This window comes from Flavobacterium muglaense (assembly GCF_014305155.1).
Classification (GTDB): domain Bacteria; phylum Bacteroidota; class Bacteroidia; order Flavobacteriales; family Flavobacteriaceae; genus Flavobacterium; species Flavobacterium muglaense.
Map to the genome: position 1 here is coordinate 159,247 of NZ_JACRUK010000001.1, position 57,671 is coordinate 216,917.

A 57,671-nucleotide genomic window follows, 5' to 3' on the forward strand; every position below is an offset into this window, starting at 1 on the left:
AAACAACGCGGGATAGAGCAGTAGGCAGCTCGTCGGGCTCATAACCCGAAGGTCACAGGTTCGAGTCCTGTTCCCGCTACTAAGTTAATTTTACTGAGATTACAAACGCACATCGCGGGATAGAGCAGTAGGCAGCTCGTCGGGCTCATAACCCGAAGGTCACAGGTTCGAGTCCTGTTCCCGCTACTAAGAAAGCTTCATAGAAATATGAAGCTTTTTTTTTGTTTATTATATTTTATAAAATACAGACCGCAAAAACAATGTCAAGAGACATTTACATAACTCACACAAGAACTATTATATAGACAGCAAAAAGCATAAAAATAAATAAGCCCTAAAACGGATTATAATCGAAATCTAGTCTACTTTTGCTAGATGTTAGAAATTCTTTACCAAGACGAATATATTATAGCCATCAATAAACCAAGCGGATTATTGGTTCACAAATCATTTTATGCGCGTGATGCAAAAGTGTTTGCCATTCAAGAATTGCGAAATCAAATAGGAGGTCAACATGTTTACCCTATTCATCGGTTAGACCGAAAAACATCTGGTGTTTTACTATTTGCATTAAACAAAGAGGTGCTGAAAATCATGAATGATCGTTTTGCCAATCGCGAAGTCGAAAAAAAATATTTAGCGATTTTACGTGGTTGGTCACCCGAAGAACTTACGATCGATTATGACTTAACCAACGATGATGACATTAAACAAAACGCTATAACCTACTTTCATCGTTTGCAAAATACCGAAATTGCCTTAGAATTTAATAATAAACCAACGTCACGATATTGCTTGGTAGAGGCTATTCCTGAAACGGGTAGGATGCATCAATTACGCAAACATTTCAAACATATTTTTCACCCTATATTAGGAAGTCGTCCTCATGGTTGCAACAAACAAAATAAATTATGGCTGGAGAATTACGAACTAAAAGGCATGATGCTACATGCGCATCAGTTAAATTTTAATCATCCAATGACTAATGAACAACTAATCTTGAACGCAAAGGTTAACCAAGAATTTAGCAAAGTAGGTGCTATTTTAAATCTAGATTTAAGCAAATACCAATAGACTATTTATTTTAGGATTTGCATACTGTATCAACTTAGCACTTTCAATCTTTCTACCAATTAAAAACTTCATAGAAATATGAGGTTTTTTTTATTATAAAATAATCATCAATCACGCACTTATTGTTTCAAATTTACAAATACAACTTATAAGTTAACAATCAATAACACATTAAAAGACCGGTTTATTTTAACCAATAGTTGCATTTCCCACACCAAAATACCCGCACATTTAGCAGACTATCAAACTAATCCAAACTATAATTCCTTCTTTAAAATGCTATTTATCTCAATAAACACTCTTTTTTTAAAGCACATAAGAATATATAATTATTCATTTTTTATCTACAAATAGCAGTCAAAAACACACCTACAACAGTCCCCTATTTTTTACCTCTCAACAACAAAAACCAAAACATTACTTAACCCCTAGAATAACTACTGCTACCCCGTTTTTACTGCCTGATTTTTACTTGATAGACAAAGCCAAATTACCACCTCGTTTTTAGTCAACAAAAATCATTGCGTTAAATGTTATTTTTTGCCAAAAAAAATACATTTAATGTGATTTTTTCAGTGATAATTTTGAAAACAAACAATATACCCGTATATTTGAAAAATCAGACTGGTGCACCAGTTTGGTAAATTAATTTGGAAATCCAATTGAGGTTTCTCAAAAAAAACTACTAACTAACAAAATCTATCCACTAAATGCAATGAAAAACCAACCGCTTGAATAAAAAAAAGATAGGCCTAAACCTATCTTCTAGAAAAATCACTTCTTGTGAGAGGGAAGTAAAATGTAAAACATGACATTTATTACAACACACATGCTTTCTGCAAAAATACTATAATTAATTATCATTTGAAAGCAACTATGTGTCTACGTAAAGTAACGATAATGAGATAAGTTGTAACTCTTTCGGACTATAAAGATCCCTACTTAAATTGCTACACATTATTTATTAAAACAAGATCAAAATTGAATTAAAAAAATAACAAATGAACTTAAAAAACAAACTTATTATAATTGTTATATTGCTTTTTAATATAACCTTATATGCACAGGACGGACAGCTATTATCTGGTACTGTATTAGACGCAAATAAAATCCCTATTCCAGGTGTTAACGTAATTGTAAAGAACGCTACAAACGGAACTACTACGGATTTTGATGGTAATTACCAACTAAAAGTAAAAAGTGGTGACGTACTCCAATTTAGTTACATTGGATTTATAAGTAAAACTATTACAATTACCAATCAAAAAAAACTGAACATTTCTTTATTAGAAAATGCTAATAAATTAAATGAAGTTGTAGTAGTAGGATACGGGTCACAGAAGAAAAGTGATATTACAGGATCTGTTTCTTCTATAAAAGCCGAAGAAATTAACGCTTTCCCATTATTAAACGCAGAACAAGCTTTACAAGGTCGTGCGGCCGGTGTAGTCGTTCAATCTAATAATGGTGGAGAGCCTGGAGCGCCCGTCAACATTAAAATTAGAGGAAACACCTCTATTAATGCAAGTAGTGCTCCACTTATAGTTGTAGATGGATTTGTAGGTGCCAGTATGCCACAAGCAAGCGATATACAATCGATGGAGGTTTTAAAAGATGCCTCGGCAGCAGCAATTTATGGATCGAGAGGTTCTAATGGTGTAGTATTAGTAACTACTAAAAAAGGTAAAAGCGGTAAATTATCTGTTGAAATTAACAGTAACTACTCGGTTCAAAACACTTCAAACCGTCTCGATTTACTAAATGCAGATCAATTTGCAGATTATCAAACTCAAATAGCCATAAACTCAACTGGAAATCCTAACGCTACCTATGCACAAGGACCCGCAAACACAGACTGGCAAGACTTATTATACAGAACAGGAAGCACATCTAATCATCAATTCTCTTTCTCTGGAGGTAGCGATAAGATCAATTTCTATGCTTCGGCAAATTACTTCAATCAAGAAGGAGTTGTGATTAACTCTAACTTTGAAAGAATCACTTTTTTATCAAACATTGAAGCTCAAGTAACTGATAAATTGAAATTAGGTTTTAATCTTTTTGGAAGTAGGGGTACTAAAAATGGAGTTCCTACACAATCAACAGGTGAAACTGCTAATGGTGGTGGAGACGATGTTATTTCTCTAATGTTTAGATTTATGCCTGACCTAGGAGTACAAGATGCTAATGGCTTAAATACTACTAGTACAATAGGTGATAATATTGATAACCCTTACGCCATTGCTACTGAAGCAATAAACGAAACTAAAACTGATATCAATAGATCTAATCTATATGCACAGTACGATATCGTAGAGAACCTTGAATTCAAGACCACTTTAGGATATAGCACAACAAATCAAACTGTTGGGACTTTTAGACCATCAACCTTAATTATTACAGCTGGTGGTGGTACAGGAGGAAAAGCTTCATTATCCAATCTTAAGAGAACCAATCTATTAAGCGAAAACTACCTAACTTACAAGACTGAAATAGGTAAAAGTAAGATCAACTTATTGGCTGGGTATTCATACCAAAAAACAACCAATGAAAGATTCTCAGCAGGTGCGCAAAACTTTATCTCTGATAGTTTTTCTTTTTACAACCTTGGTGCTGGATCGGTTTCAGTATTGCCTAGCTCATCTTTTTCTGATCAAGAAATTCAATCTCAATTTGGTAGAGTAAATTATGATTATGACGACAAATATCTATTAACCGCTACAGTAAGAAGAGATGGCGCATCCAACTTTGCTGCTAATGAAAAATACGCTATTTTCCCTTCGGGTGCAATCGGATGGAAAGTATCAAACGAAGACTTTTTAAAAGACAATGCAACCATTAGTAACTTAAAATTAAGAGGTAGTTATGGAGTTACAGGAAATCAAGCGATTGATGCTTACGAATCATTAGCCAGTTTTTCTACATTGTTCACAACAATTGGCGGACAAACTGTAGGTGCAGTTGTACCTAATCAAGCTGCAAATCCTAATTTAAAATGGGAATCTTCATACCAAACAAACATTGGTTTAGACTTGGGTTTACTAAAAAACAAAGTAACACTTTCCTTAGATTATTATAACATTGATACTAAAGACCTTTTATTAGAAGATAAAAGTCAGCCAACTTATTTAGGATTTTCAACTTTGGCTAGTTTAAGAAACATTGGTCAAATTAACAACAAAGGATTTGAAATCTCTTTGAATACTAAAAATATCACAAATAATGATTTTAGTTGGTCTACCGACTTTAACTGGTCTACTAACAAGAATAAAGTAGTATCATTAATCAATGGCCTTGATGTTTTTTATGATGCATCACCAGGATACTTTAGCGTTGATCGTACACATATATTAAGAGAAGGTGAAGCTGTAGGTTTATTTTACGGTTATGATTACCAAGGCGTTTACCAAGGTGGAACTTTGCCTGATGGTACAGCAACATTTGCTGGAGCAGTAGCTGGAGACCCTTTATTTACTGATGTAGATGGTAGCAAAACGATTTCGACTGATGATCAAAAAATAATAGGAGATCCAAATCCAAAATGGACAATGGGTATTACAAACAACTTCTCTTATAAAAACTTTGACTTGAATATCTTTTTTCAAGGTGCATATGGTGGAGATATTTTCAATCTGACCAATGTACAATTGTTTAACGGAGATTCTAATGCTAGTACAGCTGTGCTAAATGCTTGGACACCAACAAATACTGATACAAACATCCCAAGAGTGGTAGCCAACAGAGGTCGTGAAATATCTTCGAGATTCGTTGAAGATGGAAGTTACATTAGATTAAAAAACATCTCATTAGGTTATAATTTACCAACTGAATTTACCGAAAAATTAGGTTTAACTAATCTTAGATTTACTGTTAGCGCTCAAAACTTATTGACTTTTACTAACTATTCTGGTTTAGATCCTGAAGTAAGCTACTTCGGAAATGGTGGTGGTGATAGTGCATCAAGTAATACTTCTCAAGGTTTTGATTTTGGAAACTATCCAACTATTAAAGCATTCAATCTTAGCCTTAACGTGAAATTTTAGTTTTTAATTTAAAAAAATACAAAATGAAAAAATATAAATATATATTCTTATTGATAGGACTATCAATTGTAGGGTGTTCTGATTTAGAAGAAGAGCCTATTGGATTATTAGCTCCTGAAGGTTTCTTCCAATCTACTGGAGACATACAAACAGCAGTTAATGGTGCTTATGGACATATGCTTCATAGAAATTTTATGTCTAGAGAAATGTCTATGTCACTCATGCTTCGTAGCGACATGGTCAACTTAAACAAAAATGTAACCAATGCCGAAAGAGTACAGTTTAATGATATTAAACTACTGGCTGACAACGCAAACATTGCCGTTTATTGTCCAAAATGTTACCAAATAATCGGTGCTGCCAATCAAGCGATTGCAGGATCTGAACTGGTAAGTGCTGATGTTGCTGTAAAAAATAAAATAATTGCTCAAGCCTATTTTGCAAGAGCATTTGTATACTATCATTTGGTAAGACAATTTGGAGATATCCCCTATCTTGACAAACCAGTCACTGATATTCAAGCTGCATCAACAATGAGCAAGACTCCAGCAGCACAAGTATATTTGAATATTATTGAAGATTTAAAATTTGCTAAAGAATGGTTGCCAAATACACAAACAACAAGAGCTATTCCTGCAAAATCTGCAGCTAGTGGATACCTTGCCGAAGTGTACCTGACAATTGGTGAGTTTCAAAAATCATACGATGAAGCCAAAGATATAATCTCGAAAGAAAGTACTTATAACCTAGGTTTAGAAGCCGATTTTCAAAATTTATTTGATGCAACTAAATCGGCTGCTTCAAAAGAGCCATTATTCCTTTTGGATTTCAACGGTCAATCAGATGGAGATCAAGCTAGAAATTATCAAGCTGCCTTTACAGGTATTAGAAATGATGCTCAATATGGTTATGGTGGTGGTTGGTCTGTAGAGGTACCTGCACTTGCCGTTTACACTACTTGGGATAGCCGTGATTACAGAAAAGCATTTAGCCTAGACGCTACAGCCGTATTTAAAGGTGTTACAGTAGATTACACACAATTTACCAATACCTCTATTGGTGGATATGCTGCTGGAGATAATAGCCCGCATATCGCTAAATTTACACGTAAAGCTGGACCTGCCGCTGAAGGAAATGGAAGAACGACTAAAAGTGATTATATCATGATGCGTTATGCCGAAGTTTTATTAATTGCTGCTGAAGCATTAAATGAAATCACTCCTGGTACTACCGAAGCTGATGGTTACATCAATAGAGTAAGAGCTAGAGCTAGAAACACTGCTGGTGTTGCTACAACTTTTCCAGCAAATGTAACTACAGGATTATCTAAAGATGCGTTTAGAACATTAGTGCTAGAAGAACGTAGATTAGAACTTGCCTTTGAATTTAAAAGATGGTATGATATTGCCAGAAGAAAACTAGGAACAACAGTCTTTTCCGCTTCAGGACTAGAAGGAGCAAAAGCTAATTTTGATCCCGCTAGAGATTATTTATTCCCACTTCCTTCTAATGAATTAGTAAGAAACCCGAATTTATTGCCGCAAAACCCAGGGTATTAATATCATATCATAGTTCTTAACCTTGATCTAGCGGCAACCAATTGCAGAACAAATAGTTCAAGGTTATTAACTACTTAAACGATTGTAGAGCAACCTTTTATCTCTAAACAACTCGTATTTGTTAGAATAAAAAAATTTATTAAGTTCATTTGTTACAGATTTTTTTAAGATTTACCGGTCTCCTTTTGGACCGGTAAACTCTTTTAAAGTCAGAATGTGATTTTGTCGAATAAAAAAATATCGCAAAACTAATATCGTTAATTTCATTAGCTATTAACAGCTGAAAATTAGCCTTAAACTGATTACAGCATACGGCAGTAATCGGGTTTATATTTTTTTATTGCCGATAAAAATACATTCATAGACCTAGAAGAGGTAAAAAAATATCAAGATGTTTTTGAAGCCATCAAAAGTAAAGACAGTATACTTGCTATTGATAAAATGAAATTCATTTTAAAATGACAAAACAGTTTTATTACATTAATTGTTGTTGCTACGTTCTTTTTTTAGCTTGCATCACATTCAACTCGACACAATTAAAAAACGAAGTCTATTTTTGTTTATCCCCTACCCTTTAAAAAACCTAATAAAAATTATCCTTAAACTTCCCAACAGCGGCACCCAATATGACATAAATCTTGTTCTACTATAAAAATTGGGCACAAGCCTAAATTTTAATAATAGAAAATATCATTGGTATCATAAAGACTAAGCTTGTTGCTTCGAATTAAAAAATCATAACAGAATAGTCTATCCTTAAAACCAACCCATTACCTATGAAACCAAATAACAATTCTCTCTTAAAAAAAATCCAAAAGAAGCTTAAGGATTTTGGCCCAGCATTTTTTATAATCGGCTATGTAGTAGGTACTGGAAGCGTCACTTCTATGGTGATTTCAGGTGCTAAATACGGACTAAGTCTTTCATGGGCGCTTTTACTTTCTTGTTTCTTTTCGTATTTTCTTATTATTGCCATCAGTAAATTGACAATCGTTTCTGGGAATACGTTAATGTTCAATTTCAAAAAAACATTCGGTAAATTTTTTACTTTATTTATTATAATTGCCTTACTAGTCTCTATCGTTTCTTCCTGCATTGGGGTTATGGGTGTTGTTGCAGAAGTAACAATGGAATGGATAACGGTAAAAACTTCCATCTCTTTCCTGAACGGCCCTATAGTCGCTATTTTCTTTATAGGCTTATTAATTAGTTTATTTTGGACTGGCAAACATGAGAATTTTATAAAAGCGATGAGCATCATGGTGGGGTTTATGGCTTTTGCGTTTATTATAACAAGTATCATGGTTGTTAATGAAGCGGGCACATCTTTAGCTGCCTTTTTTCCACAAATAGCTATTGGCGATGACGATACCGGAATATTGATCGCAGGAATGGTTGGAACAACAATGGCTGGAGTATGCTTAGCGTCAAGAAGTATACTGGTACAAGAACAAGGCTGGACCGTTGAGGACTTGAAAACCGAAAACAAAGATGCTATGTCCTCTATGGTAATGACTTTTTTAATAAGTCTGGCTATTATGATAAGCGCTACTGGCACCTTATACTTTCAAGGAATTGAGGTAAATGATGCTACAGATATGATGAACGCACTAGGCCCTTGGGTCGGAAACTTTGCAGTTACTTTATTTACTTTAGGAATTATTGGAGCTGGATTATCCTCCATTTTTCCAAATCTTCTACTATTCCCATGGTTAATAGCTGATTATACAGGTACTGAACGAGACATGAAAAAACCGTTGTATAAATTTATTGTAATACTAGTCGCTTTGTCAGGGCTGTTAGTTCCTTTCATTGGAGGAAAACCAGTTTGGATTTTAATAGCTTCCCAAGCCTTGAGTCCATTCATTATGCCACTGATTACATTATTCTTAATTATACTTTTAAATAAAAAGGAAATTATGAAAGAACATAAAATAGGATTTGGATTAAATTTAGCGCTAGCAGCTACCTTTATATTTAATTGTTATATGTTATATGTTGCTTTAAAAGGATTCATGAATTTTATACCTTGAGAAATAACGACTAACAATCACAAGAGCTTCATTTGATGTCTGTAAACAAAAATTTTAACTAATAATTGATATTTAAACGATCGACATCTGCTTAGCACAACAACTATTTTCGCTACTACCTTAATCTTTATTTTACTATTTTAACACAAAATCTAAATCGTTTCGTAGAACATTAAAGTCTTACAAGTATCAAAGTAGTATTCGAAAAATATCATTTCATTTAAACATCTAATAACAAAATAAAATGTCTGAAGATTTGCAACAATACGCAAACATGCCTCTTAAACAACTCCCTAACAGAGTTTGGAGAACGTATGAAGGAGGAGCATTAATCGATAAGTGGAAAAAAGACAGTCCGCAAGTTGATGGCACCATGCCCGAAGAATGGATCATGTCTACTATCACCGCAAGAGGTAAAAACAGACCCGAAGAAGAAGGTCTCTCCATTATTAGTACTCCTTCAGGAAACAAAACACTGAAAGAATTAGTGGATTCTAATATTAAATTATTTTTGGGCGAAAAACATGCTGCAAAATATGGAAGTACTGGAGTATTAATAAAAATGCTAGACTCGCTTGACCGATTGACCATTCAAGTTCATCCTGATAAAGCATACGCAAGAACAATGTTAAATTCTGAATTTGGAAAAACAGAGTCATGGTATGTACTCGATAATCGAGAAATAAATGGAGAAAAAAGCGCCGTTTATTTAGGCTTTAAAGAAGGAGTAACCAAGCAAAAATGGACCGAATACTTCGAGAGTCAAAACACAGCAGCCATGTTGAATTGTCTTCACAAAATAGAAGTGAAGCCTGGAGATGCGTTTATGATTTACGGTGGAGTACCACATGCTATAGGTAGTGGTTGTTTTTTAATGGAAGTCCAAGAACCCACAGATTACACAATGCGAGTGGAGAAAACAACCCCCAAAGGACTAACCATTGGAGATGAACTCATACATCAAGGTGTAGGCATAGAAAACATGTTGAACTGTTTTCATTACGACACCTACTCTATCGATCAAGCGCTTTCAAATTGGAAAATCATTCCCGAACTGTTAGATTCATCCAATGAATATGTTTTAAAAACCATTTTTAATGAAAAGCACACAGATTGTTTTGGCCTGAACGAATTAGAATTAAAGGGTACTTATCAGCTAACGAACAATGGTGGCTTTTTCGTGGCCGTAATCTATTCTGGGGATGGTCATATTATTTGTAATGATAAGGAATACAGTTACTCTCAAGGCGATGAAATATTTTTTTCGGCTGCAATCGATGCGATTACATTTCAATCCAAATCCGAATCCAAAATATTGTTGTGCTATCCACCAAAATAAAAAAATAAAATATGAATTTATTTAATATCGAAAATAAAACAATTGTAATCACTGGTGCTGTAGGTGTTTTAGGAAGCGAAATGAGCCGGTACTTATTACAAAACGGCGCAACAGTAATTATTTTACATTATAAAGAAGAACCCGTGCTACTTGCTATTGAAAACCTTAAAAAAATAAGCAGTAAAGTAGATGGTTATATATGCAACGTTCTTGATGAAGCCAGTTTACAAGAAGCTTGCGTAAAAATCATTGAAAAACATCACCAAATAGATGTGTTAATTAATGCTGCTGGAGGAAATATGCCCGGAGCTACAATAGCGGTTGACCAAAACATATTTGATGTAAAGATTGATGATTTTAAAAAAGTAGTTGATCTTAATTTATTTGGTAGCGTGTTACCGTCCTTAATCTTCGGAAAAGAAATGGCCAAAAATAAACAAGGAATTATCATCAACATTTCATCCATGACAGCTCAAAGCGCCGTTTCTAGAGTTGTAGGATACTCTGCCTCCAAAGCAGCTATTGACAACTTTACAAAATGGTTATCGGTCGAATTAGCCTTAAAATTTGGAGAAGGACTTCGCGTGAATGCACTAGCTCCAGGATTCTTTATTGGTAATCAAAACCGAGATTTATTAATTGACAAACAAACGGGCACTTATACAGACCGAGGAAATTCTATCATTCAAAACACCCCAATGAAACGATTTGGAAACGTTGAAGAACTAAACGGTGCAATTCATTTTCTCTGTTCAGAAGCATCAAAGTTTGTAACTGGAGTTGTAATTCCGGTTGATGGTGGTTTTAGTGCTTATATCGAAAATTACAAGCGCAGCATTGAAAACCTAGCGCAATCAGGCATCAAAATTATCTGTTATAACTTCATGCCGGTATTAGACTGGACAAGAACCTCATTGGATTATGAACTAGAAGACGGATCCAAAGCACTACGATTTGATAAAACGGCCTTTGCCTCCTTCGAATTGTATTTGCTAAAGCGTCCAGATGCCGAAAAATCTTATAGTGAACTAGAAATAAAAGAAGCTACAGCCTATTTTAAAACGTTGTCTGAAGCAGAAAAAAATCAACTAACAAAAAACATAATTGCAGGTTTACCAGGAGCTGAAGAAGGATATACTTTAGAAAAATTTCAAGCCATTCTACATACTTATAAGGCCATTAATGCCCAAAAATTAAAAGAGAATTTAGTTTTTTTCTTAAAACAAATCACTCCTACAGCAACACAAAATGGGGTATTAATGTGCCTGCACCCAGATGACCCACCCTACCCTATTTTAGGATTGCCACGAGTAGCCAGTACCGAAGCCGATTATGCGTATTTGTTCCAACAAGTTCCGGCTCTTTCTAATGGTATCACTTTTTGCACTGGATCACTTGGCGTTCGTCCAGATAATGATCTAGTACAACTATTTAAAAAATTTGCTGATCGTGTACATTTTCTACATTTAAGAAGTACCAAACGCGACGACAAAGGAAATTTTTATGAAGCTAACCATTTAGAAGGCGATGTAGATATGTTTAGCGTGGTAAGAGAAGTGCTGCTTGAAGAAAAAAAGAAGAAAATTAATTGGTAGAACAGATGCTCTTATCCCCATGCGGCCAGATCACGGCCACCAAATGCTTGACGATTTGTCCAAAAAAACAAATCCTGGCTATTCGGCAATAGGTAGATTACGAGGACTAGCTGAACTTCGTGGATTAGAATATGGCCTAGCAAAAAATCTAGACTAAATAGTACTGCTAGGCATTAGACATAGAAAATCAAGATTCTTAGATTGAACTTACTTCTTATCCAAAAAGAAAATAAATTCCTTAACTTACTATTAGACGTAAGTTCAATTGCGAATATAGATCTTAAAAACAAATCAAGCTCTCAACTTTCTATGACACAGAACTTTTTACAATTTTCCAATCACAGACATTTTACAAAACTGTAAATTATTTGCAGGATCTTGATAAACAAAGGAAGTCAACAACTTTTGTTGCTCAAACCCTTGCTTAAACGACTATCAGGTTGTTTACCAAAATCATTTGTAATAGCGTGTTTATTTCAAAACTTACTGCGCTACTAAAGAGCCATTCCATGCAATTGTATTTAAAATGTCATTTTGTCGAAGAAAAAAAATATTATAAAACTAATTTGGTTAATTTCGCTAAATTATTGCCGTTATTCATTACCCATTAATTTTCATTTTGACACCCCATGACACCAGAAGCAGAAGCTAAAATTGACAGTCATAAAATACAGCAATTAATTATTACTAAGGTGAAAAATTTAATTGAACATAAGAATTTGGAATTTGGAGACAAATTACCTTCGGAAAGAGTAATGTCTGAAAATTTCAACGTTAGTCGCAGAAACGTTAGGGAAGCGATCAAAAAATTAGAATTAAATGACTTGGTAATATCCATTCCACAGTCAGGAACATTCATCGCAAATATTGGCCGAATTGCCTTAATAGGTATTATGGAAGACCTATTAAACATCAAAGATCAAGACTTTAAATCATTGATCGAAACAAGAGAGCTACTAGAGTTGCAAATAGTTGGTCTCGCTGCCGAAAGAAGATCGGAAGAAGAATTAGAACTAATTGAAGACAAATTCAATAATTACAAAACAAAATTCTTAAACGGCGAAGATGCTTTTCAAGAAGATTTACTTTTCCATTTATCTATTGCTAGAGCTTGCGGCAACAGTACCCTGAATACATTAATGCTTCAAATTACGCCCAAGCTAATCAAAGCATATCAAAACAACCGTGTTTGTAATAAAGGGGAATTTATGATAGATATTAATAAATTCATCGACTTAAAAGAACTCAGAAGACATCAGGATATTTATGAAGCTATTAAAGATAAAAATGCTCCACTTGCCATCGAAAAAATGAAGATTCACTTTGAAATGATCACACAATTGTAACAATAATTGTCTAATTGTATCGGGTTAACCTTTGCTTTGAGATGGAAAATTGAAGAACAAAAATCGACATTATTGCTAAAGTTCCATTGCCAAACTGCCGTTGAATTTTGCACTTCAGCCCGTCTGACGCAAAACCCTTAATAGCGTCTGGCATTTTTAGGATTAACTTACAGTGTCTTCATTGATAAACTCATATTTATTTTCGATTAAATTTTTTAAATATTCCTCGAAGCTGTCTGCAATTACACTAAAATCGTCAGGGTCGTGTAAAAATCTTATAATTTGTCCCATTTTTCCTTTGTCAGATGGAGTGAAATCAATAAACAACTGTGATGTTCCCCCGTTGTTCGAGCAGTCTGAAAAGTGAAGCCATTTTAGTAAATTTGATTGATTAGTGATTTTATCGGAAATTTTAAGCTCGTTGTATCGTCTATCGATATAATCTGAATAATATTCGATTGCTTCGTTTTGATTTTCTATAATCTCTTTGGTGGACAATAAATAATATGGATACTCTTCAACGTCAGAGCCAAGAAAATAAAAGGATATTTCTTCTCCAGCGTATTCTCTCCAATAAGTTCCATCAACATATTCAAGAATACCAATCAAAGCATCTGGAATATTTGGATATACATTTTTTAATTTCTCGATGTCTTCTTTTGTTGCACCTTGTTTTACTTTTTCAAAATGCTCCCAATCTTCCTCTGCACCATTGTCAAAATACGCTTTTTTAAGTCCTAATAAATATTGTTTAACTAATTCCATTATTACCTGTCTTTAAATAGTTATTTGTCGTTGCAATGTGGTCAGATATGCTTACCGCTAACGGTCTTATTACAGTCTGAAATTAATCCTCGTTCGAAGGTTTACCAATAGTCGCTAGAATGCCTCCATCCACATAAATAATTTGTCCGTTTACAAAGTCACTTGCTTTTGACGCTAGAAACACTGCTGTTCCAGCCAAGTCTTCAGGGTTTCCCCATCGAGCTGCCGGAGTTCTATTAATTATAAAGTCATTAAAAGGATGTCCATCCACACGAATAGGTTCTGTTTGAGTGGTTGCAAAATAACCTGGACCAATTCCGTTTACTTGAATATTGTGTTTTGCCCATTCTGTAGCAAGGTTGCGAGTTAACATCTTTAAACCTCCTTTTGCAGCAGCATAAGCCGAAACACTATTTCTACCTAATTCACTCATCATAGAACAGATATTGATGATTTTTCCTTCCTTACGTGCAATCATTTGCTTACCCACTAACTGCGACATAATAAAAGGACCTACTAAATCCACATCGATTACTTGTCTAAAATCAGCAATAGGCATTGTAATAGCCAATTCTCGTTTAATAATTCCGGCGTTATTCACTAAAATATGAATATCTCCTAGTTCTTGGCCAATCAGTTCTATAGTCTTGGCAGCAGCAATCTCATCCGTCACGTCAAATAAATAACCTGACACGGCATACCCCTTGCTTTTGTAATAAGCTAGCGCATCATCCATCTTGGATGGCGTAGTTCCAGTAATTACAAGTTCGGCACCAGCTATTGCTAATCCTTCGGCCATTGCTAATCCTAGACCGTGAGTACCTCCTGTTATTAGCGCTCTTTTTCCTTTTAAATTAAATAAAGTCATCATTATCTGTTACCGTTCGTTGATTTTAAATCCTTTTCATAAGGTATTAATCGAATTTATAACCCGACATAACTTAATGAATAAAGTAACGAAAAAATAATCAATTGCTTATCGTTTTATAAATTGTAGTTTGGATTTTTTACACAATCATATCTCAGTGTATCTTTTAGCCACATTATGAAAATTACCCAACGTTTACTTGGTGGTAAGACAGCTTATATGCGCTTACCATACTATATAATTGAAAGCAAAAAAAAACCTGTGAAATAAAATTTCACAGGTACAACTAACTTATTATAAAACAAACATTTTTAAATAACTAATTCCATAATTAATCCTCAGATACTAATGGTCTTTCTTTATCGATAGAAATATCTAATAAAACAGTAGCTCCATTATTATTGATCATTGTCATATTTAATATATCCAATAGCGCTAATTTTCTTGAAACCAAACCATTGAATTTATTATAAGAAACATTCATTTCTTTTAAATTACTCATATCTTCTAATTCAAAAGGCACTTGTCCGTCCATGTTGTTTTCAAACAAACTAAGATTTTCTAGGTTCGTTAACTTAGCCATATTGTGACTTAACTTCCCGGTGATTTTATTACTACTTAATAATAAAGTTTTTAATGAAGCTATTTCATACATGGAAGCTGGAATTTGACCACCAATTTCATTATTGTATAAAGCAATTGTTTCTAATTTTTTTAAATCACCAATTTGAGCTGGTAATTCACCCGTAAGTCTATTCATGAAAAGAACTAATTTTCTCAAATTACTTAATTCACAGATCGTACTAGGAATAGTACCAGAAAGTTTATTGAAAGAAAGATCCAAAACTATTAAACTTTTCAATTCGTTGATACGCGTAGGTATTGTTCCTGAAATATTGTTTTTATGTAAATCTAACTTAGTAAGGTTTACAAGGTTCGCAATATCATTTGGGATCATCCCACTTAAATTATTGTCGGCTAAATTTAAACCTACCACTTTATCAGCTACCACTTTTACACCAAACCAATTCTCTACATCCTGAGACATATCCCATTTTATATTCCAACTATTTCCGTTAGTTGATTGGTACATCTTAACTAATGCCGCTTTTTCAGTAGAAGAAACAGACGCCATCATTGAAACAGAGGCTAATAATGTGAATAATAAAGTAGAGATCTTTTTCATAATCGGTTGTATTGTGGATTGTTTGATGAAATAAAAGTACAACTAAAGTTGACTATCAACAAAAATAATCGACGAACTACACTATTTAGCATTTAACATATATACAATTCCTACAAAATAAAACAAGTGTAAATACCGAAAAATAAATTATTACATTTGGCCTACAAACATAAAAATCAAAGAGCATGGAACTTAATTTTTACGCACTAGCAGTTGCCTCATTTTCAACGCTAATTGTTGGTTTTATTTGGTATAACCCAAAAGTTTTCGGTACCATTTGGATGCGAGAATCAGGCATGACAGAAGAAAAAATGAAAGGAGCTAACATGCTTGCTATATTTTCTATGGCTGTATTCTATGCTTTTCTAATGTCGTTCATCATACAATCACTAGCCATACATCAATTTGGCGTTTATAGCCTAATTGGAGGAGATGTTGCCCATGCAAAACCCTCATACGCCGCTTTTATGGCCGACTATGGATCTCATTTTAGAACCTTCAAACACGGAGCTCTTCATGGATTTATTACTGGTTTATTTCTCGCCCTTCCAATAATTGGAACTAACGCATTGTTTGAAAGAAGAAGCTGGAAATACACTTTGGTATCGGGTGGTTTTTGGATCGTATGCTTTACATTGATGGGCGGAATCATTTGTGCTTGGGTCTAAACTCTACCACAAATCATAAAATTAGTTAAAGTCTGCTTCATTTATTTTATCCTTTGACTTAAAATATTACTTTAGTCAAAATACAAATTACACCATCAATTGAACGCACAATTTTCATTTAAAATCTTTACTGCAGTCGACACGCTACCCGAAAAATGGGACACTCTAGCGCGTAACAATATATTTTTAACCACAGATTACCTATCTATTCTTGAGCAATCGGCACCAGAGAACATGATCTGTCATTATATAGGAATCTATAAAAACGAGCAATTAGCGGGTATTTCAATTTCACAATTTCTAGACTTGAGTACAGTAAGTTCTTTTGGAGAACGCGATAGCTGCATGAGAACGAAGGTTCGTAGTTTTGTATTTAAAAATTTTAGTTCCAATGTACTAGTCATTGGAAACAATATGCTTACAGGCCAAAACGGTTGTTGTTTTGATGACAGTATACTAGCTTCTGAAAGATATGTTTTATTGCAAAAAGCAACTAGGGAACTTAAATTAAAATTAACTGCTCGAAAGTTAAAAATTCATCTTACCATTTTTAAAGATTTCAATGAAATTGAACTAGAAAATTTTAAGATTCCAGCATTCAAGACCTACTATAAGTTTACAACCCAACCCAATATGATTTTAGATATTAGGGAAAACTGGCATTCATTTGATGATTACATCAATAACCTAAGTAAAAAATACCGTGATCAATATAAAAGAGTTCGTAAAAAAGCGGATGGTATAAATAAACGAAAGCTATCGCTTGACGAGATTACTGCTTATAGAACTAGAATTCATGAGCTATATCTGAATGTTGCTCAAAACGCTCCCTTTAATACTTTCTACCTTACCGAAAATCATTTTGAGGTTTTTAAAAAGTCATTAAAGGATAATTTTTTATTTTATGGCTACTTTATCAATGACCACTTAATAGGTTTTAATACATTAATCAAAAACGGCAAAGACATAGATACTTACTTCTTAGGATATGACGAGACCTGCCAACGAGAAAAGATGTTGTACTTGAATATGCTATATGACATGATTGCTTTTTCGACCAACAAAAAATACAAGCGTATTATTTTTGCTAGAACAGCGCTAGAAATAAAAAGTTCTGTAGGTGCTACTGCGGTAAACATGTATAGTTTTATGCAGCACAGCAATCCGTTAATTAATTTATTTATACCAACTATTTTTGGTTTTTTTGAACCAAAAATAGAATGGAAAGAAAGAAATCCTTTTAAAGAACTTAGCTCAAACTAAGGGATTGCAATTTTAATCTTTTTTGGGGAAATATTAATATTTAATTCAGTTTGAAGTCCTCTATATTCGCCATCAATTTGAAAATTAACGGGGCGACTCACTGCTATATTTGCTTTGTTTGATGAAATAATTTGAATATCATTTACATCAATAGGCATATTACCCGAAATTATCTTTCCTAAAACAACTAAATCCAAGTTCTTTAAAATAATCAATTCAAATTTACCATCATCCATAAGTCCAGACGGATTGATGACTACCCCTGTACCATATTTCTTTGAATTTGCAATGACAATCATTTGCGCTACACATTCGATAGTGGTACCATTTACATGAATTACCGCAGTAAACGGGTCTTCTCTTTCAATTAATGTTGTCACAGCTTGTAGAGCATAGCCTATTTTTCCTCTAACTGCGCTATTCTCATAGTTTTTAATAAGTTCCGCATTTAATCCAAGATCACTTAAATGCAAGCTATTTGCACCATTAATCTCAATCATATCAATAGCTATAAAATAGTCTTTGAATGCAATTTGCAAGCACTCATGAATTGTTTTAAGCAAATTTAAATCAGTCGCCAAACCGTTTGCCGATCCCGCTGGAAGAATCCCAAAAATAATATCTTCATTTTCTAAAGCTTCAGCAACCACCTTAATTGTTCCGTCCCCACCTGCAATTATTACACGTTCAGGATTGAACTTCGTAAAGAGTTCTTGAATATTAGGTATATCTTTTTTTCCCGAAGTTTCATAAATCACTAGCTTACGACCAATTTTTTCAACAAACGCTGCCGTTTCCTGTATTATATCAGACTTCTCTAGTCCTCCAGATATGGGGTTCACAATTAAAAGGACATACTTTTTCACTATTTACTTCGCTAATTGGTTTTTAATAATTAAATTTCACTTCCTTCAAATGTATCAAATATAATGAAACCTATCTTAAAATTATATCGTGGTTATGCAAATGAGCAAGAGCTAATAGTTATGGGACATGTTTTTAAACCTACAAACAAGAAAGATTATGATTTCTTGTCGAAAAGTTTAAAAAATGCGAGTTCAGTAATTAACATGTATCGCATTAAAACTCATCCAAATGCAGATGTCTATTTGACGATCAACAATACTAACATCCACACTAAAACTCTTCATGATGGGTACTTTAAATTTTGCATCCCTATTGCTCCATCCGACAAATATGGCTGGATGGATTATGAGGTAAGTATTATTCACAATGACAAAACTATCACTTGTAGAGAAAGCTATGTTAGACCCTACAAAGGTGATTTAGGTATAATATCTGATATTGATGATACGTTTCTAGTCTCATACACTTTAAACCCCTTAAAGAAGCTTTACCATCTATTATTTAGAAATCTTAACTCCAGAAAAGTTTTTGAGGATGTTACCGCACATTACCAAGCTTTGAGTGAATCTGGAAGAAGCAACAAATCTGAAAAAAACGCTTTTTTTTATGTTTCAAGTAGTGAATGGAATCTCTACCGTTTTTTAATAAAGTTTACAGAACTTCATAATTTACCAAAGGCTGTATTATTATTAAAAGATATAAAAACGAGCTTAACTAATTTTTTATGGTCAGGTAGAGGCCAACACAATCATAAATTTGAAAAAATAAAACACATTCTTGAATTCTACCCTGATTTACAATATGTACTGCTTGGGGATGACTCCCAGCATGATCCTTATTTATACGAATCTATTAGTAAAATTTTTCCACTAACAGTAAAAGCAATTTACATTAGACAAACAGGGAAAAATAAAAAAAAGAAAGTATTGGCTACTTTGGAAAACTTAGCATCATTGAATGTTGCTGTTTGTTATTTTAAAGACAGTCACGAGGCAATTGCACACTCAAATGCAATTGGGTTGATTAAAACCAATCGTTAACTGTTCTTTTTTGCTAGCCCAGATAGCAATGAAAACCCTTGACATAAAAAAATCCCTTTTTACAACTAGGGCAGAGCGACCAAAGGAAGCTCCTGCAATAGTTTAGTAAAAAGAGATTTTTTATGGAAAGGTTGTAATGAATAGCTGGAATGGCTACAAATTATCTATTTCTTCTTGTACGTTTTCCCAATCAGACAATAATTTATCTAATTCAGCTTTCTTTTTATTGTAAGCCGTGAAAAACTTAGCATCTTCTTTGTGCTTATCATAGTTTGAGGCCAGCATTTTATCGTCATTTTGAATGTCTTTCTCTAATTGTTTGATTTGGCTTTCTATTTTACTCAAACGATTTTGAAGTGATTTACCTTTCTTTTGATCTTCATAAGACGCTTTATTGCTCTCCTTAGGAGATGTTGCCTTTTCAAGATCTTTTTTCTCAACTTCACGCATGTTTTCAAGGTTGCGTTGCTCTAAGAAATAGTTGATATCACCCAAATATTCTTTAATTTTTTGATCTTTGAATTCGTAAACAAGGTTTGACATTCCTTGCAAGAAATCTCTATCGTGAGAAACCAAAAGTAAAGTTCCTCCAAATTTTTGCAAGGCTGCTTTTAATACATTCTTAGATTTGATATCCAAGTGATTGGTAGGCTCATCCATCAATAAAACGTTGATGGGTTGCAATAACAATTTACAAAGCGCAAGACGGTTGCGTTCTCCTCCTGAAAGGACTTTTACTTTTTTCTCTACATCATCACCACGGAACAAGAATGACCCTAACATGTCACGAACTTTCATTCTGTTGGTATCTGCCGCAGCATCTTCCATAGTTTGAAGTAAGGTAATTTCGCCATCAAGATATTCGGCTTGATTTTGAGCAAAATACCCTAATTGTACATTGTGCCCTAATTTGATATTCCCTTGGTATTCAAATTCATCAACAATGGCTTTGATAAAAGTAGATTTTCCTTGACCATTTTGACCAACAAAAGCAATTTTACTACCTCTTTCTACCAATAAATTAATATCTTTTAAGATCGTTTTATCGCCGTAGCTCTTGGTTACATTTTCGGCCTCGACTACTACTCTACCCGGCTCTTTAGAAACTGGGAAAGAGATATTCATTACTGAATTATCATCTTCGTCCACCTCGATACGCTCTACTTTATCTAATTTTTTAATTAAAGACTGCGCCATAGAAGCCTTAGAAGCTTTGGCACGGAATTTTTCAATTAACTTCTCTGTTTCTTCAATTTTCTTGGCTTGATTTTTTTGTGTAGCCAATTGCTTTTCGCGAATTTCATGACGTAGCTCTAGGTACTGCGAATACGGTTTATTGAAATCGTAGGCTTTTCCTAATGAAATTTCGATTGTTCTATTGGTAACGTTATCAAGGAACATTTTATCGTGAGAAACAATCACCACAACTCCTGGATAATTGCGCAAAAAACTCTCCAACCAAATGATACTCTCGATATCTAAGTGATTGGTAGGCTCATCGAGTAGTAATACATCATTAGCCTGCAAAAGTAATTTGGCCAACTCAATTCGCATTCTCCACCCCCCAGAGAATGTTTCCGTTTGATTATTGAAAACATCTCTTTTAAAACCAAGTCCTAAAAGAATTTTCTCTGTATCACCCACATAATTGTATCCTCCTAAAAGGTCAAAACGATGGGTATAATCTGATAAATCTTCAATGATTTTAGAATACTCATCACTTTCATAATCTGTACGAGTAACCAATTGATGATTGATTTCTTCTAATTTTTTTTCAACAATTTTAATTTCAACAAAAGCTTCGTACGCTTCTTCAAGAACCGTTCTTCCTTGTTCAAAATCTATATCTTGTCGAAGGAAACCCATGCGAACATCTTTCTCCTGCGAAATTACTCCTGAATCTGGTTTAAAATCTCCAGCTAACATTTTTAGCATGGTAGACTTTCCTGCACCGTTCTTCCCTACAAGACCAACTCGATCACCAGCTCCGAGACGAAATGTTACTTCTTCAAATAAATAAGTACCTCCGAATGAAACGGATAAATTGTGTATATTAAGCATATTTTGTGACTAAAGTTACAAAGGCAACAATCCTAAAATTGTACCTTTGTTTAAAATTTATGCAAATGTTAAAAAAAGGATCCAAACTAAATAGCATTTTAACAGGAACTTGTCCGAAATGTCAAAATGAAAGCATGTATCAGGACAAAAACTTACTCCATTTAGGAAATGTTTTGAAAATGAATGAAAAATGCAGTCATTGTGGACTAAAATATCAAATCGAACCATCCTTCTTTTACGGAGCTATGTATGTGAGTTACGGCCTAAATGTAGGAACCGGAATAGCCGCTTTTATAATTTCATATTTAATATTCGGCAGTTCGCTAAAAGTTGCTTTTATAGCCATTATCGCTTCCATCATTTTGCTATTTCCATTAATTTTAAGGTGGTCTAGGAACATTTATATTAATATGTTCGTTTCTTACGATCCCACTTTCAAAGCGTAGTACAATTTACTTTTTCTTGACTCTGTTGATGTTAATCGCAGGGTCAAGAGGAATATTATTTTCTATTTTATCAAACAAAGCTTTGGCCATCGCAGGTCCTAACATCACTCCTCTTGTTCCTAGACCATTTAACAGGTGTAATGCACTATACTGCAAATGCGTCCCTACAAGAGGCCTTCGATCCTTTACAGTTGGTCTTACTCCAGCAAAATGTTCCACTATTTCGAATTCACAATTAATAATCTCTTGAATTCGATCCACTAATTCTTGCTTACCTTCTTCCGTAGGCAAATCCGTTTTATCCTTCCAATTATAAGTAGCCCCTACCTTGAACAAATCATTACCAAGTGGTAAGATAAAAACACTAGTGTTTACGATCACATCAAGATCTAATTCAGGAGCTTTGATAATGAATAACTCTCCCTTAGTACCATCCAAAGGCAAATCTCCAAAATAAGGATTCAAATGCAACCCAAAACCTTCGGCAAAAACAATGTTTTTTGCATGAAAATCGCTGTACTTTACACTTCCGTCTGATAAAAATTCTATAGCGTTATAATCGAACGAGTCGTAGACTAATACATTCAGCTCCCTAAGAAACTCTTTGTACTTAGCAACCAGTAAAGCAGTGTCTACATAACCCGTGCTCAAAACCTCGCCATAATTAAAAGGCGAATCAATTCCAGAATATTTCTTTGTAATAATAGTAGGTGACAAAAAGGGCGCTAAATTTACTTTATCCGAAGCAGCGAACCAATTATTTTGCTCTTCAATAGAGAAAAATTTTCGTAAAATAGGTTTTCTAAAATCAACTTGAATGCGCAACTTTTTTTCAATTGTTGAATAGAATTCCTGCATGAGCGCCAATTGTTCCTGTGCTTTCCAAACTTCAGAAAAACGCTTTAAAATTACTGGATTATACAAGCCTCCAGCTACTTTTGACGAATTTTGAGAACTATTATCTAAAACCACGATGCTTTTATCATTATTGAGAGCCATCTCTGCAAAAGAGATACCCGCTAAACCGCAACCAACTATTAGATAATCAATCATAACATATATATATTAGAATAAAGCGCAAAGAACGCATTTTTAAAACAAAACAGAAACAACCCTAAACAAAAAAACTCTTGCTTTGCAGCAAGAGTTTTTAATTACAACTTAAATGGAATTAATAATTCCACATATCTGATTCAAAATCACGTATTTTTTCTTTTACTCTTTCCGATTCTAACAATTGATTCTGAGCATTATCTTTCATATAATCAGCAATACTTCTATCACCATATACATTTTCTTCTTTATAGATAACACTGTTAAAACGTCTCGAATTTAAAATCTGATCAAAAGAAACAGGCATCGCCGAATTCACATCGTTAAATGCTTTAGCTTCATGCAAAACCTCTCTTGCTGCTGGGAAAAAGATCCAAAACAACTCAATATAATCTTTTTCGTCGTTATTCATAGAATACACATCAGGAGTCACAGGACAAATTCCTAGAAGACGATACTTTAACTCACTTTGACGTTTATCAAAATACCAGTACCCTTTAATTTTATACTGCGCAACATCTTGAGATGTCAAGTCAGATCTCATAATATACTCAGGAGAAATAGCAATACCAGCATTGATTTGCTCTCTTCCGGCATCTGTAGTATCAATTCTAGATAATGAACCTTGAATATCTTTAAACGATTTCTTAGTATTAAAATAACTATCAGAATATACATCCTTGATAGCACCGCTTCTAATTGCTTTTGTCAAAACATCATACAAAGAGCGTCTATCAGAACCGATATTAGCAGTGTCAATTGGAAAATATAGAGCAAAATTAATTTTTTCGCTCAAATCAATGATTTCCCAAGTAGTCTTACCCATTAACACATCTCTATCATGAACATAACCATACGCCAAAGGCTTATCATTATCTGAAATTAATTGAGCTGCAGTTTTAAGTCCTATCTCAGAAGGAGTTTTTGCATTAAGCAAATTAGATTGCGCATAAGTGGCAATACTTCCTGTTATGGAAATAATAACTAATAAAAAATTTCTCACATTCATCATGGTATCATTATAAGATATTGAAGATGCCTTTTGGCAACTTAATTTTTATTGTATTTCAAAAATAACTGGTGCAGTTCTAGGCAATAAATAACTACCCGCTCCAACTAACTTTGTTTTAATCTCTGAAATTGTAACTTGATCACCTCTTCCGCATCTAGCAAGAATAGATTTACACTGTGCATTTAATCTATCACCAGATACAACAACAGTAGGTTGTCCAGTAACTTTAAAGTTGAATCCAACAACATTTAAGTCAACTTGAAAATCAAAGTCTTCTAACTTAGCTCCAACGGTTGAAATCTCCAAATTCGATTTAGGTCCTTTTACAACACCTGTTTCTCCTCTAATTGTTCCAGTTGGACCTGGAATTCCTTTAATTCTATATACTCTTTTATCAGTAGCTACTTTACCATCAGACATTCTTCCAGAAACACTAATTACCACTTCTGTTCCACCGCCTGGGCTCATGTTATACTTTCCATTTCCTACTTTACTTAAACCAGGAGCTGATGCAGTAACATCCTTATCAGATATACCAGCGAAAGAGATAGACATAGGGTTTACAACACCTCTGTATACTACATTCATTTTATCAGCCGCGATAGTCGCAGAGTTTGGTCTTGGAACAACAACATACTTACCTGCAAATTTTAATGGGATTGTTTTACCATCTTCTACAAAAGTAAACTGACCTGCAATATTTTGCTCCCCAACACCACCAGCAGTTAAAGCAATTTTAGCTTGACCTGTAGCTGGATCTAATTTTGCACCAGTAACACTAGTTGGCTTTGTGTTTTCGTCATAACGACCTAAAACTACTTTACCAGTAACCGCTTCACCTTGGAAATATGCATTTTTATCTAAAACCACAATCGCTTGATAGTTACTATAAGATGCAGCAGCAACAGCGGCTTTACCTAAAGCAGAACTATATACATCTGATTCCGATTTTTTAATATCATTTTGCCAAGCCGAAAGTTTAGCAATAGACGCTACAGCAGGAAATCCTTTAAAGTGATACGATAAATACTTATCAGCAATACCTTCTTTATTTTTAACATCTGCTAAATCAAATTTCTTTTCAATCTCTGATAAAATAGCAGCATATTTTTTATCTGTACCTAAAGCAGCTTTCATATCAGCTTTATACTTTTCAATCTTAGCGATAATCTCGTTACCTCTTGGAGAATATCCTTCACCAACAAACCAACTGTCGATATTATCACCTTTATCCATTTCTTCGTAAGGTAATTTACCTGTTTCCGCGTCCACTTCAAATCCATTAAGAACTTCTGTTTTTAATGTTCCAACATAGTCATAAAAATCCTTTGTTGTTTTTTCTACTTTGTGTGCCGTTTCAGCAGCTAAAGCAAATTCTCCTTTGGCTTCACTAGCCTTAGCATCTAAAGCCATCAATAAACCTTGGTTTGATTGTACTGAAGATGTATTTGAACTTTCGAATTTTTCATTCATTAAACCAAAAGCCGATAAAACTTCTTTTGACATATTCATTGCCAACATAGCGATAAAAACCAAGTACATTAGGTTAATCATCTTCTGTCTAGGGGTTAGTTTTCCTCCTGCCATATTTTCTACAAATTAGTTTATTATTATTAAATATAGTTTAAAACTAATTATCCTTTATTATTCATAGCAGTAAGCATACCTCCATAAACATTGTTCAAAGAAGATAAGTTTGAAGTCAATGATTGCATTTGATCTTTTAGCTTCAAATTATTTTCAGCAACTTCTTCATTAATTTGTGCGTTTCTTGAAGCACTTTGTAATTGTACTTTATATAGACTGTTTAATGATTCCATTTGAGCAGCAGCTAAAGTTAACTCTTCACTGTATTTCTTAGTAGAAGCAATTGAATCAACTGTAGGAGCAATTCCTTTTGCAGCAGATTCGAAGTTTTTAATACTATTACCTAAACTTGACATTAATTCACCATCAATTTTGGCATCTTTCAACATAGCATCCAACTTTTGAGATAATAATCCCTGTGCTTCTGTAGTATTTTCAACAACTTTTTTAGCTTTAGGTTTAGCTTCACCATTAGCAAGTTCAGGATAAACAAGAGTCCAGTCTAATTCATTATCTACCGGCTCAAAAGCCGACAAAGCAAAAATCAAAGCCTCTGTACATAAACCAACAGATAACATCACTGTACCAGTTAACGGCCCAATTTCAAAGTGAGTAATTTTGAATAATGCTCCAATAATTACTACTGCTGCACCCATTCCGTATGCGAAATTCATTGCTTTTTTACCTAATATTGCCATAATCTAAATTTTATAGTTTTGTTTATAATGTTTGTTTTTTTTTGTTTTTGTAATTATTTTTTACCGTTAGCGGTAGTCTTTAATCCCATGTAATCCTGAACAGTTCTAAATCCGATGAAACTTCTAGCCGAATCAGCATATTCAAAGTCTCTTGTACTTACTTGTAAAAAATATGCAACATCTTTCCAAGAACCACCACGTACTACTTTACGTTTATTGGACGCATCTAATACATTTGGATTCATTGACGAAACATATTCGTAAGCATTAGGATCATAAGATGAATCCGTCCATTCAGAAACATTTCCAGCCATGTTATATAAATTATAACCATTAGGCTCGTAAGACTTCGCTTCTACAGTATACAAAGCATTATCTGCAGCATAGTCTCCTCTATTAGGCTTGAAGTTAGCCAAGAAACATCCTCTATCATTTTTAGTATATGGACCACCCCAAGGGTAAGTAGCAGACTCTAATCCACCTCTTGCAGAATATTCCCATTCTGCCTCAGTAGGCAATCTAAAAGAGTTTATTAAATCATGCCCTTTTTTCTTTGATTTGATGTACGTGTTTTTATTTAATGTTCTCCAAGCACAAAAAGCTTTCGCCTGAGTCCATTTTACCCCTACAACAGGATAATCACCATAAGCTTTATGCCAAAAGTAATCATTGTGCATAGGCTCATTATAAGAATAAGCGAAATCTTTAATCCAGACTGTTGTATCTGGATACACTTTTACCTCTTCTGTTTTTATGAAATCTTTTCTTTTCCCAACTTTAGCTTTTGCTGCAGCCTGAATATCCATCCATGAATAACGAAATTTCAATTTATCTACATCAATAGTTCTTAAACCATTATATGAAGATTCTATCGGCAAATACATTGAATCCATTACTTCTACGTAATATTCATCAGGATATTGCTTAGGATCAGTAATTAATTTTACTTTTCTATTTAGTTTTCTACCTGCATAAGGATCATCAGCAGTACCGATGCTGTAATAATTATCATACATGTATTTATCATAAGCAGTCATTTTTTCAGGATCAGAATCATTGAAGGCAAAGTCACCAATGCTTCCGGCGTTTTTTCCTTTTCCTTTTGCATCACCACCTTTGATACCACTCATATCCGCAAGAATTGCTAAACGAACTCTCATTGTAGAATCCTTTACCCATTCTACGAATTGACGGTACTCACTATTAGTAATCTCCGTTTCATCCATGTAGAAAGAACGAACAGTAACTGTTTTTGTTGGAGCATCTTGTACCGAAGCAACATCATCATCTGACTTACCCATGATAAAAGACCCACCAGGAACTAAAGTCATTCCATAAGGTTTTTCAGGATGCCATTTAGCTCCCTTAACACCCACCAACTCACCATTATCGCCTGATTTACCACAGCCAATTATTAGCGTTATTATTGCTATAAATGCAATGAACTTCTTCATATAAATTTGGGTCATATATTCAATATTTATTAATGTGCAAACCTATTTATTATTTTGATAAAAAACAATTATTTTATATCAAACAATATCATTTTTAAAAATTATTCTTTTTAAGCCCTTAAAACGCTTTAAATCGTTTATTTTATGACTTTTAAATGCTGTTTTTACGCAACGCCTTCCACCATCTTTCTGGTAGCTCTTGATTACAAGCCCCTAAATATTCATCATAGGAACAAGGTAATAACGTATTTCTTTTTAATTTATTATTCCCATTTGAAATAAATGGTATTTCTATCCACCATCTATCCGTTTTATCACTTTTATAAAAAATCAAAACCTCTTCTTCCGAAGGTACAATGTATTTGATATAGTTCTCGCGACTACCAAATGGGTATTCATGAGAACGATAATGAAATCCTTCAATAAAATACCAGATTACCTGTGATACCAAAACGGATTCTTGAACTGAATTATTGTGGTTAAAAACCCCAAACATCGAAACTTTATCACTTATCCCTGCATAGCGCGACAAAGAACAAATTTCTTTTCCATCAAATCCATTAGGTGTAAAGGTAATAAAATTCCCTGAATCTGATGATTTTACTGAATTCAAATCTAAACTCACAATATCAGCATCTCTAAAAACGGGCTCCGCTAAAGCTATATTTTTCGAAATTTCACCTAATCGATAACCATCAAAAAATAATTTTTCGACTAAATCAATTTCTTCTTGCGAATTATAATAGGTTTGATAGCCGATATTACAATAATTAAACAAGTTATTTGGCTCGTCAATAATCATTTTAGTTAGATAGGAAGATGCTAAAGCTCCTTCATTTTCTTTACCAAAATCAAACTTACTATCAATAGCTACTACATTCACCATTTGCTCGAGCTCATCGTAAGCTCTATACATTGGATATGTTAAGTCTTGTGAACCTCCTATTACTATTGGAACTACTTTGTTTTTAATTAAACTCGAAACTACTTTGCGTAAAGCAAAATAAGTGTCTTCAATAGAATCACCTGCCAAAATATCACCTAAATCAGCAATTGAAGCGTCCCAATTCCCAGGGAACATACCATACAATTCCTCGCGAATAGCAGTCAAATCAACATCTACGAAAGCTGCATCAGCACCTCGATTTTCCAAAACTCCGATGATAGCAATGTTAATTTTACTAATATCTGGAAACTGATTTTGGGTATGAAACACGATTTTACTTCCTAATTGTTGCGAAGACAACCTTTCAATCTTATCTAAAACAGTGGCATCAATGGGTTTTAAAAACTCAAATTCCATTTTATATCTTTTTCTCCTCTCCTCAACCCTCTCTCATGGAGAGCGTCGCAACTGGAATTAGTTATTATTTCTTTTTGGCAACTGCTTTTTTAGCCGCCGGCTTTTTGGCTGCCGCTTTCTTAGCGGGTGCTTTTTTAGCAGCTGTTTTCTTGGCAGGGGTTTTCTTAGCAATCATTTCCTGCACTTCTTCCAAAGTTAGTTTTGTTGCATCGACGTCTTTACTCAATTCAATTTTGATTTTTCCTTTAGTAATAACCGAGCGACCCCAACGTGCTTTTTCGACCAAAATTCCTTCGTCTTCCCAATTATGGAGTACTTTATCAATATTCTTCTGAATTTTATCTTCAATCAAGGCTTCAATATCTGCTTGTGACAAATTATCGAAATTGTATTTTTTACTCACATTAATAAAAATACCGTTCCACTTAATGAATGGACCAAAACGCCCCACTCCTTTTTGAACACCTTCGCCTTTGTAAACAGCAATTGGCGCATCGGCAATAGCCTTTTCATCAATTAACTCCTGTGCTCTTTTAAAATCAACATCCAAAGGATTCTCTCCTTTTGGCAACGAAACAAAAGCAGCACCGTGACGAATGTAGGGACCGTATCGCCCGTTACTTACCTCTACTTCTTCTCCTTGATATTCTCCTAGATTTTTAGGAAGCAAAAACAAATTCAATGCTTCTTCTAAATTGATGTTTCCAATGTTTTGATCAGACATTAAGCTAGCAAACTTTTTATCTTCGTCATCAGCAGCTCCAATTTGAGCCATCGGTCCAAACTTCCCTAAACGAACAGAAACCGGCTTGCCTGTATTAGGATCAGTTCCTAAAATTCTTTCACCACTTTCTCTTTCGGCATTTGCTTCTACATCTTTTACTGTTGGGTGAAATTGATCGTAGAATTCCTTCATCATTACAGCCCAATCTACATTTCCTTCGGCTATTTCATCAAAATCCTGCTCTACTTTTGCAGTAAAGTTATAATCTAATATATTTCCGAAATTTTTCACCAAGAAATCGGTTACAATTGTACCAATATCTGTTGGCACCAATTTTCCTTTATCAGAACCTGTATTCTCTTTAAGCAACTTCTCTCCTACTTTATTAGCTTGCAAAGTAAGCTGCGTATAATTACGTTCTTGACCGTCAAGGTTTCCTTTTTCGACATAATTTCTATTGATAATCGTAGAAATTGTAGGCGCATAAGTAGACGGACGACCAATACCTAATTCTTCTAATTTTTTTACCAATGATGCCTCAGTGTAACGAGCTGGCGGTCTTGAGTACCTCTCTGTTGCTGTGATGTAATTATTCAATAATTTTTCATTCACTTTCATTGCAGGCAACATTCCTTCTTGCTCCTCTTCGTCATCATCGTGTCCTTCTAAGTACACTTTCAAGAATCCTTCAAAAAGCAATACTTCGCCCGAAGCCGTAAATAACTCTCCGTGATTATTGGCTTCAATCTTAACATTTGTTCTTTCTAGTTGCGCATCGCTCATTTGAGAAGCCAATGTTCTTTTCCAGATTAAATCATACAAACGCGCTTGATCTCTGTCGATATTCACCGTATGACGTGACATATCTGTAGGACGGATCGCCTCGTGCGCTTCCTGAGCCCCTTTACTTTTATTGGTAAACGTTCTAGGCTTAGAAAATTCTTTTCCGTATGATTTGATGATTTCTGCTTGAGCAGCATCCATTGCATCCTTTGATAAGTTTACACTATCGGTTCTCATATAAGTTATCAATCCCGCTTCGTATAAACGTTGTGCTAATTGCATGGTAATCCCTACTGGCAAATACAATTTTCTAGCAGCTTCTTGCTGCAAGGTAGAAGTTGTAAAAGGTCCTGTTGGAGATTTTTTAGTTGGTTTCGTTTCTAAATCTGAAACTTTATAAGTAGAACCTACATTTTTATTTAAAAAATCTTCGGCTTCTTTTTTAGTATTGAAATTTTTAGGCAGTTTTGCTTTGAATGACTTCCCAGCTTCATTTGTAAACTCGGCAACTACAGAATAGGTTGCTACTGCATTAAAGTTTTGGATATCTCTTTCACGTTCCACAATTAAACGAACGGATACCGATTGTACACGACCTGCTGAGAGACCTCCTTTTATTTTTCGCCAAAGCACAGGAGACAATTCGTAGCCCACTAATCGATCAAGTACTCTACGTGCTTGTTGTGCATTGACTAAATTATAATCAATCTCACGAGGATTCTCAATCGCTTTTAAAATGGCGTTCTTAGTAATTTCGTGAAAAACGATACGTTTGGTTTTTTTAGAATCTAATTTTAGCTCTTCGGCTAAATGCCAAGAGATAGCTTCACCCTCACGATCCTCATCACTTGCTAACCACACCATTTCGGCTTTTTTGGCTAAGCCTTTCAACTTGGTTACCAATGCTTTTTTATCGGCCGAAACTTCGTATTTTGGTTTAAAACCATTCTCTACATCTACACCAATTTCCTTTGAAGGCAAGTCGGCAATGTGCCCATAACTTGACTCTACTTGAAAATCACTTCCTAGAAATTTCTCGATTGTTTTTGCCTTTGCAGGTGACTCAACTATTACTAAATTCTTTGCCATTGCTCTATTTTTCTGGGACAAAAGTATCTATTTTTTTTAAATATTGAGATTTTGAATTGATTTTTAAAAAATAATTTGATAAAAAACAACTTTAATTATGGGAATAGAACGCCGTTTTTTAGCCCCGATTGAAATGAAAATCCTTATTGTTCTTTCTTTAAGAACAATAAGATTGCAATGGAAAGCGGGAAATAGCTCCAAGAACAAACTCTAAAAACAATGTTAATTCTTTGGCTGACATCTTGTCATATTTGTTCGAATGTTTGTATCTTTGCCTCCTTATTATACACACTTTTGAAAGTGACTTATGGAAAAGATTATTGAAGAAAGCAAGCAAGGCGAAAGTCTTGTTTTAGAAAACAAACCGGAGAACACAAAAAAACTATTTATAGAAAGCTATGGTTGTGCGATGAATTTTTCGGACAGTGAAATTGTAGCTTCCATTTTATCTGAAAACGGATACAACACGACTCAAATTCTTGAAGAAGCTGATTTAGTGCTTGTAAACACTTGTTCTATTAGAGATAAAGCAGAGCAAACGGTACGCAAACGATTAGAAAAATACAATGCCGTGAAACGCATTAACCCGAAAATGAAAGTGGGCGTTCTAGGCTGCATGGCTGAACGTTTAAAAAGTCAGTTTCTTGAAGAAGAAAAAATTGTTGACCTTGTTGTAGGTCCTGATGCCTATAAAGATTTACCTAATTTATTAAGTGAAGTTGAAGAAGGTCGTGATGCGATTAATGTAATTTTATCGAAAGATGAAACGTATGGTGATATTTCGCCTGTGCGCTTGATGAGCAATGGAATTACGGCGCTTGTATCCATTACTCGTGGTTGTGATAACATGTGTACTTTTTGCGTAGTGCCTTTTACTCGAGGTCGTGAACGCAGTCGTGAGCCACAAAGCATCATGAAAGAAATTCAAGATTTATGGGACAAAGGCTTTAAGGAAATTACGCTTTTAGGTCAGAATGTGGATAGTTACCTTTGGTACGGTGGTGGTTTGAAAAAAGATTTTGCTACTGCTACTGAAATGCAAAAAGCTACTGCTGTAGATTTTGATCAACTATTAGAAATGGTGGCTGTAGGTTTCCCAAAGATGCGTATTCGTTTTTCGACTTCAAACCCACAAGACATGCACGAGAGTGTTTTGCATGTTATTGCGAAACACAATAATATATGTAAGCACATTCACTTGCCAGTACAATCTGGAAGCAATAGAATTTTGAAAGAGATGAACCGCCTTCACACTCGTGAAGAATACATGACATTGATTGACAAAATAAGATCGATTATTCCAAATAGCTCTATTTCGCAAGATATGATTGCTGGTTTCCCAACTGAAACAGAGCAAGATCATCAAGATACTTTGAGTTTAATGGAATATGTAAAATATAATTTTGGATACATGTACTCTTATTCTGAACGTCCAGGAACACTGGCAGGAAGAAAAATGGAAGATGATGTAACCGATGAAACCAAAGCAAGACGTTTACAAGAAATTGTTGATATGCAGCAAAAACACGCTTGGGCACGATCTGAGGAGTTTATTGGTCAAACAGTAGAGGTTTTGGTCGAAAAAGTTTCTAAAAAATCGACAGAAGAATTCTCTGGAAGAAATTCTCAGAGCATTACAGTGGTTTTCCCGAAGGAAAATTATAAAATTGGTGATTTTGTAAATGTAAAAATCAACTCTTGTACTAGTGGAACTTTAAAAGGGGAAGCTGTTGGCTTGAGTGCTATGAATTAAAATGTTTAAAGTTTAAGAATTAAAGTTAGGAGAACTTTAAACCTTAAACACAAAAAACTTTAAACTAAAAACATATGGAGTCTATTCAAAATATAAAACAACGATTTGAGATTATTGGGAATGACCCAAAGCTAAATCGTGCCTTAGAAAAAGCAATCCAGGTTGCTCCTACAGATATTTCGGTATTGGTGGTGGGAGAAAGCGGAGTTGGTAAGGAAAGTATTCCGAAAATTATACATTCTTTATCGCATAGAAAACACGGTAAATACATAGCCGTAAACTGTGGTGCTATACCCGAAGGAACAATTGATAGTGAACTTTTTGGTCATGAGAAAGGAGCTTTTACCGGCGCGACAAGCACACGTGAAGGGTATTTTGAAGTGGCTGATGGCGGAACTATATTTCTGGATGAAGTAGGTGAATTACCGTTAACAACTCAAGTGCGTTTACTACGTGTACTGGAAAATGGTGAGTTTATCAAAGTAGGTTCGTCTCAAGTTCAAAAAACAGATGTACGCATCGTTGCTGCTACCAATGTGAATTTATTTGATGCGATCGAAAAAGGAAAATTCCGTGAGGATTTGTATTACCGTTTGAGTACTGTTGATATTTTACTACCACCTTTACGAGATCGAAAAGATGATATTCATTTATTGTTTAGAAAGTTTGCTGCTGATTTTGCTCATAAATACAAAATGCCGCCTTTAAAACTAGATGATAACGCTATTCAAGTTTTACAAAAATTTCGCTGGAGTGGAAACATTCGTCAATTGCGAAACGTTGCCGAACAAATTTCGGTTTTAGAAACCAATCGAGATATATCGGTACAAACTTTACAATCGTACCTACCATCTGAAGGAAGCAATTTACCCTCAGTGATTAAAGATAAAAAGGCCGAAAACGATTTTAGTACAGAAAGAGATATTTTATACAAAGTACTTTTTGACATGAAAAGTGATCTTCATGATTTGAAAAAACTCACTTTAGAATTGATGAAAAATGGCTCGGCTAAAACCCAAGACATTAACCCTTCATTAATTCAGAAAATTTATGGCAATCAAGAAAACGACAGCGAAATAGATTTTGAAGAACAGCCTAGAACTGCACTAATTTCTAATCCTACAAAAGAAGAACGCTACCAAGAAACCGAAGAGAATTACTTGTTTGCAGAAACAATTGAAGAAGAAGAGGTTTTACGATTAGAGCAAAAAGAAATCGAAATGATCAAAAAGTCATTAGAAAAAAACAAAGGAAAACGTAAAGCTGCAGCTGATGAACTAGGAATCTCCGAAAGGACTTTGTACCGTAAAATAAAGCAGTTTGACCTATAAACAGCAATCAATTGTAAATTTAGTGGTCATTTTTTTGAATATCTTTGACACCAACGCTTACTATCAAAACATAAAATGAAAAAATTAAAATACATCTCCATATTAATAGTCTTATTTTCTTTCAGTAGCTGTTCAGTTTATAACTTTACTGGAACTGGTAAAATTGATGCTAAGACTTTTCAAGTAAACTTCTTCCCAAATAATTCAGATTTAATTGAGCCTGGAATCGACAGAACCTTTACACTGGCATTGCAAGATTTAATTCAGAATCAAACCAACCTAAACTTAGTAAAAACAAGCGGTGACCTTACCTACGAAGGTGAAATTGTAGATTATAGAATAAGTCCTATGACAGCAACTGCTGATCAAAAAGCTTCGCAAAACCGTCTAAAAATAAGAATAAACGTTCGCTTTACAAACAAGAATAAGGAGGCAGATGACTTTGAAAAAACGTTTGAGTTTTTTTATGATTATCCTGCATCAACGCAACTTACAGGTTCTACTTTAACAACAGCCTTGGACGAGATATTTGACCGAATTACACAAGACATCTTCAATGAGTCTTTGGCTAAATGGTAAAGAACAAGTAGAATAAACACAACCAATTGAAGATCGTTTTATGAATGTAACTGATTATACTTACTTACTCAATAGACCCAACAAAATTACAGAAACGCAAACTGAAGCTTTGTCGAGTGTCTTAGATGAATTTCCGTTTTTTCAAAGCGCAAGAGCTTTGCGCTTAAAGGGATTGTACAATCAAAATAGTTTTAAGTATAATTTTGCCTTAAAAGTTACAGCAGCTCATACCACCGACAGAACCGTCTTGTTTGACTTTATTACATCGGATAATTTTGTAGCGATGCAAAAGGATTATTACGATCAAAAATCACAAGAACTACTTGACATTACCGTTATTGATAGTGAGGTTGTAGCAGTTAAAGTGCAATTAAAGCCAGAACCTACACATCTAGAACAATCTATACTTACTTCGATTAAAGAAGCTACTGCCCAGTCCGTTGAAAAACCAAAAAATATTGAAGAAGGTTTAGAGATTGGAAAACCATTAGATTTTTCTAAAAACGAACAACATTCTTTTCAAGAATGGCTACAACTTTCCAGAATTCAGCCTATATCAAGAGAGCCTGAGGCAACAATAACTCCACAACCAGAGCCAATTGACGAAGACAAAAAGAAAAAGGCAATGCTTATTGATCAATTCATAGAAGCATCTCCTAAGATATCTCCTGTCAAGCATGGCGTGCCTTCGACTGTAAATATTGACATCAACAAAGACGATAATTCATCCTTAATGACCGAAACTTTGGCTAGAGTTTATTTAGAACAAAAAAAATATCAAAAAGCGATTCAAGCTTATGATATATTAATTTTGAAATATCCAGAAAAAAGTAGTTTCTTTGCAGACCGTATATTAGATATTAAGATTTTACAACAAAACAATAATAATTAAACAATGAGCACATTTTCAATTTTTTTAGTTTTAATAACAATAGTTTGTTTTCTATTGATCGTAGTAATTATGGTTCAAAACCCTAAAGGTGGTGGACTTTCATCTACATTAGGTGGTTCAACTCAAATGGGAGGTGTTCAAAAAACAACCGACTTTTTAGACAAAAGTACTTGGACACTTGGTACGATTTTAATTGCTTTAATTTTGCTTTCAAGCTTAAGCTTCACTGGAACATTAAGTGACACTGATTCTAAAATCATTGACAATGCACCTGCTACAGCAGCGCCAGTAACACCGGCACCAGCTGCACCAGCAACTCCTGCAAAATAAATTTAAATACATATTATTCAAAGTGCCAGCCTGTCAAAGCTGGCATTTTTTATAGGAAATTGTGTCAGTTTAGATAGCTTGGCACAATTTCTGAAATTACTAATACAATCCATTTAAAAACAATAAAAACATATAATTATGGCTTTAAACATTAAACCACTTTCAGATCGTGTTCTTATTGAACCAGTTGCTGCGGAAACAAAAACTGCTTCAGGAATCTTCATTCCAGATACTGCCAAAGAAAAACCTCAAAAAGGAACTGTAGTTGCTGTAGGTAACGGAACTAAAGATCACACAATGACAGTAAAAATTGGTGACACTGTGCTTTATGGTAAATATGCTGGTACTGAGCTAAAATTAGAGGGTACGGATTACTTGATTATGAGAGAAGATGATATTCTTGCAATAATCTAATAACAATGCTTTTGGCTGATGGCTTTTGGCTATTGGCACTCATAAACGGAAATTAATTAAATAACAACACCTTTTGGCAAATCTTTTTGAAACAACATTGTTTCTAAAAGCTAAAAGCCAAAAGCTAAAAGCTAAATTAAAATGGCAAAAGATATAAAATTTGATATTGAAGCACGTGACGGATTAAAACGCGGTGTAGATGCATTAGCAAATGCAGTAAAAGTAACCCTTGGACCAAAAGGTCGTAATGTAATCATCGGAAAATCATTTGGTGGGCCAAATGTTACTAAAGATGGTGTAACTGTAGCTAAAGAAATCGAATTGAAAGACCCATTAGAAAACATGGGGGCTCAAATGGTTAAAGAAGTAGCTTCAAAAACGAATGATTTAGCTGGAGACGGAACAACTACTGCAACCGTTTTGGCGCAAGCTATCGTAAAAGAAGGTTTGAAAAACGTTGCTGCAGGAGCAAACCCAATGGATTTAAAACGCGGAATTGACAAAGCGGTTGAAGCTATTGTAGCTGACCTTGCTAAGCAATCTAAAGTGGTTGGATCTGACTCAGATAAAATCAAGCAAATTGCATCTATATCAGCAAATAATGATGAAGTTATTGGTGAGTTAATTGCTGCTGCTTTCGCAAAAGTTGGAAAAGAAGGAGTAATCACAGTTGAAGAAGCCAAAGGAACAGATACTTATGTAGATGTTGTTGAAGGAATGCAATTTGACAGAGGATACCTTTCTCCTTATTTTGTTACTAATCCTGAGAAAATGGAAGTAGAACTAGAAAGTCCTTATATTCTATTATATGACAAAAAAGTTTCTTCTTTAAAAGAATTACTGCCGGTACTTGAACCAGTAGCACAATCTGGAAAACCATTATTAATTATTGCCGAAGATGTTGATGGTGAAGCACTATCTACATTAGTAGTAAACAAATTAAGAGGAGCTTTAAAAATCGCTGCCGTAAAAGCACCTGGTTTTGGAGACAGAAGAAAAGCAATGCTTGAAGATATTGCTATCTTGACTGGTGGTACAGTAATCTCTGAAGAAAGAGGATACACATTAGAAAACACAACTCTTGAAATGTTAGGAACTGCTAAAAAAGTGACTATCGACAAAGACAACACAACGGTTGTAAGCGGTGCTGGTGATGCCGATACTATTAAAAATCGCGTGAACCAAATTAAAGGTCAAATGGAAGCTACGACTTCTGATTATGACAAAGAAAAATTGCAAGAGCGTTTAGCTAAATTAGCTGGTGGTGTTGCTGTTCTTTATGTTGGAGCTGCTTCGGAAGTTGAAATGAAAGAGAAAAAAGACAGAGTAGATGATGCATTACACGCAACTCGCGCTGCTGTTGAAGAAGGAATTGTAGCTGGTGGTGGCGTTGCTCTATTAAGAGCTAAAAATGTTTTAGCTACTGTTAAAGCTGATAACGCAGACGAGGCAACAGGAATTCAAATTGTATCTAGAGCTGTTGAAGCACCTTTGAGAACGATTGTTGAAAATGCTGGACTTGAAGGTTCTGTAGTTGTAGCAAAAGTAGCAGAAGGGAAAGGTGACTTTGGTTACAATGCTAAAACTGACGAATATGTAGACATGCTTAAAGCAGGAATTATTGATCCTAAGAAAGTAACTCGTGTAGCGTTAGAAAATGCTGCTTCAGTTGCGGGAATGATCTTGACTACTGAATGTGCATTGATCGACATCAAAGAAGATAACGGCGGTGGAAACCCAATGGGAGGCGGAATGCCAGGGATGATGTAATATCAACCCCTTCAGGATATAAAAAAAGTCCGTTCAACTTAGTTGAACGGACTTTTTATTTGCCTTATTATTACCTATACTATTTTTCAATTTGAACTTGCATTACCTAGTAAAGAAGCGTTACTATAAAACAAAATGCTATTATTTAAAAACTATTCTTCGGTTGAAGGAGATTTTTTAGCTAGTTTAAGGATAACAGGAGATAACGTAACCACGACTAAACCAATCACGATTAATTCTATATGATCTTTTAAATTAATTTGATATTTTTCTAATAAAAAACCATATAAATAATGTCCTGCAAAGATCAATATAAACGACCATAAAAAAGAGCTAATTACGTTGTAGAACATAAATTTCTTTTTTTCCATTGTCACAATTCCGGCTACAATAGGCGCAAAAGTTCTAAAAATAGGCAAGAATCTAGCAAATATAATCGCTCTACCTCCATGTCTTTCAAAGAAATCTTTAGACTGTACTAAGTACTTTTTCTTAAACCAAAAAGTATCTTGTTTATTGTACAAATAATAACCACTTTTAGACCCAAACCAATATCCTACTACATTCCCTAGGATACCGGCAACAGCCACCATAGTTGCTAATAAAAAAACATTGATAAAATCATTATCAATAACGATAATATTTTTAATCAATTCACCACTATAAATACCTGCAAGAAACAATAAACTGTCTCCCGGAAGAAAAAATCCCGCAAAAAGACCTGTTTCTGCAAAAACAATAAATAAAACAATATAAAGCCCAAGCTTAATTCCGTTTATATCAAAATTGATATAAAAAAGAGGGTCTATTAAATTTTTCCAGTCAAAACTATTCATTGGTAGGGGATTTTATTCGAAAACATTTTGTGCGTGAAAGTAAGTATAATTTACCTGAACAACAATTTATTATTTATTTTTAAAGTTTTATTAACTAATAAATACTAAATTAAAAAAACCACTTTAATTTTAGATCTAAAAAAAAGAAACACTACATCAAAAAAAAGGCCCAAAAAACTAGATTTTGGACCTTTTCATCTTCTTTACTTTCTTTCATACAAGCAACAAGTATGAAGATTATCATAATCTTCCTGAGTTGCTCGCACCTCTTGAGTATCATGACCAACTTTTGCAATAGCTTTCTCAACCTCTAAAAGGGAAGATTTTTGTTCGTTTAAAATCAATTTTAAATCATGACTATCAACATCCCAAATTGCCGACTTAACTCCCGAAACTGCATACGATGCTTTTTCGATTCGTTTTTTGCATTGCTCACAATTTCCGTTCACATTTACGGTATATTTTGCATTTTTATTTTTACGTTCTTGAGCTTGCATATTCACTCCTAGAAACAGTACTACAACTATCATTACTATCTTTTTCATATTATTCTATTTTAAATTTATTTGATTTTAAATCGCAATCCTGCATAATACATCTGACCAAAAACAGGCGCATATACTATTGATGTATCAAAAGTAGGACCAAAAGGATTGCTCGCTCCTAAAATTGCTTTTTCTTGTTTATAATTCCCAATGTTCTCTCCGCCCACATATACTTCAAAAACATCCGAAAAAACCCTTGTCACTTGCGCATTCATGACCGAAAAAGAGGGCGCAAACTCAGGCAAACGATCTGCTGTAGGGTTTGTAGCTGTATTGGGTAATTGTTGCTTCCCCAAAACATTAAGTGTATAATCTACTTTCCACTGCTTTCCCTCTGGAGTCGATTCTGTTTCATACCCAATGTTTCCAAAAAAACGATGTTTGGCTTGCATAGGTCTTTGAAAAGTGCCCGATAAATAATCGGATTGAATATCATAATATTTATAAGCAGTTCTTAAATTAAGACGGTCTGCTAGTTCATAATTGAATTCTATTTGCAAACTGTTAGCCACCGATTTTCCTTTCAAATTATAAAACAAAACTTCTTGCGGACTCTGAAACAAATCCACCACTGCTTGATTTTGAAAGTCCGTACGGTAAAAATCAAAGCCTACATCCCCGCTTCTGTCAAATAAATAAAAGCCTTGCATAAAACTCAATCCATAGTTCCAAGCGATTTCCGGATTCAAACCATAAATTTTCCCACCATTGTCCAGTATTTCAAACCTTCTAGAACTGGCGAAAAGTTGTTGGTTTTCGGCAAAAATATTAGCCGAACGCTTCCCTCTTCCTGCCGAAAATCTAAAAACCCCTTTGGCCCACGGATTATATCTTGCATGCAGTCTTGGTGTAATAAAAGTTCCTAAACGATTGTGATTATCAATTCTACCGCCCAACACTAAACTAAAGTTGTTTGTATTATCAAAAGTATACTCGAAAAAAGCACCTATGGAATTATCTATCCTACTATAGTCATTCACATTTACAAACTCGTCATAAGCGTCGTATGTAAAATTCAATCCGGTAGCAAATTTATTCTTAGTATTATTTATAATCGAATTGAAAATCAAATTAGAATAGTAGCTCTTTTGCTTAATATCGTATTGATTCAATCCAAAATACGAATCTTGACCGTGGCTATTAAAAGCATTTTGAAAACCAATACTTTGGTAAGGCATGTCCGGAAAGACATAGCCCAACTTAGTTGAAACATCGATGCGTTCCGTGTTGATTTCAGATCCCCAATAATTTGTCGTCCCCTGATCTCTATTTTTATCGAAATTTAACTCTCCTGTTTGCTTTTCGTCTTTCATATAGCGAAAATTCACAAAGCTAACCCAGCCTTTTTGCGCATCAGTGTACTGCCAACGATTCAAAACATTAACTTGTTTAGCCAATGGATTATCTAAAAAACCATCTCCATTCATGTCATTTTTAGCAACCCTAGTATTACCATGAACAAAAAGACTACTACTCCATTTTTCTGATATTTTGGTATTAAAATGAGTATTTAATTCAAATCGAGAATCTGTCGATCCATAAACATTTAAAAAGAAAGGAATATCATTGATGGGTTTAATGAGCTCCGTATTGATTTGCCCTGAAATACTTTCGAAACCATTAACAACTGAACCTGCCCCCTTAGTAATTTGAATACTTTCTACCCAAGTACCAGGTGTGAATGACAAACCGTAAGCCTGAGAAGCACCGCGAACTGACGGTATATTCTCTTCGGTAATCATTAAATAAGGACTAGTTAAGCCTAACATTTTAATTTGTTTCGTGCCTGTTAAAGCATCCGAAAAACTAACGTCTATGGATGGATTTGTTTCAAAACTTTCGGCTAGATTACAACAAGCTGCTTTCAGTAACTCTTTGCTCGTTAAGGTGGTCGTGTTTGACGTTAAGGTATACGATTTCTTGATACTTTTACGAACTGTTCGTACTTTAATTTCTTGCAATGTGTCTTGCGAATAGGAATTAAAAGCAAGAAACAAGAACAATAAAAGAATTGTAATTTGTTTTTTCATGAGGTAATTTTAATATTTAAAAAAAAGTAATTTAGACCGAATAAAGCAGTCTTCTTTTTAGAAAATATTAAAATCAAGCGTAAAAAATGTATTGCTTGTATAATTTAAAAAAGGGAGGAGCATGAGCGTCGCAAAAATAAGCAACTGCTCTATTGTTTTTAAAAAAGTACTTTTTTGTAAAAATGATCGGGCTCCAATCCGAGAGCATCAGCTGATTTATAGTAGAAAACGTAAAAGCCTTGATAATTACATTTTCAGCTTTTTTCTGAATAACAACCACCTTGTCATTGCAACAGCTCTTTTTTTTCTCTAGAATAACACCACAACAATCTTTTTCGACTTTTTGAGTTACCACAACAGGAGTCATGTACACAGGAGCAATTGATGAAATTTTTTCGCCACAATAATGCACATTAAAGGACAATCCCAAATTGGAAACCAATAAGAAAAGGGCTAAAAATAAGCTAATGTGTTTATTAAACTTCATTTTGCAAAATTAGTATTTAAATCAAAAACAACTGTTAAAACCACTAAAAAATTATAAATCAAATTCTTGACCCATTAAGGGAATCACACAATCAAACCCATAATGTTCGTTAATTTTGATGCGCAGCTCATCTGCCGGCTGATTCTCACCATGCACTAAAAACACTTTTTTTGGTGGTTTTTCTAATTTGGAAAGCCAATTCAATAAATCCATTTGATCCCCATGAGCAGATAAACCTTCAATTTCTACTATCTTGGCGGCAACTGCATAGTATTTTCCATGAATTTTTACATCAAGAGCACCTTCCAGTAACTTTCGCCCACGAGTACCTTCGGCTTGATACCCCACCAACACCACAGTTGTTTCAGATAGACCAATATACCGCTCTAGATAGCTCAAAACCCGGCCTCCCGTTACCATTCCACTGGCCGCTATGACCACTTTAGGCTTTTTATCATAGATTGCTTCGATGGTGTCCTTATAATCCGTGATAATCACAAACATTTTACTCATCGCGACACAGTCTTCCATGGACAATTTATGAGTACCTAGATTATCAAAAAAAATCGAAAATGCATGTACACCCATTGGAGAATCAACGATGTAATCCATGTCTGGAATTTTATTTTCGGTTTTAAGCTTCCACAATAAATACATAATACTCTGAGCTCGCTCAATAGCAAACGAAGGAATGATAACCGTTCCACCATTTTTAAATGTACTATTAATATATAGCTCCAACTCTAGTTTGGCATCCGTTTCAGGATGAATTCGATTGCCATAAGTACTTTCTAAAAAAACATAATCTGCCTTATGAGGCTTCACGGGCGGAAACATCAGCACATCATCATCTTGACCAATATCTCCCGAAAAAACCAGTGTTTTATCTTCAATTGTAAGCTCAATAGTGCAAGCTCCTATAATATGACCTGCATTTGTAAACACCGCTTCAATCTCAGGATCCAAAACTAGCGTTTCATTGGTTTTAACTACTCGAAAAAGAGGCAATACTTTTTCAGCTTGAGCTACTGTATAAAGTGGCTCAGCCGTTTCATGTTTAGAATATTTCTCTTTGTTTGCTTTTCGGGCTTCTTCTTCTTGAATTTTCGCACTATCCAACAAAATCAACTTTGAAACATCCTTAGTCGCATTGGTACAATAAATTTTGCCTTTAAAACCTTGACTCACTAACCTAGGTAGCCAACCACAGTGATCCAAATGTCCGTGAGTCAATAACACATAGTCAATGGTAGAAGCCAGTACAGGCAAATCACCCCAATTGAGCTCCCGCAAAGGTTTTATTCCTTGAAAAAGTCCACAATCTATTAAAACCCGAACCCCTTTACTTTCCACCAAAGTCTTTGATCCCGTTACTGTACCCGCGCCACCTATAAATGTTACTTTCATGATTTCTACTTATAAATAAAACAATTAGCCTCTTTACTCTTATGCACATCGGCACAATTCTCTAACCTCTTTCAATACATTTATAATCCTTTTTGAACTCAAACTAATTTTTTCTAAAGCCTCTGTATTATTCATCAACTCCTTCGCAAGGATCACGTCCAATACTAACAATCTACCTTTTTCGGCAATAGACAAAGTGGTTAAACAAGTTACTGGATAAAGACAATCAATGTCATTTTTAGTTTTCAAACTATTATTTTTAGGGTAATCCCAACTCAATAAATTGATCCCAGAACATTTGGCAAAACTAATCGCATCCCCCGTAAACCGGTTGTTTGTTGCAATCCAACATTTTGATATGCTATCTTTATTCGAAAAAATGGGCTGATTCCTATCTTTTAGATCATTAAACCTTGAAAAAACATACAACGGAATCTTGACATCGCAGGCCGCTTCCTTACTAGAATGGAATTTACATTCGATCATACCGATCTCATTATTTTTCTTCACCACAACATCTATTTCATGCGATACACATTTTCCTTGCAAAGTCAAGTTATTGCTGGTTGTAAAGTTCTCGGCGTCAAATAGTCTTGCAATGTACTTTTCGAAGAAAAAGCCAGCAGGTCCAAGCGCGAGAATTGCTGCTCGCAAGTTATAGCGCGCTGCATGAGAATGGGCTTCTTTTTTTAATAATAAAAAAGCTCTTTTATAAATATGCTTTGTCGAAACGCCTTCAAAAAGCTCTTGCTTTATTTTATTTAAAATATCCTCTACCGCAACAAGACTCGCTCCTGACTTTAACAAGGAAGCCTTAAGCTTATCCGAATCAAAATCAACGATCTCACCTGAATTTTTCACTATTTTCATACCCTATAATTATTAAGAAAGCAATAATCTAACTTCACTTAAAGGTACTGAAAATAAATTACTTATTCATTTTTTGATAGTAAAAAGCGGGAACAAACAGCAATACAAAAATTGGTTGAATCAAAAATCTACGAATGTAAAAGATTAAAAGTGGATTGTCAGTTTGCGAAAAATATAAAACCCCAAAAAAAACTGCGATCAACACTCCAAACAAAAAAACATACAAGAAGGAAATAAATTTTATCATCTCGAGATCGCTGAATAAAATATACATCAAGATCAAAGACAAGACTGAATTTGCAACATAACGACATAACAACCCAAAAAACAACCCAAATCCATCGTACAAAGGCAACGGGAGCGCATTAAATTCTGACTTAAAATAACTCAAAAAAGGATCATAAAACAATTGTTGTTCATACACACGCACTAACACCAGTAGCAGTACACAACATACCGCCACAAAAAACTTGTATTTATTATTAAGTAGATTTCTTAGCATATAATGAATATTTATTAACCCAAATTACCCATAAAAGAAACACAACGCCATAGATAAACAATGGAAAAAACACCCCATGAAGCATAGACTCCTGAGCCGGAAAATTATAAATTAAAACACACAACAAAGCGATTCTCACAACATTCAGAAGGTAAATAAACAAGCTTCCGCCAAGAATAAAGAAAAAAGTTGTTTTTAATTTTCCCGAAAATGAAACTATAAATGACACAAATAAAATCAAAATACTGACTGCATTACAACCTTCAATTAATCTAGCAATATAAGTATGATTATAAAACAACTTAATATAACCATCGGCAGTTGTTTCATCAAGCGCTACATCTGCATTAAAAAACTGTAAAAATTGTTGAGTATGTTGCGCTACTATTCGTGTAATCGAGTCGGTTTCATGGTACTCAAAACGATTTAAAAATAATTGATATGCAAAAGCTAAAAAAATATAGGTTAAAAAAAACTTTGCCAAAAAGAGCAAAAAAGGTTTATACAAAGTAAAATATTTTCTCAAAATGTGTTTTTTAACAAATTTAATACAAATTAAAATAAGGACTTTAAATACTTTTGTATAAAAACAAACAAAATGACATTTCAAGAATTAAAGCCAAAGGTTACCGAAATAACAACGAATAACACACAATCAAGAGACGAAAAACTATTATCCATTTGCCAATTACTAAACGCTAATATTGAATATTACAACTGGGTAGGATTTTACTTTGCTAATCACGAAGCAAAAACATTACACTTAGGACCTTATGTAGGTGCCGAAACAGATCATACCGTAATACCGTTTGGAAAAGGAATTTGTGGTCAAGTTGCCGAATCAAATGCAAACTTTGTTGTCCCAGATGTTGCCACGCAAGACAATTACATCGCTTGTAGCTTCACAGTAAAATCAGAAATTGTAGTCCCTTTATTCGTAGACGGAAAGAATATTGGTCAAATTGATATCGACAGCCATGTAATTGATCCATTTACAGAAGAAGACGAACGCTTTTTAGAGTTTGTAAATCAGGAAATTGCAAAATTGTATTAAAAATCCTAACTTTGTTTCCGTAAAAACAATTTTATGAAAAATAACATTTTTCTAATAGCATTCATACTATTCACAAGCCTTTCATTCTCGCAAGTTACAAAACCAGTAAACCGACTAATCTATCTTGATTCAACATGGAATCAAACCGATGAAGAAAACCACACATACTATAGAATAGTCAACGATTATTATTCTAAGAAAGATTACTACACAGTCAATGACTACTTTAAATCTGGAATAACACAAATGACCGGAAAGTCCTCAAATAAAGACTACCTGCACATGGAAGGTCAGTGCGTGTATTACCATGAAAATGGGAAAAGAAAGATAATGTGCACCTATGAAGATGGAAAAAAAACAGGAAAGCAGTATGAATGGTATGACACTGGAAGTTTAAAACTGGAAGCTGAATTTATTGCTAACAACAAAGAAAAAACAAGCGATTACAAAATAAATCAATCTTGGGACGCAACTAATAATCAAACCGTAATCAACGGTAACGGAATTTACGAAAAGACAGAGGACTTAACATATCCCGATGAAAGTAACATGAATGCTTTCTCTGAAAAAGGAGAAATAAAAAATGGAGTTCGAAACGGAATTTGGAGAGGTACATCAACTAAACTAAAGGCTTCCTTCATAGAAAACTACGAAAACGGAAAATGCGTCAGCGGAACAAGTACCGACTATAACAATTTAAAATATAACTACACCCAAGTTTTAGAAAAAGCAGTTCCTGAGAACGGAATGCATAGTTTTTATAATTACATTGCCCATAACTTTAACACCCCAAAAGTAGAAGGACTTGGCGGACGTATTTACATGACTTTTATTATAGATAAAAACGGGAAATTAACAAACCCCGTGGTACTTCGCGACATAGGTTATGAAACAGGAAAAGAAGCCATTCGCATTATAAATGAAGCGAAAAACTGGATCCCAGGCAAAGTTAGAGGTATTGCAGTTAGCGTATTTTATTCTATTCCAATCACAATTGAAGCAAAATAAAACAAAAGCACTGTAATTAATTTTATAAAAAAAGGTAAAGTTTAATCCCCTTTTCAAAAAAAAGTAATACTTTTGCACCCGTCTAACAATAGATGCTAGACATACATAAAAATCATTAAACAAATATTGGAATGTATTTAACTAAAGAGATTAAAGAAGAGATCTTCGCACAACACGGAGAAAAAACAAACACTGGAAAAGCTGAAGCACAAATTGCTTTATTCACTTTCAGAATTAGCCACTTAACTGAGCACTTGAAAAAAAATCGTCATGATTACAATACAGAGCGTTCATTAGTATTGCTAGTAGGTAAAAGAAGATCATTGTTAGACTACTTGAAAAAGAAAGAAATTAACAGATATCGTGAGATTATCAAAGTATTGAATATCAGAAAATAATCAATATAAAAAAGAGGTGCGCAAGTGCCTCTTTTTGTTTTTACAGTTCATAATTTTACGGTTCGATTACATCCTGAGTAAAAAGGATTTAGAACAGGTAAAACAACATAAAGTCATTATTAGAATATAATGGCATATAAAAAAAGTTTGGTTTTTCATTGGGTTTTAGGCATTAACTACGCACACAACAACTACAACACAACTAGAACCCATGTTTAACTAATAAATTAAATTTATGATTCCACAATTATTTGTAGAAAGTATCGATTTAGGTGATGGAAGAAACATCACAATCGAGACAGGTCGTTTAGCGAAGCAAGCTGATGGATCTGTAGTAATTAGAATAGGTAAAACTGTTATTTTAGGAACAGTAGTATCTTCAAGAAAAGCAAGTCCAGGTATCGACTTTTTACCACTTACGGTAGATTATCGTGAAAAATTTGCTGCAGCAGGACGTTTTCCTGGTGGTTTCTTCAAGAGAGAAGCAAGACCAAGTGATAGCGAAGTATTAACAATGCGTTTAGTAGACCGTGTATTGCGTCCGCTTTTCCCAGATGATTACCATGCTGAAGTTCAGGTGATGATTCAATTAATGTCTCATGATGATGATGTTATGCCAGATGCACTTGCAGGTCTTGCAGCATCAGCAGCATTAGCTTTGTCTGACATTCCTTTTGAAACATTAATCTCTGAGGCTAGAGTTGGTAGAGTTGATGGAAAATTCATTATTAACCCAAGCCGTGCTCAATTAGAATTGTCTGATATCGATATGATGATTGGTGCTTCTATGGACTCTATCGCAATGGTAGAAGGGGAAATGAAAGAAATCTCAGAAGCAGAAATGCTTGAAGCAATTAAATTTGCTCACGAACATATTAAAAACCAAATTTCGGCTCAACTACGTTTGCAAGCTGCTTTTGGTAAAAAAGAAGTTCGTACCTACGAGGGAGAAAGAGAAGATGAAGCTATTTACGCTAAAGTAAAGGCAGCGTCTTACGATAAAATTTACGCTATCGCTAGCAAAGGTTCTTCTAAACAAGAACGTACAGCTGCATTTGAAGAAGTAAAAGACGAAGTAAAAGCGTTGTTTACTGAAGAAGAATTAGCAGTTGATGGAGATTTAGTTTCTAAATACTTCAAAAAAACCAACAAAGAAGCTGTTCGTAACGTAACCCTAGATTTAGGAACGCGTCTTGACGGAAGAAAAACTACAGAAATTAGAGATATCTGGTGTGAAGTAGATTACTTACCATCTGTACACGGATCTGCATTGTTTACACGTGGAGAAACTCAAGCTTTGGCAACAGCAACTTTAGGAACATCTAGAGAAGCAAACCAAATCGACTCTCCATCACAACAAGGTGAAGAAAAATTCTACTTACACTACAACTTCCCTCCTTTCTCAACTGGTGAAGCGCGTCCTTTAAGAGGAACTTCAAGAAGAGAAGTAGGTCACGGAAACTTAGCTCAAAGAGCGTTGAAAAACATGATTCCTACTGATTGTCCTTATACAATTCGTGTTGTATCTGAAGTATTAGAGTCTAACGGTTCATCTTCTATGGCAACTGTTTGTGCTGGAACTTTATCATTAATGGATGCTGGTATTCAAATGATTCGTCCTGTTTCTGGAATTGCAATGGGATTGATTACTGATGGTGATCGTTACGCTGTATTGTCTGATATTCTTGGTGATGAAGATCACTTAGGAGATATGGACTTTAAAGTAACTGGAACTTCTGAAGGAATCACTGCTTGTCAAATGGACATCAAAATTGATGGATTAAAATACGAAATTATGGAAGCTGCACTTGCTCAAGCACGTGACGGTCGTTTGCATATCCTTGGTAAATTAATCGATACTTTAGCAGCTCCAAAAGAGGATGTTAAAGCATACGCTCCAAAAATTATTACAAGAAGAATTCCTAATGCTTTCATTGGTGCATTGATCGGACCTGGTGGAAAAGTGATTCAAGAATTACAAAAAACTACTGGAACAACAATCGTTATCAACGAAGATCCTGCTACTGAAGAAGGAGTTATTGAAATTTTAGGAACTGATCCTGCTGGAATTGAAGCAGTATTAGCTAAGATTAAATCAATCACTTTCAAACCTCAAATGAACGAGGCTTATGAAGTGAAAGTAATCAAAATGCTAGATTTTGGTGCGGTTGTAGAATACACATCAGCTCCAGGAAACGAAGTTTTATTACACGTATCTGAGTTAGCATGGGAACGCACAGAAAATGTTTCTGATGTAGTGAACATGGGTGACGTTTTTGAAGTGAAATACTTAGGTATGGATCCAAAAACTAGAAAAGAAAAAGTGTCCAGAAAAGCACTTTTACCAAGACCTCCACGTGAGGAGAAAAAAGAGTAATCGGATCTTAAGTTTACTAAAGGTTTATTTATAAGAAGTCCCGTTTCATTTATTTGAAACGGGATTTTTGCTTTTAATTCGGGCATGCCGCCAGCAAAAATAAGGGCCTCACTTTTATCACTTGTTATAAGCCCCTTATCCTTGCTGCCGTCGGGCTTTACGCGCTACTTCGATAGCATGCTTCAAACGCAGTTCACTGAACACCTATAAAAATAAAAGCTAAGTGAAGTAATCCCTCATGCGGACTCATGGTTCATGAAACGCATTCTCCTCCAAATTTCATTTCTCCCAAAGTTTGTCACGCTGAAAACATCTCACACGAACCAAGAATTTCCTATTTGCAACTTCAAGTGAGCCCAATTACTAGTTTTAGTACAACTTGCGACCCCTCCCGGAATAACAATGTTGAATTTGATTTGCAACGCTCATATAGTGACCTAATAGCCACAAAATTTATCACTTTGAAAAGAGTCAAACAATAGCTAAGCAACTTTAACAAGACGCTTTCAGCGTGACAAACGGTTTAGAGTATTAGTCGCCAAAAAAGATGGATAAAAAAAAGTACATTACACATCACAAAAAATGCAAAGTCTGTAATTATCGTGTTATAATTCAAAACTAAAAATTAAATAACATTATCTAAATCTTTTTTCAGCTCTTTGATTAATTTAAAGGGTTCAATTTTAAGAGCAATAGCCATTTTTAACCTCCAAACTGCATTAGGGATAGCAGCGGTATCCTTTGATGAAATGCAATGGAATCAAAGATAAAGCGAATAACCCGACCGAAGGGAATGCCCTTCTTCGACTTCGCTCAGGATTACACTAAAATAAATTATTTTTTTAATTTTTTGTAACTTTTTTGTAACTCCATCCGTATAACTATTTGTACACTTAAAATTAGAGGAGACAAAAACATGAGACAACTAAAAATCACCAAGCAGGTAACGAATCGTGAAACTGCATCATTAGACAAATATTTACAAGAAATTGGAAAAGTTGATCTTATCACCGCTGATGAAGAAGTAGAATTAGCTCAGAAAATTAAAGCTGGGGATCAAAGAGCCCTAGAGAAATTAACAAAAGCCAACCTACGTTTTGTCGTGTCGGTAGCAAAACAATATCAAAATCAAGGATTAACTCTTCCCGATTTAATTAACGAAGGAAACCTTGGACTTATAAAAGCAGCACAACGTTTTGATGAAACTCGTGGTTTCAAATTCATTTCGTACGCTGTATGGTGGATTCGTCAATCGATTTTACAAGCACTTGCTGAGCAATCTCGTATTGTACGTTTGCCATTAAACAAAATTGGTTCTATCAATAAAATCAACAAAATGTATGCGTTATTAGAGCAATCTAACGAGCGTCCACCATCTGCTGAGGAAATTGCAAAAGAACTTGACATGACGGTAAATGACGTAAAAGAGTCTATGAAAAACTCTGGTCGTCACCTTTCAATGGATGCTCCTCTTGTTGAAGGAGAAGATTCTAACCTTTACGATGTATTGCGTTCTGGAGAGTCTCCAAATCCAGACAGAGAATTAATTCACGAATCACTGCGTACTGAAATTGAGCGTTCACTTGAAACATTGACTCCTCGTGAGGCAGATGTGGTACGTTTGTACTTTGGTCTTGGTGATCAACACCCAATGACTCTTGAGGAAATAGGTGAAACATTTGACCTAACTCGTGAGCGTGTACGTCAAATCAAGGAAAAAGCAATCCGCAGATTGAAACATACTTCTAGAAGTAAAATACTTAAAACCTATCTAGGTTAATATAAAATACACCTCAATTAAAATTTTTAAAGCATTTGCAAAAGTAAATATTTATTTTTTTTAATTCAAAATGAACAACAGTTTGATTGACTGTTCGTTTTTTGATTGATGATTGAAACTCCGGCTGATTACCGGAGTTTTATTTTTTATCAATAAAACTCTCGGTCTGTTCGAGCACAGCTCTCGGGTTTCCGGAGTTTTATTTTTTATCAATAAAACTCTCGGTCTGTTCGAGCACAGCTCTCGGTCTGCTCCAGCACAGCTCTCGGGTTTCCGGACTTTTATTTTTAAAAATACCACAAGCGTCCCGATAGCACTTATCCTTCTGAAATACTAGACCACCATAACGCAACAACTATTTTTTTACAAAATCTTATTTGTTAACAATAATTCAACCTAAAACACTACATACAAACACATTAATTCCTATCTTTATTTCTAAAAACCAGAAAATAGATATGAAAAAACTAATTGTAGCACTGTCTTTACTAAGCATCATTGCATGTAAAAACAAAGAAAATGAAAATAATAGTGAACCTAGTCTTATGGAATCGGTTGAGAGTGTCAACAAACTCAGCAAGGCAGCAAACGACTTGAAAGAATACCAAAAACAAACCGAAAAGCTAAAAACTACTGAACCTGTTAAAAATGAAGTTTACAAAGAAGTACTCACAGAGACTTTTGAAAACCTAAAAAGAATTAACTACACCGCAGGAAACGCCGCTATGGTAGGACTCAGCTCAGCCGAAGCTACTTATGGAGACCAAGCTGGCAAAAACATCAAAATCAATATTTTTGACGGAGCTGGTGAATCTGGTAGTGCTTTAATTGCAATGACCCATATGGCAATTGCAATGGATATGGAATCCATTGATAATACCACAACCAAGAAAACAGAAGTAATCGACGGCATAAGAGCCCAAACGGAAAACGACACCAATCCTGATGCTTACAAATCATCATCGATTACTTATATTTACAATGACCGTTTTCAAGTAAGCTTAGAAGGTCAAAAAATACCATTAGACGAATTAAAATCGTACATGAAAAAACTGCAATTATCTAAATTAGATTAATTTACTTTTTTCAACATATTCAAGACCGTTTATTTATAGCATTCTGATGTTAGTATAAACTGTCTTTTTTATTTCTTCTTTTAAATTAAAGCAACAATTAGTTTTAACGTAATCTGATACAGATTTTTATTTTAAAAACTATCTTTGCAAAAACAACACTTACTTTAACTACTATGAAGAATACATTAATCGCACCCTCTGTACTTGCAGCTGATTTTGCCAACTTACAACGCGATATCGAAATGATTAACAACAGTGAAGCCGACTGGTTTCATATTGACATCATGGACGGTGTTTTTGTACCCAATATTTCTTTTGGAATGCCCGTACTTGAAGCCATTTCGCGACATGCTACAAAAACAATCGACGTTCACTTGATGATCATTGACCCCGACCGTTACATTAAAACGTTTGCCAACTTAGGAGCTAATATTTTATGTGTACACTACGAAGCTTGTACGCATTTACACCGTACACTTCAAGCAATCAAGGCCGAAGGAATGAAAGCTGGAGTTGCCTTAAACCCACATACAAATATTGACTTACTAGAAGATGTGATCAATGACATTGATTTGGTTTGCATCATGAGCGTAAATCCCGGATTTGGCGGACAGTCGTTTATAGAAAACACTTACGACAAAGTAAAAAAGCTGAAAGCATTAATCAACCGCAAAGGCGCTAACACTATTATTGAAATTGATGGTGGAGTAACCAATAAAAATGCAAAACAACTGGCCGAAGCAGGAGCTGACGTTCTTGTTGCAGGATCTTATGTATTTAAAGCCGAAAATCCTACTACCACAATTGCCGATTTGAAAAAATTGACAACGCTATAAAACTCTTAAAAGTCCATCTCCAAAAAGATGGACTTTTTTTTAACACTTTTTATACCGTAAAACAGCTATTCTAAATCACACCAAATAGCCATAATTAGTACACCGAGCATCCCATCACAATTATAGAAATCTTATTTTTGAATCAAAATAAAGAACATACCATAAAGAAACCCGAAAAGCAACCTATTTTTTTAACATAAAATCAATTTACTTGCCTATTGTTTATCAAAAAATATATTCTGACATTTGTAAATAATACCCAATTTACAAAGACAATCCTATTACACTTAATACCAGAATATTAATGAATAAAATTTATATTGCATTTGCATTGCTTACTGTACTTTGTTCGTATAGCCAAACAAAGTCGGCAGAGGATTACTATCGTTTAGCAAAGAATCAAGAGCTACTTAAAAATAATAAAGAAGCTTTTAAGGATTACACTCAAGCAATCGCACTAGATCCAACCTATGAAAAAGCATTTTACGCTAGAGCATTACTGCTAAACAACCAAAAAAAATATACTGAAGCAATCAATGATTACACGAAATCAATTGCCATTAATCCCAAATCAAGCAAAGCATATTACTCAAGAGCTATCAGCAAAAACAATCTAAAAGATTTTGACGGAGCACTAGAAGACTACAGCAAAACAATAGAACTAGACTCTTTATTTAGCAAAGCATATAACGACAGAGCTGAATTAAAATTCAAGATGAATCAACAAGAAAGCGGCTGTATTGACTTACACAAAGCTGGAGAGCTGGGATTTCCTTATCCCTTTGACTATATCAAGAACAGATGCAAATAAAAAAGAGCGATTTTACAATCGCTCTTTTTAACACCACATATTGTGTGATCAGATTTTTATTCGATAAATAAGCGATAAGGATAAACATTAGACGACCTATTTTTTAAATTTTTCATAAAACTTTCGCATAAGTAATCCCATTCTGTTGGCGATAGGTATCCTTTTTCAACTTCGTCTACTTTTAAATGAATATCCACCGTACGGCTAAATCCTTCTTTTAAAGAAATCTCTTTGCGCGTACCCTTTTCCACTCTAATTTCAGTTACACAACCTTTAAAATGACTGAAGCTAAATGCTTTTATATCGGCAAAAGTCACAACACGTCCTCGAGTTAATAAAGCATTGCGATAGGCCAAAATTCGGTTCTTATTATTTTGCTTATTTAAGCCACCTACGGTGTTAGTCATCAAAGTCACTTTATGACTGGCAAAATACAAATCATCTTTCGCTTCAAGTATTGTCCCTGCTTTAATATCATTTGCTTCCTCTGCACAAGTTGACCAATAGTTTATAGAGAAGGATTTACCTGTAGTTTCGTCAATTTTAGGTTTAATCATTAAGTAGGGCGCACTGTTTTTAGAAAAATTGCTCTCTTTAGCTTGTTGCTCTACCGAAGCCAGTAACTGATTGATCTCAACCAGCGAACTATTCATAAAATCTTTTCCGAGACTTGAAAAAGACGAACTCTCATCTTTCAACAAATCCAAAACATTTTGAAGTAATTCTGAAGCACTCCTACTATCAAATCGAGATACGCCGCCAGTCCTAAGGACAGCACTCCCCTCCTCCACAACACCATCTTTATACTCCTTTATCTCATAATGATTATTAAAAGTATCTACAACAGTATCTACATCCAAATATATATTATTATCAGTCTCCAAGGCTACGACCAATCAAAAGCATTATTCGAAGTCATTTGCGACGCCCATTAGCCAAAAAAATAGTTGCTGGCGAAGTAAAAGAAGGAGACCATATAGACGTTGTACTAGAAAATGGTGAAATCCTGTGGATTAAACAAACAGAACCAATAACACAGCTAGCTTAAAAACCTCAATCTAGACTTATACAAAAAGCCTCTAAAAATTAATTTAGAGGCTTTTTTTTTGTGGCCGCGACAGGGTTCGAACCTGCAACCCTCAGAGTCGAAATCTGATATTCTATCCAGTTGAACTACACAGCCAAAATAATTATTGATTACGGTATTAAAATCAATATCTAAAGCCGTAAATCAACGTTATTTTTTTTTATACCAATAATTTTTTAACTAGAGTAGAAATCACTTTCCCTTCGGCAGTTCCTCCTAATTGAGCTGAAGCCAATCCCATTACTTTACCCATAGATGCAATTCCAGACGCTCCAGTTTCAGCAATGATTTTTGCAATTACCGCTTCTATTTCTGCTACACTTAATTGTGCTGGCAAAAACTTCTCGATTACTGCAATTTGTGCCAATTCTGGTTCGGCTAAGTCTAAACGATTTTGTTCTGTAAAGATTCTAGCGCTTTCTTTACGTGTTTTTACTAATCTTTGTAATAATTTAACCTCGTCATCCTCTGAAATTTCTTCTTTAGAGCCAGATGCTGTTTGTGCTAATAAAATCTCCGATTTGATTGCTCTTAAAGCTTCTAATGCTACTGTATCTTTGGCTCTCATGGCAGTTTTCATTTCGTCCATGATTTGTGTTGATAAACTCATAATTCTTTATTTTTTTGATTAACCAATTATGCAATCGGCTATGGATTGTTGTTATTAAAACGCTATTCTTTTTTTTGCCCCAGATGGTAGTGAAAAGCCTTTGCAGGGAAAAATGTATTTTTTATTGACCTTAAAAAGCGACTTTAGAAGCTCTTTTAAGGGCTTATAAAAAAACATTTTTTACAAAAAGCTTGAAACGACAGCTGGATTAAGGCTCAAATTCATACTTGTATTTAATGCCGTGCGAAGATAAAAAAAATAACCCGAAAATTAAATTCAATTTTCGGGCTAGATCCTAATTGTTATTCGAGAATTAATCTACGTTGTCGTGCAAATATGAATTATTTGAACGCAATTGCAAATCATTGTTACTATCTGTTCCAACTGATATTCTAGAATTAGTATTTGTAGACTGTGTATTTGAGATGTCTATTCCTAATCTTTTATATGCTGGTTCTTTTTCGTACTCATCAATTTTAGAAACATTGTTATGAAACTTGTAATTGAATTCTTTTAATTTTTTTCTTCTTTCTTCAGCTCTAAGTTTCAAAGTTTCTTCGATTGTCATTTCCATTGGAGACACTTCTTCAAGTTTTGAGGCTGTATTTGTAGTAGTCTCTACTTGTTTCATGGTGATGTTCATCTCTGCAGGAACTACCTCTTCTACGACTTTAGAAACTGGTTTTGAAGATATAAACTCGTTTTCAACTTCCATATACTCTTCCAGAGAATATTTGATGATTCCGTTGTCTGACAATTCAGTTACTGGAACAAATTGAACTGGTTGGTTTACTTTTATTTCGCGTGTTTCATTTGTTAGTTCAAACAAAACTTTCTCTTCTTTCACTTCTTCTACTACAGGTTCTGGTTTTGAAAGTGGCAAATCAAACGAAAAAGTAGTTTGCTCTTGTCTTTCAATTGCTTTTGGCTGCTCTACTTCTATAGCTACTGGTGCTTTTGGAGTTGTAAAAGTAAAATCGATATCTTTTATTGGAGAAACGATTTCAAAAGTTACGTCTATGTTTTTAATAA

Annotated in this window: 49 protein-coding genes, 3 tRNA genes and 2 pseudogenes (1 of these 54 running past the window's edge); 30 read left to right on the forward strand and 24 right to left on the reverse strand. The window is 34.4% G+C overall.

What is annotated here, in order from left to right; translation table 11 throughout:
• Nucleotides 1-6: 6 nt before the first annotated feature.
• From H8R24_RS00730 to H8R24_RS00775, 10 genes and pseudogenes are all read left to right on the forward strand, one after another.
• Nucleotides 7-79 (forward strand) — tRNA-Met (locus H8R24_RS00730).
• Between the two features lie 34 nt (nucleotides 80-113).
• Nucleotides 114-186 (forward strand) — tRNA-Met (locus H8R24_RS00735).
• 189 nt (nucleotides 187-375) lie between these two features.
• Nucleotides 376-1,074 (forward strand): pseudouridine synthase, encoded by a 699-nt coding sequence (locus H8R24_RS00740; protein ID WP_187016665.1) that lies wholly within the window; start codon nucleotides 376-378, stop codon nucleotides 1,072-1,074.
• A 1,001-nt stretch (nucleotides 1,075-2,075) separates the two neighbouring features.
• Nucleotides 2,076-5,117, forward strand: coding sequence for a SusC/RagA family TonB-linked outer membrane protein (locus H8R24_RS00745; protein WP_187016666.1), 3,042 nt, complete (start codon nucleotides 2,076-2,078; stop codon nucleotides 5,115-5,117).
• Nucleotides 5,118-5,140: 23 nt separating this feature from the next.
• The gene (locus H8R24_RS00750) at nucleotides 5,141-6,676 is read left to right on the forward strand and encodes a RagB/SusD family nutrient uptake outer membrane protein (RefSeq protein WP_187016667.1); all 1,536 of its coding nucleotides are present in this window, start codon (nucleotides 5,141-5,143) and stop codon (nucleotides 6,674-6,676) included.
• A 776-nt stretch (nucleotides 6,677-7,452) separates the two neighbouring features.
• Nucleotides 7,453-8,709, forward strand: a complete 1,257-nt coding sequence (locus H8R24_RS00755; protein ID WP_187016668.1) for an NRAMP family divalent metal transporter — start codon at nucleotides 7,453-7,455, stop codon at nucleotides 8,707-8,709.
• Nucleotides 8,710-8,953: 244 nt separating this feature from the next.
• Entirely contained in the window at nucleotides 8,954-10,048 is a 1,095-nt protein-coding gene (locus H8R24_RS00760) for a type I phosphomannose isomerase catalytic subunit (protein WP_187016669.1), read from the forward strand.
• Nucleotides 10,049-10,059: 11 nt separating this feature from the next.
• Nucleotides 10,060-10,803, forward strand: a pseudogene (locus tag H8R24_RS18255) (SDR family NAD(P)-dependent oxidoreductase); the annotation flags it as partial.
• 42 nt (nucleotides 10,804-10,845) lie between these two features.
• Nucleotides 10,846-11,800, forward strand: a pseudogene (gene uxuA / locus H8R24_RS18260) (mannonate dehydratase); the annotation flags it as partial.
• A gap of 472 nt (nucleotides 11,801-12,272) precedes the next feature.
• Entirely contained in the window at nucleotides 12,273-12,989 is a 717-nt protein-coding gene (locus tag H8R24_RS00775) for a FadR/GntR family transcriptional regulator (RefSeq protein ID WP_187016672.1), read from the forward strand.
• 162 nt (nucleotides 12,990-13,151) lie between these two features.
• Here the strand turns inward: H8R24_RS00775 and H8R24_RS00780 are convergent, their stop codons facing one another.
• The 3 genes from H8R24_RS00780 to H8R24_RS00790 form a co-directional block, all read right to left on the reverse strand.
• Complete coding sequence (locus H8R24_RS00780) at nucleotides 13,152-13,754, reverse strand: SMI1/KNR4 family protein (RefSeq protein WP_187016673.1); 603 nt, start codon at nucleotides 13,752-13,754, stop codon at nucleotides 13,152-13,154.
• An 82-nt stretch (nucleotides 13,755-13,836) separates the two neighbouring features.
• Nucleotides 13,837-14,622 carry a gluconate 5-dehydrogenase gene (locus tag H8R24_RS00785; protein ID WP_187016740.1) on the reverse strand — a complete coding sequence of 262 codons (786 nt, stop codon included), beginning with the start codon at nucleotides 14,620-14,622 and terminating at the stop codon, nucleotides 13,837-13,839.
• Nucleotides 14,623-14,953: 331 nt separating this feature from the next.
• Complete coding sequence (locus H8R24_RS00790) at nucleotides 14,954-15,808, reverse strand: leucine-rich repeat domain-containing protein (protein ID WP_187016674.1); 855 nt, start codon at nucleotides 15,806-15,808, stop codon at nucleotides 14,954-14,956.
• 185 nt (nucleotides 15,809-15,993) lie between these two features.
• Between H8R24_RS00790 and H8R24_RS00795 the strand changes: the two genes are divergently transcribed.
• Nucleotides 15,994-16,476, forward strand: coding sequence for a DUF1761 domain-containing protein (locus H8R24_RS00795; RefSeq protein WP_187016675.1), 483 nt, complete (start codon nucleotides 15,994-15,996; stop codon nucleotides 16,474-16,476).
• A gap of 99 nt (nucleotides 16,477-16,575) precedes the next feature.
• On the forward strand, nucleotides 16,576-17,739 hold the full coding sequence (locus H8R24_RS00800; protein ID WP_187016676.1) for a peptidogalycan biosysnthesis protein: 1,164 nt from the start codon (nucleotides 16,576-16,578) through the stop codon (nucleotides 17,737-17,739).
• On the opposite strand, the gene H8R24_RS00805 is transcribed toward H8R24_RS00800, so the two are convergent.
• Nucleotides 17,736-18,605 carry a diacylglycerol/lipid kinase family protein gene (locus H8R24_RS00805; RefSeq protein ID WP_187016677.1) on the reverse strand — a complete coding sequence of 290 codons (870 nt, stop codon included), beginning with the start codon at nucleotides 18,603-18,605 and terminating at the stop codon, nucleotides 17,736-17,738. The genes H8R24_RS00800 and H8R24_RS00805 overlap by 4 nt on opposite strands.
• Before the next feature lie 63 nt (nucleotides 18,606-18,668).
• Between H8R24_RS00805 and H8R24_RS00810 the strand changes: the two genes are divergently transcribed.
• A complete protein-coding gene (locus H8R24_RS00810; RefSeq protein ID WP_187016678.1) occupies nucleotides 18,669-19,646 on the forward strand; it encodes an App1 family protein in 978 nt (325 codons plus the stop codon).
• A gap of 153 nt (nucleotides 19,647-19,799) precedes the next feature.
• Here the strand turns inward: H8R24_RS00810 and H8R24_RS00815 are convergent, their stop codons facing one another.
• On the reverse strand, nucleotides 19,800-21,707 hold the full coding sequence (locus H8R24_RS00815; RefSeq protein WP_187016679.1) for an ABC-F family ATP-binding cassette domain-containing protein: 1,908 nt from the start codon (nucleotides 21,705-21,707) through the stop codon (nucleotides 19,800-19,802).
• A 65-nt stretch (nucleotides 21,708-21,772) separates the two neighbouring features.
• On the opposite strand from H8R24_RS00815, the gene H8R24_RS00820 reads away from it, so the two are divergent.
• Complete coding sequence (locus H8R24_RS00820; protein WP_187016680.1) at nucleotides 21,773-22,153, forward strand: DUF983 domain-containing protein; 381 nt, start codon at nucleotides 21,773-21,775, stop codon at nucleotides 22,151-22,153.
• 6 nt (nucleotides 22,154-22,159) lie between these two features.
• Here the strand turns inward: H8R24_RS00820 and H8R24_RS00825 are convergent, their stop codons facing one another.
• The 7 genes from H8R24_RS00825 to topA all read right to left on the reverse strand — a co-directional run bounded on the left by H8R24_RS00825 (nucleotide 22,160) and on the right by topA (nucleotide 31,856).
• Nucleotides 22,160-23,206, reverse strand: coding sequence for an NAD(P)/FAD-dependent oxidoreductase (locus H8R24_RS00825; RefSeq protein WP_187016681.1), 1,047 nt, complete (start codon nucleotides 23,204-23,206; stop codon nucleotides 22,160-22,162).
• Between the two features lie 118 nt (nucleotides 23,207-23,324).
• On the reverse strand, nucleotides 23,325-24,215 hold the full coding sequence (porN, locus tag H8R24_RS00830; protein WP_187016741.1) for a type IX secretion system ring subunit PorN/GldN: 891 nt from the start codon (nucleotides 24,213-24,215) through the stop codon (nucleotides 23,325-23,327).
• Between the two features lie 48 nt (nucleotides 24,216-24,263).
• Nucleotides 24,264-25,805: a type IX secretion system motor protein PorM/GldM gene (porM, locus tag H8R24_RS00835; RefSeq protein WP_187016682.1), complete on the reverse strand. Its 1,542-nt coding sequence runs from the start codon at nucleotides 25,803-25,805 to the stop codon at nucleotides 24,264-24,266.
• Between the two features lie 47 nt (nucleotides 25,806-25,852).
• Nucleotides 25,853-26,503, reverse strand: a complete 651-nt coding sequence (gene porL / locus H8R24_RS00840; protein ID WP_187016683.1) for a type IX secretion system motor protein PorL/GldL — start codon at nucleotides 26,501-26,503, stop codon at nucleotides 25,853-25,855.
• Nucleotides 26,504-26,556: 53 nt separating this feature from the next.
• Complete coding sequence (gene porK, locus H8R24_RS00845; RefSeq protein ID WP_187016742.1) at nucleotides 26,557-27,957, reverse strand: T9SS ring complex lipoprotein PorK/GldK; 1,401 nt, start codon at nucleotides 27,955-27,957, stop codon at nucleotides 26,557-26,559.
• Nucleotides 27,958-28,108: 151 nt separating this feature from the next.
• On the reverse strand, nucleotides 28,109-29,260 hold the full coding sequence (locus tag H8R24_RS00850; protein ID WP_187016684.1) for a formimidoylglutamase: 1,152 nt from the start codon (nucleotides 29,258-29,260) through the stop codon (nucleotides 28,109-28,111).
• 64 nt (nucleotides 29,261-29,324) lie between these two features.
• On the reverse strand, nucleotides 29,325-31,856 hold the full coding sequence (gene topA / locus H8R24_RS00855; protein ID WP_187016685.1) for a type I DNA topoisomerase: 2,532 nt from the start codon (nucleotides 31,854-31,856) through the stop codon (nucleotides 29,325-29,327).
• A gap of 307 nt (nucleotides 31,857-32,163) precedes the next feature.
• Between topA and miaB the strand changes: the two genes are divergently transcribed.
• The 7 genes from miaB (at nucleotide 32,164) to groL (ending at nucleotide 38,925) form a co-directional block, all read left to right on the forward strand.
• Nucleotides 32,164-33,609: a tRNA (N6-isopentenyl adenosine(37)-C2)-methylthiotransferase MiaB gene (gene miaB / locus H8R24_RS00860; RefSeq protein ID WP_187016686.1), complete on the forward strand. Its 1,446-nt coding sequence runs from the start codon at nucleotides 32,164-32,166 to the stop codon at nucleotides 33,607-33,609.
• Between the two features lie 74 nt (nucleotides 33,610-33,683).
• A complete protein-coding gene (locus H8R24_RS00865; RefSeq protein ID WP_187016687.1) occupies nucleotides 33,684-34,940 on the forward strand; it encodes a sigma-54 interaction domain-containing protein in 1,257 nt (418 codons plus the stop codon).
• A gap of 75 nt (nucleotides 34,941-35,015) precedes the next feature.
• Entirely contained in the window at nucleotides 35,016-35,519 is a 504-nt protein-coding gene (locus tag H8R24_RS00870; RefSeq protein ID WP_187016688.1) for an LptE family protein, read from the forward strand.
• Between the two features lie 40 nt (nucleotides 35,520-35,559).
• Nucleotides 35,560-36,411 (forward strand): hypothetical protein, encoded by an 852-nt coding sequence (locus tag H8R24_RS00875; protein ID WP_187016689.1) that lies wholly within the window; start codon nucleotides 35,560-35,562, stop codon nucleotides 36,409-36,411.
• A gap of 3 nt (nucleotides 36,412-36,414) precedes the next feature.
• Entirely contained in the window at nucleotides 36,415-36,741 is a 327-nt protein-coding gene (gene secG / locus H8R24_RS00880; protein ID WP_187016690.1) for a preprotein translocase subunit SecG, read from the forward strand.
• A 138-nt stretch (nucleotides 36,742-36,879) separates the two neighbouring features.
• Nucleotides 36,880-37,155 (forward strand): co-chaperone GroES, encoded by a 276-nt coding sequence (locus H8R24_RS00885; protein WP_073241214.1) that lies wholly within the window; start codon nucleotides 36,880-36,882, stop codon nucleotides 37,153-37,155.
• Between the two features lie 141 nt (nucleotides 37,156-37,296).
• Entirely contained in the window at nucleotides 37,297-38,925 is a 1,629-nt protein-coding gene (gene groL, locus H8R24_RS00890) for a chaperonin GroEL (RefSeq protein WP_187016691.1), read from the forward strand.
• Between the two features lie 152 nt (nucleotides 38,926-39,077).
• Here groL and H8R24_RS00895 read toward each other — a convergent pair whose 3' ends face one another.
• From H8R24_RS00895 to xrtF, 8 genes are all read right to left on the reverse strand, one after another.
• Nucleotides 39,078-39,761: a DedA family protein gene (locus tag H8R24_RS00895; protein ID WP_187016692.1), complete on the reverse strand. Its 684-nt coding sequence runs from the start codon at nucleotides 39,759-39,761 to the stop codon at nucleotides 39,078-39,080.
• Between the two features lie 203 nt (nucleotides 39,762-39,964).
• Nucleotides 39,965-40,306 carry a heavy-metal-associated domain-containing protein gene (locus H8R24_RS00900; RefSeq protein ID WP_187016693.1) on the reverse strand — a complete coding sequence of 114 codons (342 nt, stop codon included), beginning with the start codon at nucleotides 40,304-40,306 and terminating at the stop codon, nucleotides 39,965-39,967.
• A 17-nt stretch (nucleotides 40,307-40,323) separates the two neighbouring features.
• Nucleotides 40,324-42,336: a TonB-dependent receptor plug domain-containing protein gene (locus tag H8R24_RS00905; RefSeq protein WP_187016694.1), complete on the reverse strand. Its 2,013-nt coding sequence runs from the start codon at nucleotides 42,334-42,336 to the stop codon at nucleotides 40,324-40,326.
• 73 nt (nucleotides 42,337-42,409) lie between these two features.
• The gene (locus H8R24_RS00910; RefSeq protein WP_187016695.1) at nucleotides 42,410-42,823 is read right to left on the reverse strand and encodes an HYC_CC_PP family protein; all 414 of its coding nucleotides are present in this window, start codon (nucleotides 42,821-42,823) and stop codon (nucleotides 42,410-42,412) included.
• Nucleotides 42,824-42,874: 51 nt separating this feature from the next.
• Nucleotides 42,875-44,230 (reverse strand): MBL fold metallo-hydrolase, encoded by a 1,356-nt coding sequence (locus tag H8R24_RS00915; RefSeq protein ID WP_187016696.1) that lies wholly within the window; start codon nucleotides 44,228-44,230, stop codon nucleotides 42,875-42,877.
• Between the two features lie 39 nt (nucleotides 44,231-44,269).
• On the reverse strand, nucleotides 44,270-45,100 hold the full coding sequence (locus H8R24_RS00920; protein WP_187016697.1) for a restriction endonuclease: 831 nt from the start codon (nucleotides 45,098-45,100) through the stop codon (nucleotides 44,270-44,272).
• A 58-nt stretch (nucleotides 45,101-45,158) separates the two neighbouring features.
• Nucleotides 45,159-45,602, reverse strand: coding sequence for an exosortase F system-associated membrane protein (locus tag H8R24_RS00925; RefSeq protein WP_187016698.1), 444 nt, complete (start codon nucleotides 45,600-45,602; stop codon nucleotides 45,159-45,161).
• Nucleotides 45,583-46,128, reverse strand: coding sequence for an exosortase family protein XrtF (gene xrtF / locus H8R24_RS00930; protein ID WP_187016699.1), 546 nt, complete (start codon nucleotides 46,126-46,128; stop codon nucleotides 45,583-45,585). Before xrtF ends, H8R24_RS00925 begins: the two co-directional genes overlap by 20 nt.
• A 72-nt stretch (nucleotides 46,129-46,200) precedes the next feature.
• Here xrtF and H8R24_RS00935 point away from each other — a divergent pair, with 72 nt between their 5' ends.
• The 8 genes from H8R24_RS00935 to H8R24_RS00970 all read left to right on the forward strand — a co-directional run bounded on the left by H8R24_RS00935 (nucleotide 46,201) and on the right by H8R24_RS00970 (nucleotide 54,942).
• The gene (locus H8R24_RS00935; protein WP_187016700.1) at nucleotides 46,201-46,656 is read left to right on the forward strand and encodes a GAF domain-containing protein; all 456 of its coding nucleotides are present in this window, start codon (nucleotides 46,201-46,203) and stop codon (nucleotides 46,654-46,656) included.
• Between the two features lie 33 nt (nucleotides 46,657-46,689).
• Nucleotides 46,690-47,664, forward strand: coding sequence for an energy transducer TonB (locus tag H8R24_RS00940; RefSeq protein WP_187016701.1), 975 nt, complete (start codon nucleotides 46,690-46,692; stop codon nucleotides 47,662-47,664).
• 131 nt (nucleotides 47,665-47,795) lie between these two features.
• Nucleotides 47,796-48,062 (forward strand): 30S ribosomal protein S15, encoded by a 267-nt coding sequence (rpsO, locus tag H8R24_RS00945; protein ID WP_144889279.1) that lies wholly within the window; start codon nucleotides 47,796-47,798, stop codon nucleotides 48,060-48,062.
• 235 nt (nucleotides 48,063-48,297) lie between these two features.
• Nucleotides 48,298-50,439 (forward strand): polyribonucleotide nucleotidyltransferase, encoded by a 2,142-nt coding sequence (locus H8R24_RS00950; protein WP_187016702.1) that lies wholly within the window; start codon nucleotides 48,298-48,300, stop codon nucleotides 50,437-50,439.
• A gap of 916 nt (nucleotides 50,440-51,355) precedes the next feature.
• Complete coding sequence (locus H8R24_RS00955) at nucleotides 51,356-52,219, forward strand: sigma-70 family RNA polymerase sigma factor (RefSeq protein WP_026707723.1); 864 nt, start codon at nucleotides 51,356-51,358, stop codon at nucleotides 52,217-52,219.
• A 458-nt stretch (nucleotides 52,220-52,677) separates the two neighbouring features.
• Nucleotides 52,678-53,295 carry a hypothetical protein gene (locus tag H8R24_RS00960; protein ID WP_187016703.1) on the forward strand — a complete coding sequence of 206 codons (618 nt, stop codon included), beginning with the start codon at nucleotides 52,678-52,680 and terminating at the stop codon, nucleotides 53,293-53,295.
• A gap of 173 nt (nucleotides 53,296-53,468) precedes the next feature.
• Nucleotides 53,469-54,131: a ribulose-phosphate 3-epimerase gene (gene rpe, locus H8R24_RS00965; protein WP_187016704.1), complete on the forward strand. Its 663-nt coding sequence runs from the start codon at nucleotides 53,469-53,471 to the stop codon at nucleotides 54,129-54,131.
• A gap of 304 nt (nucleotides 54,132-54,435) precedes the next feature.
• Nucleotides 54,436-54,942, forward strand: a complete 507-nt coding sequence (locus tag H8R24_RS00970; RefSeq protein WP_187016705.1) for a tetratricopeptide repeat protein — start codon at nucleotides 54,436-54,438, stop codon at nucleotides 54,940-54,942.
• 56 nt (nucleotides 54,943-54,998) lie between these two features.
• Here H8R24_RS00970 and H8R24_RS00975 read toward each other — a convergent pair whose 3' ends face one another.
• Nucleotides 54,999-55,802 (reverse strand): hypothetical protein, encoded by an 804-nt coding sequence (locus H8R24_RS00975; RefSeq protein WP_225876748.1) that lies wholly within the window; start codon nucleotides 55,800-55,802, stop codon nucleotides 54,999-55,001.
• Nucleotides 55,803-55,861: 59 nt separating this feature from the next.
• On the opposite strand from H8R24_RS00975, the gene H8R24_RS00980 reads away from it, so the two are divergent.
• Entirely contained in the window at nucleotides 55,862-55,990 is a 129-nt protein-coding gene (locus tag H8R24_RS00980) for a hypothetical protein (protein WP_222617341.1), read from the forward strand.
• Between the two features lie 61 nt (nucleotides 55,991-56,051).
• Here the strand turns inward: H8R24_RS00980 and H8R24_RS00985 are convergent.
• The 3 genes from H8R24_RS00985 to ftsZ all read right to left on the reverse strand — a co-directional run.
• A tRNA-Arg gene (locus H8R24_RS00985) sits at nucleotides 56,052-56,125 on the reverse strand.
• A 64-nt stretch (nucleotides 56,126-56,189) separates the two neighbouring features.
• Nucleotides 56,190-56,639, reverse strand: a complete 450-nt coding sequence (locus H8R24_RS00990) for a GatB/YqeY domain-containing protein (protein WP_187016706.1) — start codon at nucleotides 56,637-56,639, stop codon at nucleotides 56,190-56,192.
• A gap of 313 nt (nucleotides 56,640-56,952) precedes the next feature.
• Nucleotides 56,953-57,671, reverse strand: the 3' end of a protein-coding gene (gene ftsZ / locus H8R24_RS00995; protein WP_187016707.1) for a cell division protein FtsZ. It continues 1,219 nt past the right edge of the window; 719 of the gene's 1,938 nt are visible here — the last part of the coding sequence; its start codon lies off the right edge, out of view; its stop codon occupies nucleotides 56,953-56,955.

What these genes read in the sequence shown, in the direction of transcription:
- H8R24_RS00740 (WP_187016665.1), top strand. Translation starts at nt 376, where the DNA reads ATGTTAGAAATTCTTTACCAAGACGAATATATTATAGCCATCAATAAA.
- H8R24_RS00745 (WP_187016666.1), top strand. Translation starts at nt 2,076, where the DNA reads ATGAACTTAAAAAACAAACTTATTATAATTGTTATATTGCTTTTTAAT.
- H8R24_RS00750 (WP_187016667.1), top strand. Translation starts at nt 5,141, where the DNA reads ATGAAAAAATATAAATATATATTCTTATTGATAGGACTATCAATTGTA.
- H8R24_RS00755 (WP_187016668.1), top strand. Translation starts at nt 7,453, where the DNA reads ATGAAACCAAATAACAATTCTCTCTTAAAAAAAATCCAAAAGAAGCTT.
- H8R24_RS00760 (WP_187016669.1), top strand. Translation starts at nt 8,954, where the DNA reads ATGTCTGAAGATTTGCAACAATACGCAAACATGCCTCTTAAACAACTC.
- H8R24_RS00775 (WP_187016672.1), top strand. Translation starts at nt 12,273, where the DNA reads ATGACACCAGAAGCAGAAGCTAAAATTGACAGTCATAAAATACAGCAA.
- H8R24_RS00780 (WP_187016673.1), bottom strand. Translation starts at nt 13,754, where the DNA reads ATGGAATTAGTTAAACAATATTTATTAGGACTTAAAAAAGCGTATTTT.
- H8R24_RS00785 (WP_187016740.1), bottom strand. Translation starts at nt 14,622, where the DNA reads ATGACTTTATTTAATTTAAAAGGAAAAAGAGCGCTAATAACAGGAGGT.
- H8R24_RS00790 (WP_187016674.1), bottom strand. Translation starts at nt 15,808, where the DNA reads ATGAAAAAGATCTCTACTTTATTATTCACATTATTAGCCTCTGTTTCA.
- H8R24_RS00795 (WP_187016675.1), top strand. Translation starts at nt 15,994, where the DNA reads ATGGAACTTAATTTTTACGCACTAGCAGTTGCCTCATTTTCAACGCTA.
- H8R24_RS00810 (WP_187016678.1), top strand. Translation starts at nt 18,669, where the DNA reads ATGAAACCTATCTTAAAATTATATCGTGGTTATGCAAATGAGCAAGAG.
- H8R24_RS00815 (WP_187016679.1), bottom strand. Translation starts at nt 21,707, where the DNA reads ATGCTTAATATACACAATTTATCCGTTTCATTCGGAGGTACTTATTTA.
- H8R24_RS00820 (WP_187016680.1), top strand. Translation starts at nt 21,773, where the DNA reads ATGTTAAAAAAAGGATCCAAACTAAATAGCATTTTAACAGGAACTTGT.
- H8R24_RS00825 (WP_187016681.1), bottom strand. Translation starts at nt 23,206, where the DNA reads ATGATTGATTATCTAATAGTTGGTTGCGGTTTAGCGGGTATCTCTTTT.
- porN (WP_187016741.1), bottom strand. Translation starts at nt 24,215, where the DNA reads ATGAATGTGAGAAATTTTTTATTAGTTATTATTTCCATAACAGGAAGT.
- porM (WP_187016682.1), bottom strand. Translation starts at nt 25,805, where the DNA reads ATGGCAGGAGGAAAACTAACCCCTAGACAGAAGATGATTAACCTAATG.
- porL (WP_187016683.1), bottom strand. Translation starts at nt 26,503, where the DNA reads ATGGCAATATTAGGTAAAAAAGCAATGAATTTCGCATACGGAATGGGT.
- porK (WP_187016742.1), bottom strand. Translation starts at nt 27,957, where the DNA reads ATGAAGAAGTTCATTGCATTTATAGCAATAATAACGCTAATAATTGGC.
- H8R24_RS00850 (WP_187016684.1), bottom strand. Translation starts at nt 29,260, where the DNA reads ATGGAATTTGAGTTTTTAAAACCCATTGATGCCACTGTTTTAGATAAG.
- topA (WP_187016685.1), bottom strand. Translation starts at nt 31,856, where the DNA reads ATGGCAAAGAATTTAGTAATAGTTGAGTCACCTGCAAAGGCAAAAACA.
- miaB (WP_187016686.1), top strand. Translation starts at nt 32,164, where the DNA reads ATGGAAAAGATTATTGAAGAAAGCAAGCAAGGCGAAAGTCTTGTTTTA.
- H8R24_RS00865 (WP_187016687.1), top strand. Translation starts at nt 33,684, where the DNA reads ATGGAGTCTATTCAAAATATAAAACAACGATTTGAGATTATTGGGAAT.
- H8R24_RS00870 (WP_187016688.1), top strand. Translation starts at nt 35,016, where the DNA reads ATGAAAAAATTAAAATACATCTCCATATTAATAGTCTTATTTTCTTTC.
- H8R24_RS00875 (WP_187016689.1), top strand. Translation starts at nt 35,560, where the DNA reads ATGAATGTAACTGATTATACTTACTTACTCAATAGACCCAACAAAATT.
- secG (WP_187016690.1), top strand. Translation starts at nt 36,415, where the DNA reads ATGAGCACATTTTCAATTTTTTTAGTTTTAATAACAATAGTTTGTTTT.
- H8R24_RS00885 (WP_073241214.1), top strand. Translation starts at nt 36,880, where the DNA reads ATGGCTTTAAACATTAAACCACTTTCAGATCGTGTTCTTATTGAACCA.
- groL (WP_187016691.1), top strand. Translation starts at nt 37,297, where the DNA reads ATGGCAAAAGATATAAAATTTGATATTGAAGCACGTGACGGATTAAAA.
- H8R24_RS00895 (WP_187016692.1), bottom strand. Translation starts at nt 39,761, where the DNA reads ATGAATAGTTTTGACTGGAAAAATTTAATAGACCCTCTTTTTTATATC.
- H8R24_RS00900 (WP_187016693.1), bottom strand. Translation starts at nt 40,306, where the DNA reads ATGAAAAAGATAGTAATGATAGTTGTAGTACTGTTTCTAGGAGTGAAT.
- H8R24_RS00905 (WP_187016694.1), bottom strand. Translation starts at nt 42,336, where the DNA reads ATGAAAAAACAAATTACAATTCTTTTATTGTTCTTGTTTCTTGCTTTT.
- H8R24_RS00910 (WP_187016695.1), bottom strand. Translation starts at nt 42,823, where the DNA reads ATGAAGTTTAATAAACACATTAGCTTATTTTTAGCCCTTTTCTTATTG.
- H8R24_RS00915 (WP_187016696.1), bottom strand. Translation starts at nt 44,230, where the DNA reads ATGAAAGTAACATTTATAGGTGGCGCGGGTACAGTAACGGGATCAAAG.
- H8R24_RS00920 (WP_187016697.1), bottom strand. Translation starts at nt 45,100, where the DNA reads ATGAAAATAGTGAAAAATTCAGGTGAGATCGTTGATTTTGATTCGGAT.
- H8R24_RS00925 (WP_187016698.1), bottom strand. Translation starts at nt 45,602, where the DNA reads ATGCTAAGAAATCTACTTAATAATAAATACAAGTTTTTTGTGGCGGTA.
- H8R24_RS00935 (WP_187016700.1), top strand. Translation starts at nt 46,201, where the DNA reads ATGACATTTCAAGAATTAAAGCCAAAGGTTACCGAAATAACAACGAAT.
- H8R24_RS00940 (WP_187016701.1), top strand. Translation starts at nt 46,690, where the DNA reads ATGAAAAATAACATTTTTCTAATAGCATTCATACTATTCACAAGCCTT.
- rpsO (WP_144889279.1), top strand. Translation starts at nt 47,796, where the DNA reads ATGTATTTAACTAAAGAGATTAAAGAAGAGATCTTCGCACAACACGGA.
- H8R24_RS00950 (WP_187016702.1), top strand. Translation starts at nt 48,298, where the DNA reads ATGATTCCACAATTATTTGTAGAAAGTATCGATTTAGGTGATGGAAGA.
- H8R24_RS00955 (WP_026707723.1), top strand. Translation starts at nt 51,356, where the DNA reads ATGAGACAACTAAAAATCACCAAGCAGGTAACGAATCGTGAAACTGCA.
- H8R24_RS00960 (WP_187016703.1), top strand. Translation starts at nt 52,678, where the DNA reads ATGAAAAAACTAATTGTAGCACTGTCTTTACTAAGCATCATTGCATGT.
- rpe (WP_187016704.1), top strand. Translation starts at nt 53,469, where the DNA reads ATGAAGAATACATTAATCGCACCCTCTGTACTTGCAGCTGATTTTGCC.
- H8R24_RS00970 (WP_187016705.1), top strand. Translation starts at nt 54,436, where the DNA reads ATGAATAAAATTTATATTGCATTTGCATTGCTTACTGTACTTTGTTCG.
- H8R24_RS00990 (WP_187016706.1), bottom strand. Translation starts at nt 56,639, where the DNA reads ATGAGTTTATCAACACAAATCATGGACGAAATGAAAACTGCCATGAGA.